Source organism: Sphingomonas glacialis (genome assembly GCF_014653575.1).
Classification (GTDB): domain Bacteria; phylum Pseudomonadota; class Alphaproteobacteria; order Sphingomonadales; family Sphingomonadaceae; genus Sphingomonas; species Sphingomonas glacialis.
Genome location: NZ_BNAQ01000001.1, coordinates 1,186,794 through 1,243,544, shown reverse-complemented (window position 1 = coordinate 1,243,544; position 56,751 = coordinate 1,186,794). Strand labels below are relative to the sequence as shown.

Sequence of the window (56,751 nt, the reverse complement as noted above, 5' to 3'; positions counted from 1 at the left end):
CAAAGGCGACGCTGCGCAGCGTGAAGATCAGCGCTTCGATCATCAGCACCGCCCAGAGCGGGACGTGCGAGCCCATGAACTGCAGCGCGATCCACGCCCCGGTGGCGCTCGCCAGCCACGCCGCGAGGTTGAAGGCGAAGGCGAGAAGGACGCGCTTGGGCTCGCGATAGATCGCGTCGAGCTGGTCGCGCACCGCCGCCATCGCCGCGACCGATCCGGGCAGCATCCGTGCACCGAGCGAGCCGGCGAGTTTCAGCACCGGTTTCTGCGCGAACACGAACAGCAGCATCAGCGCGATCATCGCCGCCACCCCGCCGAGCGCGAGCGGGACAAGACCCTGCTGCACCGGCGCATGCGACAGCACCATCAGCAATACGGCGACGCCGCCCAGGGTAAAGATCAGTTGTGCCGCCATCTCGGTCGTCATGTCGGCGATCATCGAGGCGTAGATGACCGGCTGCGGCACTCCGAACGCAGCCAGCGTCCGCGCGCCAACGACGAGGCCGCCGAGCTGCGAGAAGGGGAGGATGTCGGTCGCCGCCTCGCGCGTGGTGCGCGCCCAGACGAACAGCCACAGCCGCTCGCTCGGCTGGTCGGTCGCGACCGCGAGCCACGCCATGCCGAGCAGGCCGAGCACGCCCGCCGACCAGAGCACGAACGTCGCCATGCCGATCCAGCCGATCGACGCCATCGCGGCGAGCACTTGCCCGATCCCGACGGTGCCGACGGTCCCGGCGGCAACGGCGAGGCCGACGATCGTTGCGAGGAGGAGCCCGATACGGGCGGAGCGGCTCATCGTGTGCCCGATACTTGAGCTGGGCTACCTTCGTCACCCCGGGCTTGTCCCGGGGTCCACCGGGATGCGCGGCCTGCGGGCCGAGCGAGCGCGGCACGGTGGACCCCGGCACGGGGCCGGGGTGACGGGTTTGGGGCGGCGGGATCGCGGGCCCCTATGGGGCCCGCATAGTCTGGCCGGGGAAGGATTCGCGCGGAGACGCGGAGACGCGGAGGGGGTGCGCTCGTGGCGCAGCGCGCTTGCTTCTTCCGAGCGGAATGGAAACGCTTCGCGCGCGGCTTCCGCACTATCTCTGCGCCTCTGCGCCGCTGCGCGAACCCTTCACCCCCAGCCACGTATCGCCATCTCCGAAAGAGTTAAGCCGCTGTGGCAGCTTTCTTCTTTCCCATAAAGCGCAACACCAGCCGGATCGCGCCAGGGACAAACTTCGGCCGGATCAGCCGCTCGTCATAGACCGACAGCCGCCGGTCGTTCTCGGCGAGACAGATCGCTGCGAGCTCGGGGAATTCGATCTCGACGCCAAGCTCCTTCGAACCGTTGAGCGTGAAATTGTTCTCCTGCGCCTTGGTATTGTCCTCGCCCATGCCCTTGGCCATGTCGATCCGTTCCCAGATGAGCGCGATCCACACCGCCCACACCTTGAGCTCGAACCACGGGCGGCGCCACAGCGGCATGGTGCGGCGGTGCCACGCGACCCAGTTGACGAAGAACAGGATATGCCGTCCTTCCTCGCGCATCACCGGCTCGAACGTCTCGACCAGCTCCTCGGGGAAGAAGCCGGTATCCTTGGCGATCTTGAACAGCCCGAAGCCGAAAAAGCTGTCGATGCATTCGGAAAAGCCCGTCCGCATGAAGGCGAATTCGGGGTCGCGCGGGCGCTTATACTCTTCCTCGGGCTGGAGCTCGATGCCGTAGAAGGTGACCATGTCGGCGAGCACGATCTTGTGGCGGCTCTCCTCATACGCATTCATGTCGATCGCATCGCGGAGCAGCGGATCGGCGATCTGCTCGCCATACGTCTTGACGTTCATGCCCGCGCGACCCTCGGTCGCCACCGCGATGTCCCAGATCGGCAGCGACACGATGCGCTGGCGCGTTTCCTCGTCGATCACCGGCCAATCGATCAGCGCGGGGCGATACGGATCGTGCGTGTCGAGCATCGTGCGGCAGAACAAGGTCTTGTGCGCATCGCTGCCGAGCGGAACGCGCGTGCCGGGGGCGGGGCCGGCGGGGGCCATGGATTTGGGGATGAAGTTCATCGGGTCTCTCCCGGTTACAGATCGGCGAAACGCGCCAGGGTTATACCACGCTCGGCGACGATCGCGCGCGCGCTGGAATCGAGCAAGGCGGCGAATTCGGCTTCGTACTGATAGCCCGGCGCCGAAAGCGGATAGGGGCCGGTGGCGGGGTGCAGATAGATCTCGCTGACGCCCTCGGGCAGATGCGCGAGCACGCCGCGCAGCCGCTCGGCATGCATCGCGCCCGACCAGGCGAGGCCGAAGACGCGGTCGGGCACCTTGACCCCACGCTTGCGCGCCGCGACCTGGACGAGCTTGGCGAAGGGCCGGGCGATGTCGATGCCGCTGACGGGCTCGAACTTGGCCAGTGTCGTGCGATCCTCGATCGGCGCGCGCATCGCCGTCATGCCGTGGCGCAAGCCGACGTCGAGCAGCACGCCGGCGATCACCGGGTGCATGTGCATGTGCTTGTGCGTGTTGACGTGATCGAGCGGGAGGCCGGTCGCTTCGAACAAAGCGAATTGCGCTTCGATCTCGGCCTCGAGCTGGCGGCGGACCGATTTCAAGCCGACCAGTTTCAACGCGACGGGGAGCGACTCGATGCGGAACTTGCCGTGCGCATCGACCAGATCGGGGATCTGCGCCGGCGGCAGCGCGGGCGGCGTCTCGGCAAGCGCGACGTGCAGCCCGACCCCGAGCGTCGGTGTCCGCCGCGCGCGCTCGACGGCATCCGCCGCGCCTACGCCCGTCACCATCAGGCTGGTGACGGTCAGCACGCCCTCGCGATGCGCCTGCTCGACGGCGGCGTTGACCTCGATCGACACGCCGAAATCGTCGGCGGTGATGATGGCGGTCTTCACGCCGGCGCGAAACCGTAGAACACCGGATCGGCGAGCACGGCGTCGGCGACCTTCTGCGGGTTGGGCACCGCGATCCGGCGCAGCAGCGCGATCATCGCGGTACGATCGCGCGCGCGCACCGCGTCTTCCCACAGCTCGACCCGGCCCGTCGCGGCGAGCCGCTCATTGACCGTCATTCCGGCAAGCGTCGTCGTCATCAGTTCGGCTCAGGCAGGCTCTTTGCGGCGACGCAGGAAGTCGAAGAATTCGACGCCCTCGCGCAGGCGGCGCTTCATCATCTGCCAGTCGGTCAGCATCTCGCGGACGATGTCCCAGATCTTCGACGGGCGGAAGTAGAAGCGCTTGTAGAACTCCTCGACCTTGTCGAAGATCAGCGCCGAGGGGAGATGCGGGTAGGACAGCTGTGCGATCTGCGTACCGCCGTCGGTCAGCAGGTGATCGCCACCGTCGAACCAATTGTTCTCGACCGCCTGCTTGTACAGGAACGTCCCCGGATAGGGCGCCGCCAGCGACACCTGGATCGTGTGCGGATCGATCTCCTTGGCGTAGTTGATCGTCTCCTCGATCGTCTCTTCGGTCTCGCCCGGGAGCCCCAGGATGAAGGTGCCGTGGATGACGATGCCGAGTGCGTGGCAATCCTTGGTGAACTGCCGCGCGACGTCGACGCGCAGGCCCTTCTTGATGTTGTGCAGGATCTGCTGGTTGCCGCTCTCATAGCCGACGAGCAGCAGCCGCAGGCCGTTTTCCTTGAGGATCTTGAGCGTCTTGTACGGCACATTGGCCTTGGCGTTGCACGACCAGGTCACGCCCAGCTTGCCGAGCTCGATCGCGAGCTCCTCGACGCGCGGAAGGTTGTCGGTCAGCGTGTCGTCGTCGAAGAAGATTTCCTTGTTCTGCGGGAAAGCCTCCATCACGTATTTCACTTCCTCGATCACATGGCCGATCGAGCGCGTGCGGTAGTTGTGCCCGCCGACGGTCTGCGGCCACAGGCAGAAGGTGCAGCGGCTCTTGCAGCCACGGCCGGTGTAGAACGAGACATAGGGGTGGAGCAGATAGCCGCCGAAATACTTCTCCATCTGCAGATCGCGCTTGTAGATCGGCGAGACGAAGGGGAGGCTGTCCATGTCCTCGATGACCTTGCGGTCCTTGTTGTGGATGATCGCGCCGTCGTCGTCGCGCCAGCTAATCCCTTCGACTTCGCGCAGCGGCATGCCGTTGGCGACATCGACGATCGTGAAATCGAACTCGTTGCGCGCGACGAAGTCGATCGCGGTCGAGGTCTCGAGCACCTTGGTCGATTCGACCGCGGCCTTGGCGCCGATGAAGCCGATCTTGATCCGCGGGTTGCGCTCTTTGATCAGCTCGGCGGTGTGGACGTCCTGGCGGAACGACGGCGTCGAAGTGTGGAGGATGACGAGGTCGCGCTCGTCCATCTCATGCTTGATGTCGTCCCATGACTGGTCGTGCGCGGGGGCGTCGATCAGCTTCGATCCCTCGACCATCGCGGCGGGCTGGGCGAGCCAGGTCGGGTACCAGAACGACTTCACTTCGCGCTTCATCTGGTAGCGCGCACCGGCGCCGCCGTCGTAACCGTCGAACGAGGGAGCCTGGAGAAAAAGGGTCCGCAACATGTCTTAGTGCTCCGTGGCCGCTGCGATGCGGCCGTCCTGCTTCATTGTAAGGGTCGCCCCGCGCCAATCAACCGACCGGACGAAGAAGCTGGCGATATAGACCGCAAAAGCGGCGAAATCATGCAGCAACGCGATTCCGAACGACGCGACCGGTCTCCCTACCGCCGCATCGACGCTTCGCACAACCACCCAGCGCGCGAAAATTGCTGCAAGTGCGAGGATGACGCCGGCGGCGGGCCAATACAGCGCGGCCAGCACCGCGACGGGGAGCGGCAGGCCGACGATGCTGCCGACATAGGGCCAGAAGGTCAGATCGCGCACCGTGGCCGCCCAGCGCAGCTCGTGGCGCCATAGGGCGTCGGCGCTGCTCTCGTCGCAGGCATGGGTGACGAGCATCGGCGGCACCGCGACCTCCAGCCCGAGCGCGCGAACGCTCGCGCCGATCGCGTAATCGTCGGCGAGCACGTCGGCGAAGCGGGCGAAACCGCCGATCGCGTCGAGCGTCTCGCGCCGCAGCGCGATCGTCGATCCCATGCACGGCGTGGCGAGCCGCTTGGCGACGCCGAAGGTCGCGCCGAGCAGGAACTGATAACTGACGCCGGCGGCGGCCATCAGCGACCAGAATTCGGCATCGCCGCGCCCGCGATAGAGGCAGGTGACGGCTCCGACGCCTGGGGCATCGAGCGCGGCGAGCAACTGCGCGACATAGTCCGGTGCGACCGCGATGTCGCTGTCGCTGAGGATCAGGATCGGGTGGCGTGCGACGCGGTCCATGTTGATGAGGTTCGACAGCTTGCCGCTCGCGCCGTGGACGGTGGCGTCGATGACGAGCTCGATATCTGTTTGCGGGTGTGCTGCCTTGAGCGCGGCGACCACGCCGATCGCGGCATCGTCCGCACGCTGCACCCCGAGGACGATTTGCAATGGCCCGCCGTGCGTCTGCGCGAGGAAGGTCGCGAGGTTGTCGAACAGCCGCGGCTCGGCGCCGTAGAGTGGCTTGAGCAAGGTGACGGCTTCGTTGCGTGCCGGCGCGGGGACGGCTGCGGCGAAGAAGCGGCGGAACGTGTGCGCGGAGACAAGCAGGAAGCCGACCCCGCACGCGGCGATCGCAATCGCCAGCCAGCCGAGCGCTGCGCCGATAAGGATTGGGAGATGCTGCACGATGTTGGCCCTTACGCTGCCGGAGCGGGGTGGGCTAGGCAGCGGAAATGTGAAAAGCGCGTCATGTCTTTGCGCTTCCTGTCGTCACCCCGGCCTTGTGCCGGTGCCCACCGGGCAACGCCGCTGCGCCCTGAAGGCCTGCGATGCGCGCGCGGCGCGGTGGACCCCGGCACCCGGCCGGGGTGACGGCGGGGGGCACTTCTTCCTCCCCCTGATGGGGGAGGATTGCCGGTGGACGCATCGCGGAGGTTTGACTGGACGCCGCGGCGTTCTACAGCGCGGCGGCAAGGAGATACGGTGGCGGACGCAGACATCATACTCGTAACCGGGGTTTCGGGCTTCGTCGGTTCGGCGGTCGCGCTAAAGCTGGCGGCATCGGGCGCGCTCGTGCGCGGGCTGGTGCGGGCGAGCAGCGCGCGGACCAACCTTGCCGACTTTCCGGGCGAGCTCGTCGAGGGCGATGCGCGCGATCCCGTCGCGATGGCGCAGGCGATGGCCGGCGTGCGGCATCTGTATCACGTCGCCGCCGACTATCGCATCTGGGCGCGCGACCCCGAGGAGATCGTCCGCAACAACCGTGCAAGCACCGCGGCGGTGATGGAGGCGGCGCTTGCCGCCGGCGTCGAGCGGATCGTCTATACGAGCAGCGTCGCGACCTTGCTGCCCCATCATGGCCGACCTTCCGACGAGACTCGCCCCGCGACGCCCGAGCAGGCGGTTGGCGCGTACAAGCGCAGCAAGGTGGTGGCCGAGCGGTTGGTCGAGTGGATGGTGCGCGAGCAGGGGCTGCCCGCGGTGATCGTCAATCCCTCGACGCCGATCGGCCCGCGCGATGCGCGCCCGACGCCGACGGGGCGGATCATCGTCGAGGCGGCGAGCGGGCGGATGCCGGCATTTGTGGAGAGCGGGTTGAACCTCGTCCATGTCGATGACGTCGCGGACGGGCATATCGCGGCGATGGCGAAGGGGCGGATCGGCGAGCGCTATGTGCTCGGCGGGCAGGATGTCGCGTTGCGCGAGATGCTGGCGGCGGTGGCGGGGATCGTCGGGCGCAAGCCGCCGACGGTGCGGATTCCTCGCGCGCCGCTTTTTCCGCTGGCGTGGGTGAATGAGCAGGTTGCGCGGGTGACGGGCAAGGACCCGTTCCTGACGCTCGATTCGCTGCGGATGGCGGCGCACGACATGTATTATTCGAGCGCCAAGGCCGAGGCCGAGCTCGGCTATCGCGCGCGGCCGTACCGCGAGGCGTTGGCCGAGGCGATCGCGTGGTTTGCGCAGGCGGGGATGCTGGCGTGATTGTGCTGGGGGTGGCGGGGGTGTCGCTGGCGATCTGGCTGGTGCTGGTGTTTGCGCGCGATGGGTTCTGGCTGACGCGAGAGCGGGACGGTCCCGTCACCCCGGACTTGATCCGGGGTCCATGCGAGCCGGCTGCCGAACCGAACGACCGCCGTGGGGGCGAAGGTCTCGCATGGATGCCGGGTCAAGCCCGGCATGACGGTAAAGGGTGGCCGTCGGTCACTGCGATCGTGCCTGCGCGTGACGAGGCGGAGGTGATCGCGCGCTCGATCGGGAGTCTGGCCGCGCAGGACTATCCAGGCGATTTCCGTATCGTGCTGGTCGATGATTCGAGCAGCGACGGCACCGCTGACATTGCCCGCGCGCTGGCATCGGAGCGACTGAGCGTCGTTACCGGCGCCCCACTCGCGCCCGGCTGGACCGGCAAGCTCTGGGCCGTCTCGCAAGGGATCGCCGCCGCGGGCGACGTTCCCGACTACCTCCTGCTGACCGACGCCGATATCGCGCACGCCCCCGACACGCTGCGCAGCCTCGTCACGCGCGCAGTCGAGGACGATCGTGTGCTTGTCTCGCTGATGGCACGGCTGCGCTGCGAGAGCCTCGCCGAGCGCGCGCTGATCCCGGCGTTCGTCTGGTTCTTCCAGATGCTCTATCCGTTCGCGACGGTGAACCGCCGTGGGCGCGGGCTCGGCGCGGCGGCGGGCGGCGTTATGCTGGTCGAACGGCGCGCGCTCGAAGCGGCGGGCGGGATCGCGGCGGTGCGCTCGGCGCTGATCGACGATTGCGCGTTCGGTGCGCTGCTCAAGACGCAAGGCGCGATCTGGCTCGGGCTGACCGACCGAGCGAAGAGCATCCGGCGCTACGACACATGGGGTTCGGTCGCGGCGATGATCTCGCGCTCGGCTTATGCGCAGCTTCACTATTCGCCGTTGCTGCTTGCCGGCACGACGCTCGGCCTTGCGCTCACCTATCTCGCGCCACCCGTACTCGCGATTGCCGCGCGCGGCCCCGCGCAATATGCTGCGATCGCCGCGTGGGCGTTGATGGCGCTGGCGTTCCAGCCGATGGTGCGCTTCTACCGCCGCTCGCCACTTTGGGGACTGCTCCTGCCTGCCATCGCGACCTTCTATGCCGGATGCACGCTCCTCTCGGCGTGGCAGCATGTCCGCGGCCGCGGCGGGCTGTGGAAGGGCCGCGTCCAGGCGGATCTCGCGGCATGAGCGGCGCGACCACCGCCGATGCGCTCGCCTCGGGCAAGGGGCATAAGGACGAGAATTTCCCCGTCGCCTCGGTGCTGCTCAAGCCCGAGCATCGCGCGCCCGTAATGGCCTTCTACCGCTTCGCTCGCGGCGCGGACGACGTGGCCGACAATCCGGCGGTCTCGGCCGACGAAAAGCTCGCGTTGCTCGGCGCGATGCGTGCGACGATCCTGGGGACGCGCGATGCCGACGCCGCCTCGGTCGCGCTGCGCACGACGATGGAGTCGCACCGGATCAGCCCGCAGCACGCGCTCGACCTGCTCACCGCATTCGAGCGCGATTGCACGGTGAACCGCTGCGCCGACTGGGCGGCATTGATAGACTATTGCCGCTATTCGGCGATGCCGGTCGGGCGCTACGTCCTCGACGTCCACGGCGAGGACCATGCGACCTGGCCCGCGTCCGATGCGCTGTGCGCGGCGCTGCAAGTGATCAACCACACGCAGGATTGCGCGAAGGATTATCGCGCGATCGGGCGAGTCTATCTCCCGCTCGACCTGATGGCGCAGCACGGCGCGCGGCTCGAAGACCTCGAAAAGCCCGTCGCCACGCCGGGCCTGCTGGCGACGATCCGCGATCTTGCCGCGCGCAGTCAGCACTTGCTCGACGAGTCGGCGGGGTTCGCCGGGCAGATCCACGATCGCCGCCTCGCGGTCGAGGTCGCGATCATCCACCGGCTCGCGGTAAGCCTGACGCAGCGGCTCAAGGCGCGAGATCCGTTGTCGCAGCGCGTCCACCACCGCCCATATGAAGCGCTTGGCCTCGCAGCGTTGGCGGCGGTGTCGCAAACGGTTAAGGGGCGGGGATGAACCCCAAGGCGACCCCCGCGCAGCTCCAGGCGCAAGTCTCCGGCAGCTCCTTTTATGCCGGCATGCGCGTGCTCCCCAAGGTGCAGCGCGAGGCGATGTACGCGGTCTACGCCTTTTGCCGCGAAGTCGACGACATTGCCGATGACGAGATCGGCGACCGGCCCGCGCGGATGGCGGCGCTCGACGCGTGGCGTGCCGATATCGAATCGCTCTACGCGGGCGGCAATCCCGGGCGCGCGGCGCTCGTCGCCGAGGCGGTGCGCCGCTTCGCGCTCGACAAGGCCGATTTTCTGGCGGTAATCGACGGCATGGCGATGGATGTCGACCGCGATATCCGCTGGCCCTCGATGGCCGAGCTCGAACTCTATTGCGACCGCGTCGCCTCGGCGGTCGGGCGGCTGTCGGTCAAGATCTTCGGGATGGAGGACGCGGTCGGCGTCGCGCTTGCGCACCATCTCGGGCTCGCGCTGCAATTCACCAACATCCTGCGCGACGTCGACGAAGATGCAGCGATCGGGCGCGTCTATCTGCCGCGCGAGGCGCTGCTGGCGGCAGGGGTCGAACTGCTCGATCCGATCACCGTGGTCGGCGATCCGCGTGTCGATGCCGCAGCGCGGGTGCTCGCGGCCAAGGCGCACACGCATTTCGCCGCCGCGCAAGCGATCCTCGACGCGCGGCCGCGTGGGCATCTCATCGCACCGCGGCTGATGGCGGCGGTGTACGCGCCGATTCTGGTGCGGATGGAGGCGATCGGCTGGGCGCCGCCGCGCACCCGGATCAAGGTCAACAAGCCCGCGCTGATCTTCACCGTGCTGCGGCTGATGCTGTTCCGTTGAGCGCGCGGGTCCGGATCATCGGCGCGGGAATGGCGGGGCTCGGCGCCGCGGTCGATCTTGCGCGCGCAGGCGTCGCGGCCGAGCTGATCGACGGCGCCGCGCAGGCCGGCGGGCGGTGCCGCTCGTATCACGATCCGCAGCTCGGCCGGACGATCGACAATGGCAATCATCTCGTCCTGTCGGGCAATCGCGCGGTCAACGCCTATCTCGGCGCGATCGGCGCGCTCGACCGGTTGAGCGGGCCATTGCACGCCGACTTCGCGTTCGTCGATCGCGCGACGGGCGCGCGCTGGTCGGTGCGCATCAATGACGGGCGGTTGCCGTGGTGGATTTTCCGAGATGGCCGCCGCGTGCCGGGCACGCGCGCGAGCGACTATCTGCGGTTCGGCGGGTTCCTCGGCGGTGGCGCGGGGCAGACCGTCGCCGATCGCGTCGCGCCGCGCGGCGCGGTGTGGGACAAATTGATCGAGCCGATCCTGCTCGCGGTGCTCAACACGGCGGCGGCAGACGGATCGGCGCGGCTGACCGCGGCGGTAATGCGCGAGTCGCTGGCGATGGGCGGACGCGCGAGCCGACCGCGGATCGCCGAGCCGACACTGGCGGCGGCATTCGTCGACCCTGCGCTGACGTGGCTCGAGGGGCAGGGGACGCACCTGACGCTCGGGCGGCGGCTGCGCGCGCTGAAGTTTGCCGACGACCACGTCGTCGCGCTCGATTTCGGCGCGGGCGAGGAGCCGCTGGCGGCCGGCGAGTCGGTGATTCTCGCGGTGCCGCCGTGGGTCGCCGAAGCGCTCGTGCCGGGTCTGGTCGTCCCGACCGACTTCCGCGCGATCGTCAATGCGCATTTCGCTTATGTCCCGCCGCCCGGCGTCGCGCCGATGCTCGGCGTGCTCGGCGGGACGGCGGAATGGATCTTCGCCTTTCCCGATCGGCTGTCGGTAACGATCAGCGCGGCCGACGCGCTGGTCGAGCTCGACCGCGCCGAGCTCGCGGCGCGAATCTGGGCAGATATCGCGGCGATCCACAAACTGCCTGCGACGCTGCCGCCGTGGCAGATCGTCAAGGAAAAGCGCGCCACTTTCGCAGCGACGCCCGAGCAGGACGCCAAGCGCCCGCCCGCGCGCACGCGCTGGCGCAACCTTTTCCTGGCGGGCGACTGGACGCAGACCGGGCTCCCCGCGACGATCGAGGGCGCCTTGCGCTCGGGTGAGACCGCTGCCCGCTTGGCGCGTGGCGTCGCGGTCGGCTAAGGGCGGGGCATGACTATCGAGACGATCGACCGCGCGAGCCTGGTGAACGAGGCAGACGCCACCGCGACCCGTGCCGCGGCGGCTTTGGGTGCGCTGCAACGCGACGACGGGCATTGGGTGTTCGAGCTCGAGGCCGATGCGACGATCCCGGCCGAATATGTGCTGCTCCGGCACTATCTGGGCGAGCCGCGCGACGTCGAGATCGAGCGCAAGATCGGCACCTATCTGCGCCGCATCCAGTCGACGAGCCATCACGGCTGGGGGCTGTTCCACGGCGGCGCGTTCGACGTGAGCGCGAGCGTGAAGGCGTATTTTGCGCTCAAGATGATCGGCGATGCGGTCGATGCCCCGCACATGGTGCAGGCGCGTGCCGCCATCCACAAGGCGGGGGGCGCTGCCGCGGTCAATGTGTTCACGCGGATCCAGCTCGCTTTGTTCGACTGCGCCGATTGGCGGACGGTGCCGACGCTGCCGGTCGAGCTGATCCTGCTGCCGCGCTGGTTCCCGGTCCATCTCTCGAAGATGTCGTATTGGGCGCGGACGGTGATCGTGCCTCTGCTCGTGCTCGCGGCGAAGAAGCCGGTGGCGCGCAACCTTTCGGGCGTGCGCGTCGACGAACTCTACACGCACAAGCGCGCGCCGCTCGAAAGCCGGGCGGCGGGGACCAAGCGCGCCTGGACGGCGTTCTTCGGCGGGGTCGACGTCGTGCTCAAGGCGGCCGAGCCGCTCTGGCCCAAGCGCACCCGCCGCCGCGCGATCCGGGCGTGCCTCGATTTCGTCACCGAACGGTTGAACGGCGAGGACGGATTGGGCGCGATCTATCCGGCGATGGCGAACAGCGTGATGATGCTCGATTGCCTGGGCTGCCCGGCGGATGATCCGATGCGGGCGATCGCGCGCGAATCGGTCGAGCGGCTGCTCGTGATCAAGGACGATGAGGCCTATTGCCAGCCGTGCGTCTCGCCGGTGTGGGACACCGCGCTCGCCGCGCATGCGATGCTCGAGGCGGGCGGCGACGACGCCGAGGCGCGCGCGATGGCGGGGCTGGCGTGGCTCAAGCCGCTGCAGGTGCTCGACGTGAAGGGCGACTGGGCCGAGGAAAAACCGAATGTCCGCCCGGGCGGCTGGGCGTTCCAGTACAACAACGCGCATTATCCCGATCTGGACGACACCGCCGTCGTCGTGATGGCGATGGACCGCGCTAAGGATCGCGGCGGCCTGCCGTATGACGAGCCGATCGCGCGCGGGGTCGAGTGGACCGTGGGCTTGCAGAGCAAGGACGGCGGCTGGGGCGCGTTCGATGCCGACAATAGCTATCATTACCTCAACAACATTCCGTTCGCCGACCATGGCGCGCTGCTCGACCCGCCGACCAGCGACGTCACCGCGCGTGTCGTGTCGATGCTCGCGCAGCTGGGCGAGACCGATTCGCCGCGGATGAAGGCGGCTTTGGCTTTCCTCGAAAAGGAGCAGATGGCGGACGGCAGCTGGTTCGGGCGCTGGGGGGTGAATTACATCTATGGCACCTGGTCGGTGCTGTGCGCGCTCAACGCCGCGGGGCTCGATGCGAAGCATCCGATGGTGCGGAAAGGGGCCGACTGGCTGCTCCACATCCAGAATCTCGACGGCGGCTGGGGCGAGGATTGCGAGAGCTATGCGCTCGATTACAGGGGCTACACGCCCGCGGCGTCGACCGCATCGCAGACCGGCTGGGCGCTGCTCGCGCTGATGGCGGCGGGGAAGGTCGATCATCCCGCGGTCGAGCGTGGGGTGCGGCATCTGATTGCGACGCAGGCGGCGGACGGGCTGTGGGGGCAGGAGAAATATACCGGCGGTGGTTTTCCGCGTGTGTTTTACCTCCGGTATCACGGGTATCCGGCGTATTTCCCGTTATGGGCGGTGGCGCGGTATCGCAATCTGAAGCGCTCGAATGCGGGCCGGCCGGCGTTCGGGATGTGAGCCTGCTTGTCGCCTGCGGGCTCCACCGCGAGGCGGCGATCATTGCGCGGCCGGGTGTCGTGGTCGTCGCTGGCGGCGGGGATGCGGCGCGGCTGGAGCGCGAGTTGGAGGCGGCGGTGGCCGGGGCCACGGCGGTGGTGTCGTGCGGCGTCGCGGGCGCGCTCGATCCGGCATTGCGCGCGGGGGATGTGGTTGTGGGCACCCTCAACCACAGCCGTCACCCCGGACCTGTTCCGGGGTCCACCGTGCCGCAAAATCTACGGCCCGAGCACGCGCGGCACGGTGGACCCCGGGACGAGCCCGGGGTGACGGAGACGGGGACTGGGCGCGAATTCATCGGATGGCTCGCGCATCATCTTCCCGAGGCGCACGCTGGCACAATCGTCGGTGCCGATACGATCATCGCTTCCGCCGCGGAGAAATCGGCGCTCTATGCGCAAACCGGCGCGATCGCCGTCGACATGGAATCGCACATCGCCGCGCGAGTCGCCGCGCGCCACGGACTGCCCTTCGCGATCCTGCGTACCATCTCCGACACCGCCGACCATGCGCTTCCGCCGGCGGCGCTCGTCGGCATGAACCCCGACGGCAGCGTCGCGCTCGGCGCGATCCTCAAATCGCTGGCGAAAAACCCCGCACAGCTGTCGGCGCTCCTCCGCATCGGCCGCGATGCCGGTGCGGCGTTCCGCGCTTTAGGCCGCGCGCTGGGTGCGCTTGAAGCCGTCGGGATCGGCCGCCTTGATCTTCGCGAGCTCGGCCTCGACATGCGTTGAGTGGACGTCCTCGGCCTTGCGCGCATGGCTGAGGTCGATGTCGGGTGCCATCGGACCCTCGGTGCGGATGCCCTTGCGGCCGACGGTGAACATCTTCAGCGGGTTGCGCACGGCGTCTGCCGCAGCGGTGCCCTCGAAGCCGCAATGCACCATGCAGTTCGAGCACTTTTCATACTTGCCGACGCCGTACTGATCCCAGTCGGTGCCTTCCATCAGCTCGGCGAACGTCGGCACATAGCCCTCGCCGACGAGGTAGCACGGCTTCTGCCAGCCGAAGACGGTGCGCAGCGGCATCGACCACGGCGTGCACTCATAGGTCTGGTTGCCCGCAAGGAAATCGAGGAACAGCGGCGAGTTGGTGAAGCTCCACGCGCGCGCGCCATCGCCGCGCGAGAAGACGTCGCGGAAGAAGTTCTTGGTGCGCTCGCGCGTGAGGAAATGCTCCTGATCGGCGGCGCGCTCGTACGAATAGCCCGGCGAGATGGTGATCTCGACGCCGAGCTCTTCCATGATGTCGAAGAAGCCGGCGAGCCGCTCGGCCGATGCGCCCTCGAACACGGTGCAATTGACCTGGACGCGGAAGCCCTTCGACTTGGCGAGCTTGATCGCGTCGATCGCGATCTCGTACGTCCCGTCCTGGTCGACGGCGTGATCGTGCATGCCCTTATCGCCATCGAGATGGATCGACCAGGTGAAGTAGGGCGACGGCTTGTAGTCGTCGATCTTCTTCTTGAGCAGCAGTGCGTTGGTGCAGAAGATCACGAACTTCTTCTTCGCGATATAGCCCTCGACGATGCGCGGCATGTCGCGGTGGAGCAAAGGCTCGCCACCCGCGATCGATACGGCGGGCGCGCCGCAATCGTCGATCGCTTCCATGCACTGCTCATACGACAGGCGCTGGTTGAGGATCGCGTCGGGATAATCGATCTTGCCGCAGCCGGGGCAAGCGAGATTGCAGCGCAGCAGCGGCTCGAGCATCAGCACGAGCGGGTATTTGCCGCCCATGATCTGGTTCTTGAGCGTGTAGGCGCCGATGCGCATGAGCGGAGCGAGGGGAAGCGTCATGGCTGTTCCTATGCGCCGACGGCGGCGCGTTTGGTAGGGGCAGGGTCGCGCAGTTCGCGCGGCAGGCCGAATTCGAGCGATTCGACGACGCCCGAGAGTTGCGTCACTTCGACCGGGCCGAGCTTGCGCAAGGCGGCGATCACGCTTTCGACGAGTTCGTCGGGGGCAGACGCGCCTGCCGTCAGGCCGACGCGCTCGATGCCCTCGAACCATGCCGGGTCGATCGCGCTGCCATCGGCGACGAGATAGCTCGGCAAGCCTTCGTCTGCGCCGAGATCGCGCAGGCGCGACGAGTTCGAGCTGTTCTCCGAACCGACGACGAGGATCAGGTCGGCGACCTTGCACAGGTCGCGCACTGCGCTCTGGCGGTTCTGCGTCGCGTAGCAGATCTCCGACACGTCGGGGCCGATCAGGTTGGTGAAGCGCTCGCCGAGCGAGGCGATGACGTTCTTGGTGTCGTCGACGCTGAGCGTGGTCTGCGTGATATAGGCCATCGGCGTATCGGTCGGCAGGTCGAGCGCGGCGACATCGGCCTCGGTCGAGACGAGATGCACCGGGGCATCGACCTGTCCGCGCGTGCCGACGACTTCGGCATGGCCTTCATGGCCGATCATCACCAGCGTGCGGCCATCCTTGGCGTAGCGGCGGCCCTGGAGGTGCACCTTGGTGACGAGCGGGCACGTCGCGTCGAACACCGGCAGCTTGCGCGCCTTGGCTTCGTCCTCGACCGAGCGCGCGACGCCGTGCGCCGAGAACACCGTCATCGCGCCCTCGGGCACGTCGGACAATTCCTCGACGAACACCGCACCCTTGGCGCGCAGCGTGTCGACGACGTGGCGATTATGGACGATTTCGTGGCGGACATAGACGGGCGCGCCGTAGCGATCAATCGCCCGCTCGACGATTTCGATAGCCCGTACGACCCCAGCGCAAAAACCGCGTGGGTTGGCGAGAATGACCTGCAAACACCGTTCCTTCCGTCCGCTCGAATGCCGAACCGGGCACGAACGCCCTACAGCATTCGCGCTAATCCGTCATCTATGCCTCCCAGATAGCTATCTTAGCCGCGTTGCAACATGAGGGGAACGCAAAAAAGCCGTCGGCGCGGGGCGGTGCCGCGACGAGCGTCGTGCAACCCGCCCGGCGCGAGCGCGTTCATCGCCGCTACAGCCGTTTGTGCTAGCGGCAGGACAGTGGTACCGGCGCTGCCCAGGCGGCCCCCCGGAATATCCCAATAGGAGCTTTCGATGACGTTTTCTCTCAGAGTGATCGTGCCTGCCGTGGCGCTTGTCCTCGCTGCGCCACTCGCCGCCCAGGCCAATGACCCTGCGCGCGCGCCCGTCCAGACGCTCGACGACGGCCTGCTCGCGATCATGAAGGGCGGCAAGGCGCTCGGCACCGCGGGCCGCGCGGCGCGGATCGGGCCGGTGGTCGACCAGACCTTCGACGTCGCGCTGATCACGCGGCTGTCGGTCGGTCCCGACTGGCTCAAGGTCGCGCCTGCCGATCAGACCGCGCTCGTCGCGGCGATGCGGCGGCTGACCGTCGCGCAATATGCGGCGAACTTCGACAGCTATGGCGGCGAGAGCTTCAAGATCGATCCCACCGTCGAGACGCGCGGATCCGACAAGGTGGTGCGCACGACGCTCGCCGCGCCAAAGGGCGATCCGGTCGCGATCGGCTATCGCCTGCGCCAGAGCGGCGGGTCTTGGCGGATCGTCGACGTCTATTACAAGAACGCGATCAGCCAGCTCGCAACGCGCCGCGCGGACTTCGCGACGATCTTCGCCAAGGGCGGGGCGAAGGCGCTGATCAGCCATCTCAACGACCTTTCGGCCAAGGGCGGACGCTGATCTTGCGGCTGCGGGAGACGAGCAGTGCGATAGCGATGGCGCTCGCGCTGTTCGTCGCACCCGTGGCGATGGCGCAGGACGCCTCGGCACCGGTCACGGTTGCGCCGAGCATGGCAGTGCCCGCACCGGCCCCCGTCGCCGCGAGCGAGGCGCGGCCGCGGCATCACCGGACCAAGGGCGATCCGCTCGAGGGCTTCAACCGGACGATGTTCTCGATCCACCAGTTCCTCGACCGGATCGCGTTCCGGCCGCTGGCGATGCTGTACAAGACGGTGGTCCCCAAGCCGCTGCGCACCGGCATCCGGCATGTCTTCTCGAATGTCGGCGAGCCGTTGGTGTTCGCCAACGACATGCTGCAGCTGAAGCCCAAGCGCGCGATCAAGACCGTCGGGCGGTTCTTGGTCAATTCGACGATCGGGATCGGCGGCGTGCTCGACGTCGCCAAGACGCGCGAGTTCAACCTGCCGCATCACGACAACAGCTTCGGCACGACGCTTGGCCATTACGGCCTGGGGCCGGGGCCGTACATCTTCCTGCCGCTGGTCGGCCCGAGCGATTTCCGCGATTTCGGGGCGGGCATCGCGCAGGGGCAGACCTATGCCTTCACGATCGGCACGCCATTCGACCGCGCCGAATATCGCGTGTCGGAGGCTGTTCTGACCGGGCTCGATCTGCGTGTCGAATCGGATGGCGCGCTGAAGGCGCTGCTCGGTGGCGCGATCGATCCGTATGCGACGCTGCGATCGGCCTATCTGCAGGACCGCGCAGTGAGCATCGCGGAAAGTCATGGCGCCAAGGCTGCCGCGGCGAGCGCGCTCGACGATCCGTTGACCGATCCCGCGGCGGATCCGCTGGTGGATCCGGCAGCAGGGGCTGCGCCGGCGAGCGCGACTCCGGCAGCGAAGCCCGACGATTTCCCTGCGGATCCGGCGGCGGCGCCAACGCCGCCGTCTGCGGAGAAAACGCCGGTCGATGATTTTCCGGCTGATCCCGCAGCGTCGGTCAACCCGACGCCGTCGGTTCCCCCTGCTCCGGCGACGACCGCCGTCCAGCCATAGCGCCGTCGCGCGTCGAGCGCGCCGCCAGCCGCACAACTTCCCCCTCCCGCGTGCGGGAGGGGTTAGGGGAGGGGCGTGCCTCAGGCGGAGCGCAGGGGATCTAGGTCGTTCCCTCCCCCAGCCCCTCCCGCAGGCGGGAGGGGAGCCAGAGCGTGCCCTCCCGCGGGCGAGAGGGGAGCAAGAAGGTGCCCCCTCCCGCTTGCGGGGGGGAGCAAGCGGCTACGCCTTTTTCGCTCGCGGCGGGCCGAGCAACGCTGGCTCGAAGATCAGCGCACACACCAACGTCCACGCGAGCGAGATCATCAGGATCTTGCCCATGCTCGCCGTCCCCGGATGGTGCGACAGCCACAGGCTGCCGAACGCGCTACCCGTCGCGAGCGCGCTGAACAGCACCGCGCGCGCGAGGCTCGATTGCAGCAGATCGGTCGCGCCATCGCGCCACGCCATCACGAAATAGATGTGGAACGCGACCCCCACGCCGAACAGCAACGGGAAGGCGATGATGTTGGCGAAGTTGATCGGCTGCCCGATCAGCACGCAGCTCCCCAGCGTCAGGAAGCCCGACAGCACGACCGGCGCGAGCGTGAAGGCGACTTCCTTCGCATCGCGCAGCACGACGAACAGCAGGCCGCTGACGAGCACGAGCGCGAGGATGCCCGCCTCGACGAACGCCCACGCGACCGTCCCTGCGGCTTCCTGCGTCGCGACCGGCAGGCCGCTTGCGGTCGGCGCGACCGCGCGGACGGCCTTGGTGAAGCGGCGCAGCACGGCATTGTCGTTGCTATTGCCCTTGGGGAACACCTGGACGAGCGCGCGGCCGTCCTTTGATACCCAATCGCCGGCGATCTCGGGCGGCAGCGTCGCGCGCGTCACCGGCTCGGCCTGGAGCGTCGCGCGGATCTGGTCGAGCATCGTGCCGAGCGGCGTGACGAGCAGCGCGCTCGCCTTTGTCCGCTCGGGTGGCGCGGCGCGCGCCAGGCGATCGAACGCCGTCGCAAGCCGGCGCGCCTCGGCCGCGGCGGCACCGGGATGCGCAGTCGCGCTCGCGCGCAGTTCGCCGGCGACCTTCATTAGCGCCGCCACCGATTCGGCATCGCTCGGTGGCGGCGTCACGTCGAACGGATTGACCGCAGGGTCGAGCAGCAAGGCGGCATCCTGCACCACCGCGAGCTTGGCGGGCTGATCCTCGGGCACGAACCCGTCGACCGACACCGCCTCGGCAACCTCGGGCAAGCTCCGCAGCTTCGCCGCGATCGCCTTTGCCGCATCGGCATTGGGCGCGAGCACGTTGATCGTGTTGGGCGTGCGCAGCGGATCGCGCATCAGATCGGTCAATGCGACCATCGCCGGCCCGTCCTTGGCGCGCAAATGCAGCGGGTTGAAGTCGAACTGGACGAAGGGGAGCAAAGCGATGCTCCCCGCCATCGACGCGGCAAATGCCCACAGGACGGTCTTGCGATGCGTGTGCAGCCAGCGGTCGAGCGGGGCGGCCGCGCTGAAGCCGACTTCGCGCCGCGGCGCGCCGGGCTTGAGCAGCATCAGCATCGCGGGCAGCAGCGTGACGCTCGCCACCAGCGCGACGACCATCCCGAGCCCGGCGATGATGCCGAGCTCGGCGATGCCGATGTAATCGGTCGGCAGGAACGCGCCGAAACCGAGGAACACCGCCCCCGCGGCAAGCGCGAGCGGCGCGCCGAGCGCGGTCGCGGCACGCTGGAGGGCTGCCCCGGTATCGGCGCCGTCGAGCCGCTCGGCGTTGAAGCGGACCGAGATCTGGATGCCGAAATCGACGCCGAGACCGACGAACAGCGGAATGAACGCGACCGAGATCAGATTGAGCGCGCCGACCGCGAGCAGCCCGAGCGCGGTCGTGACCACGAGCCCGGCAACGATCGTCACGACGATCCCCGCGACGATCTTCACCGAGCGCGTCGCGAACCACAAGGTCAGCAGCATCGCGGCGGCCATCACCAGCCCGACAAAGCCAATATTCTCCTCGAGCGTCGCGAACTCCTCGTCGGCGAGCGGGACTTCGCCGGTCGTTCGCACGCTCACGCCGTGCGCCGGATCGAGCCCGAGTTTGCTGGCCTGCGCGACGATCGCGGCGACGGCGTCCTCGCCGGGCTGCAGCGCGCCGTAATCGAGCTTGGGCTGCGCGAGGATCAGGCGGCGGCGCGGCGGCGTGGCGCCCGAACCCGGCTCGGCGAACAACTCCTGCCACGAAAAATAGGCGGGTTTGCCCGCCGCCGATGCGTCGAGCGCAGCGGCTATCGTCCGCATCGGCCGCGCGATCCGCGAGAGGGGTACGTCCCCGCGCTCGACTCCGGTCAGCATCGTCGAGAACGCAGCCGCGATCCCGCGCAGCGACGGATCGCTAGCGAGCGGCCCGAGCAGCGGCTGCGCGCCGATCAGCGCCTTGGTCGACGCCTGCACCTCGGCGGTCGAGCCGAACAACAACCCTTCACGGTCGAAATAGGCGCCGCCATCGGGGCGCTGGACGCGGCGGAAATGCGTCGTGTCCGCAGCGAGCGCGGCGGAGAGCTTGGCGGTCGCGGCTTCCGCGAGTTCGGGGGTCTTGCCGTCGACGATCACCAGCAGCACGTCGGACAGCTGCGGGAACGCGGTCTCGACCGCTTTCTCATTCTGTCGCCAGGCGATCTTGGGCGAGATCAGCGCCGCGGTATCGGTGGTCATCGCGAAATGACCCGCGGCAAAGACCGCCGCCCCCGCGACGAGCGCGAGGCACAGGCCGAGCACCGCGAACGGACGCCGCACGCCGAGCGCGACGAGCTGCTGGAGCAAGCGGGCGATCACTTGGCGGGCGCGTTCGGGCCGATGAAATAGCGCAGCTTCAGCCGGATCGTCTTTTCCTGCCCGTCATAGTCGAACACGGCTTCCTCCCATTTCGGCGCCGCGAGCTTGATCTTGGCATCGTTCGAGAAGCCGACGCCTTCCTTCGGCACGCCGAACACCGCGCGGTCGAGCTTGTTGTTGCCATTCTGGTCGTAATACACCTCTGCGGCATAGCGACCCGGCTTCAGGCCACTCACCGTTACGATGGTCTGGCCAAGCCGCGCGGGCGCTTCGCCCGAGATCGGGCAATCCTTGAGATACTGCGCTTGCGTGCAGAGATCGACATGGACGCGACCGGTGCGATCGCGGACGTTGTCGACCGCGATGTGGAGCTGTCCGCTCGACCCCTGGCCGGCGGTCAGCGCGAATACCGGCAGCGAAACGATCAGCAGCTTTGCTGCGCGCGGAAGCGAAGAGAAAGGTTGCATGGCGGCCCTTTAGACCAGATTGGGACCGGAATGAAACCGGCTGGTCGGGAGCGTTTGCGGGTGGTGCGCTGAACCCCGGCTTAAGCCGTTCCGCACTGCAACACGGCGACCGATACGACCGCGATTGGCGATTGCGCGGCGGTCGGGTTGCTCTACTCTTGTGCGCACCGCAGCAGCGCGTCGCAGAGGAATATACGTGAGCGAAGGGACATCGCAGGTGGCAACCGCCACCGACCGCTTTGCCGCCGCCCATGCTGCGCTCAAGGCCGATCCTGCGGTGCAGTTCACGCTCCAGCGCGCGCCGCCGCCGCCCCAGCCGCCCGAATGGCTGGTCCAGCTCGGCAAATGGCTCGGCAAGCTGTTCGAGCCCGTCGGGCGCGCATTGCTGTGGATCGGTTCCCGCATGCCGCATTGGCCTTACGCGCGGATCCTGTTGTGGGGCGTGCTGGGGCTGGTCGCGATCGCGATACTGTGGGCGGTGTATACCCGTATCCGGCATGGCGAATGGCGCTGGCCGCGCTTCGTGCGGCGGCGTCCGACCGTGTCGCAGCCGATCGATGAAGCCTGGGCACCCGACGAAGCGCCGGTCCACGAATGGCTGCGCGAGGCCGATCTGCTTGCGGCGGAAGGGCGCTACGCCGAGGCGGTGCATCATCTGTTGCGCCGCTCGATCGACGATATCGCCCGACGCCGCCCGCAGCTCGTCCGCCCGGCGCTGACAAGCCGCGAATTGAGCGCCTCCAGCGCGATCCCGTTTTCGGCGCGCGACCTGTTCGCCGGGATCGCGCGGCTGGTCGAGCGAAGCCTGTTCGGCGGGCGCCCGGTCGATGCGTCGGACTGGACGCAGGCGCGCGCCGCCTATCGCGACTTCGCGCTGCCGGGATCATGGCGCGGATGAGCGATGTCACGGTCAGCGGGGCAAGTGGAGCGAATGCGTTCAGCGTGCGGACCGTCGCGATCCTGCTCGCGGTCGGCATCTTCGCGTTCATCGCGATGCTCGTGCTCGGCGCCTATGCGCCCGATCTGCGCTCGGGCCGCGACGGGCGCGCGCACGCGCTGTCGAACGCCGCGGTCGGCTATAGCGGGATCGTGCGGCTCGCCGAGGCGACGGGGCGCAATCCGCAGATCGTTCGCAATCCGCGGCAGTTGGCGGGTGAGGATCTCGTCGTGTTGACCCCCGAAACCGGCGCGACCGACATGACCAAGGCGCTGGCCGCGCGCGGGGCCAAGCCGACGCTCGTCATCCTGCCGAAATGGCGCACGTCGGTCGATCCGACGCATTCTGGCTGGGCGCGCTTCGTCGATTTCCGGGATGTGGACGATGTCGAGCGCGTCCTCGCGCCGCAATACATGCTCAAGGTCACGCGCTACGCGAGCGGCGGGCGCCCGCTGCGCGCGCTGTCGTGGATGCCGCGCAGCATCGCGTTTGCCGCGCCGCGCCCGGTGCAGACGATCACCGGCCTCGACGTGCGTCCGATCCTGACCGACGCCGACGGGCATGTCGTGCTGGGCCAGATCGGTGGTGGGCCGCTCTATGTGCTCGCCGATCCCGATCTGTTGTCGAACATCGGCATGCGCGACCCAGCGCAGGCGCGTGCGGCGCTCGAGTTGCTCGACTGGCTGAATGCGACCGGCGCGAAGACGATCACCTTCGACGTCACGCTCAACGGCTTCGGCGCATCGCCGAGCCCGCTCAAGCTGCTGTTCGATCCGCCGTTCCTCGCGATGACGCTGACGCTGGCGGCGGCGGTGCTGCTCGCAGGCGTTCAGGCGACCGCGCGCTTCGGCCCGGCGCGGCGGCGCGCGCGCGCGATCGCGTTCGGCAAGACCGCGCTGATCGACAATGCCGCAGCGCTCGTCCGCAAGGCCGGACGGCAGGGGCGGCTGGGCCCGCGCTATGTCGATCTGGTGCGCGAGCGCGCCGGCGGCGTGTTCGGCGTGCCCGCGCGGCTGCAGGGCGCGGCGGTCGACGGCTATCTCGACGGCCTGAGGGGGCGGGCGCGTTTCAGCGCGTTGGCGGCAGAGGCACAGGCGGCGCGCGATCCGCGCGCGATGCTCGCGGCGGCGCAAGCGCTGCATCATTGGTTATGGGAGAAGACGCGGTGACATTCGAAACGGTCGAAGACGTGGCGGCGCTCGGCGTGGCGATTCGCGACGAAATCGGCAAGGCGGTGGTCGGGCAGGAGCAGACCGTCGAGATCCTCCTCGTCGCGCTGTTCGCGGGCGGGCACGTGCTGCTCGAAGGCCCGCCGGGAACCGCCAAGACGCTGCTCGCGCGGAGCTTCGCAAGGGTGGTCGGGCTCGATTACGGGCGGATCCAATTCACGCCCGATCTGATGCCGGGCGACATCATCGGCGCGAACCTGTTCAACTTCCAGACGAGCAGCTTTACGCTGACGCGCGGGCCGATCTTTACCGATCTGCTGCTGGCCGACGAGATCAACCGCACCCCGCCCAAGACGCAGGCGGCGCTGCTCGAGGCGATGCAGGAGCGCACCGTGACGATCGATGGGCAAAGCCTGTCGCTCGGCGAACGCTTCATGGTTGTCGCGACGCAGAATCCGATCGAGCAGCAGGGGGTGTATCCGCTGCCCGAGGCGCAGCTCGATCGCTTCCTGTTCAAGCAGACCGTCGATTATCCGAGTGCCGCCGAGGAGCGCCGGATCATCGCCGCGCATGGCAGCGCCGCGCACGCGATGGAGCCGGCGGAATGGGGCGTCGCGCAGGTGTCCGACGCGGGCGTGATCGGTGCGGCGGTCGCGGTGGTCGGGCAAGTGCGGCTCGCCGACGAGGTGATCGACTACATCACTGCGCTGATCCGGGGTACGCGCGACGTCGCCGATCTGGAGAGCGGTGCGTCGCCGCGTGCGGGCGCGATGCTGGCGGGCGCGGCGCGGGCGCGGGCAGCGCTCGACGGTCGCGATTTCGTGATCCCCGACGATGTGAAGGCGCTTGCGCCGGCGTTGCTGCGGCACCGGCTGATCCTGTCGCCGGCGGCCGAGATCGACGGGCGCGCGATCGAGGATGTCGTGAGCCACATCATCGATACGATCGAAGCGCCGCGGTGATTCTGCGCGCTCCCCCCATCCGCCGTCACCCCCGCGAAGGCGGGGGTCTCGCTTCTTCTCCGACGGTGGGAAGAAGCGGGATCCCCGCGTTCGCGGGGATGACGGGGGCGGGCGTGGTGCGCGTGCAGCGGCCAATCGCGCAGTGATCTACCCCACGCGCACCGCCGTCCTGGCCGCAGCAGCTGGCGCGCCGGTGGCCTTGCTGATCGCGGTGGCGCTCCCCGGTCGCTGGTATGTCGGGCTCGCCTGGCCGATCGCGGTGCTGCTGCTCACCGCGTTCGATGCTTTCAGCGCGCACCGCACCGCGACCGCCAGCCTTTCGGTCCCGACGACCGCGCCGGTCGGCGCGATGGTCGATGCGACGATCCGCGTTGCGATTGCCGGGGGGCGGCCGCCGCGCAGTGCAGAGGTAGCGCTCGATGGCGGACCGTTGCTCGCGCTCGAGAATGATGGGCGGCTGTGGCTCACGCTGCACGACGGGCGCGGCGAAGCGCTGCTCCCGCTCACCACGCTGCGGCGTGGCACCGCGCGAGTCGACCGACTGTGGCTGCGGTGGCGCGGGGCCTTCGGCCTCGCGTGGCAACAGCGGATCCTCCCCGCCGACGTCACGCTGCCGATCCTCCCCGACATCCGCGCGCTCCACGACCGCGGCGCGCAGATCTTCCAGCGTCACGCGCTGTCCGGCCTGCTCGCGCAGATCGACCGCGGCGACGGCACCGATTTCGATGCGCTGGTCGAGTTCCGCTCGGGGATGGACCGCCGGTCGATCGACTGGAAACAGTCGGCGCGCCAGACCAAGCTCCACGCCAAGGAGTATCGCAGCGAGCGCAACAACCAGATCGTCTTCGCGATCGATGCCGGGCGGCAGATGTCCGAGCCTGTCGCCGGCCTGCCGCGCGTCGATCGCGCGGTGTCGGCGATGCTGCTCACCGCGTGGATCGCGTTGAAACTCGGCGACCGCGTCGCGCTCCACGCGTTCGATTCGCGGCCACGGATCGCGAGCGGGCTGGTCTCGGGAATGCCCGCCTTCGCCAATCTCCAGCGGCTTGCGGCCGCGATCGATTATAGCGGCGAGGAAACCAACTACAGTTTCGCGCTGACCACGCTCGCCGCAAAGCTGACGCGGCGCTCGATGATCGTGCTGTTCACCGAATTCACCGATCTGACCTCGGCCGACTTTCTGGTCCGGGCGGCGGCCCGGCTGCTCAAGGGGCATTTGCTGCTCGTCGTCGTGCTGCGCGACGAGGAGGTCGAGCGTCTCGTCGATGCGGCCCCGACGAACGCCGACGACGTAACGCGCGCCGTCACCGCCGCGGCGTTGCTGCGCGATCGCAAGCTGGTGCTCACGCGGCTCCAGCATCTCGGCGTGCATGTGATCGAAAGCGCGCATGACCGCGTCGGCGAGGAGCTGGTCGCGGGCTATGTCGCGCTGAAACGCAGGAACCTGCTCTGATGGCCACCGCTTTCCTCACCGCGCAACCCGCCACGGTCAACGCCAGCCGCTTCCGCGCGGCGCACGACGCCGACTGGCAGCGGCTCGAAGCGCTGGTGACGCGGATCGAGAAACGCTCGATCAAGGCGCTGAGCGACGACGATTTGCTCGCTTTGCCCGTGCTGTACCGCACGGCCCTGTCCTCACTGTCGATCGCGCGCGAGACGTCGCTCGACCGCGCGTTGGTCACCTATCTCGAACAGCTGTGCACGCGCGCCTATTTCCAGCTGTACGGCGTGCCGACCTCGGCCGTGCGGCAATTGCGCGTCTTCTTCACGCACACATGGCCCGCGGCGGTCCGCGCGCTGTGGCGCGAGACGCTCGTCTCGCTGCTGCTGACGGTGGCGGGCGCGGTCGTCGGCTATCTGCTGGTGCGCTCCGATCCCGGCTGGTTCTTCGGGCTGGTCGGGCAGGGGATGGCGGGCGGGCGCGATCCGTCGGCCTCGGTCGAGACGTTGCGGGGCACGCTCTACGGCAAGCACAACGACATGCTGACGATCTTCGCCGCCTATCTCTTCACGCACAATGCGCAGATCGCGATCTTCTCGTTCGCGCTGGGCTTTGCCTTCGCGGTGCCGACGGCGCTGTTGATCGCATATAACGGGCTGATGCTCGGTGCGTTTTTAGCGGTGTTCGTGCCCAAGGGGCTCGGGTTCGGCTTTGCCGGCTGGATCGCGATCCACGGCACGACCGAACTGTTCGCGATCATCCTGTCGGGTGCGGCGGGGTTCCGCATCGGCACCGCGATCGCCTTTCCCGGGCGCGCGACGCGGGGCGACGCGGCGGTGCAGGCGGGCAAGACGGGCGCGACCGTGATGGGGGGTGCGGTGGTGATGCTGCTCGTCGCCGGGCTGCTCGAAGGGATCGGACGGCAGACGGTGACCAACGATCTCGCGCGCTATGCGATCGGCTCGGTGATGCTCGTCGGCTGGTTGCTCTATTTCTATCTGCCGAGGAGTCGCCGCGATGGCGTGGCTGCGGCGTAACGCGCGCAAGGCGCCGCTGTCGCTGCGGCGCAGCTTCGTTACGCCCGAGGGCGTCGATCTGCGGATCGAGCTCGGCAGCGCGGGCGAGCGCGCAGGCGCGTTCGTGATCGACCTGCTGGCGATCCTCGTCGTGCTGATCGTCGCGACGATCGCGATCGCGTATCTCGCTTGGGCGAGTCATCAAGGCGCGTTTGCGGTGCTGTGGCTGCTCGGCTTCTTCGTGCTGCGCAACGGCTGGTTCGCGCTGTTCGAGCTGAGCGGGAGCGGGGCGACGCCGGGCAAGCGGCTGGTCGGCCTGCGCGTCGTCGCGCGCGACGGGGCGCGGCTGACCGGCGGCGCGGTGATCGCGCGCAACGCGATGCGCGAGATCGAGCTGTTTCTGCCGCTGAGCTTCCTCGGCAGCCAGGCGGTGCATGGCTGGGCCGACAGCGCGCTGACGCTGTTCGCATTGGGCTGGAGCGGCATCTTCCTGTTCTTCCCGCTGTTCAACCGCGACCGGCTGCGCGTCGGCGATCTGCTCGCGGGGACGTGGGTCGTGCACACGGTGCGCGGGAAGCTCGGGTCGGATCTGGTGGTGCCGGTCGAGCGCGAGCGGCGCGTGTTCAGCGAGGCGGCGCTCGGGCTGTACGGCGTGTACGAGCTGCAGATGCTCGAGGAAGTGCTGCGCGGCGGGAGCGAAGAGGCGATCGTCACCGTCGCCGCGACGATCCGGCGCAAGGCGGGGCTGCCCGACGACCACGACGATCGCGGCTTCCTGACCGATTATTACGCGGCGCTGTGCGGGCGGCTGGAGCGCGGGCTGCTCGTCGGGCGACGGCGGGCGGACAAGTTCGCGTGATCCCCCATCCTTCGTCACCCCGGACTTGTTCCGGGGTCCACCGGGATACGCGTGCTGCCGCGGAAGCGCGCGCGGAACGGTGGGCCCCGGCACAAGGCCGGGGTGAGGGTGGGGAGGCGTGTCTGTTGAACCCCTATCCAGGCGCATAGCATGCCCCGTAACCGCTATTATTCAGGCCCGCCGAGCGACCATTTCGACGGCGTGCGCTTCTTCAACCCTGGCCAGCCGCCAAGCGATGCCGGGCTCGGCGCGGTGCTGCGCTGGAAGCTCGCGAACGGCGCAGCGCGCTGGCCGGCGTCGGTGCCGGTGGTCCCGGCCAAGCCCGTCGCGCGGCACGACGGCTTGCGCGTCACGATGGTCGGCCACGCGTCGCTGCTGATCCAGGCGGCGGGGGTCAATATCCTGACCGACCCGGTGTGGTCGGAACGCGCGAGCCCCTTCTCCTTCCTCGGCCCCAAGCGAGTCACCGCGCCGGGGATCGCGTTCGAGGATCTGCCGCCGATCCACATCGTGCTGCTCAGCCACTGCCATTACGACCATCTCGATCTCGCCACGCTGCGCCGGCTCCACGCCGCGCACGCGCCGCTGATGGCGATGCCGCTCGGAAACGACGCGATCATCCGCGCGGCGATCCCCGAGGCACGTTGCGTCGTCGGCGACTGGTGGGACAGCCTGGCACTGGCTGAGGGCTTCACGACGACGCTGACCCCCGCGCGGCACTGGGCGAATCGCTGGCCGACCGACGTGCGCATGGCGCTGTGGGCCGGACACTATCTTCAGACGCCGGTGGGGACGGTGTGGTTCGTCGGCGACACGGGCTATGGCGACGGCGCGATCTTTCGCAGCGTCCGCGAGCGGCTCGGCGCGCCCGACGTCGCGCTGATCCCGATCGGTGCGTACGAACCACGCTGGTTCATGGCCGAGCAGCATGTCGATCCGGCGGAAGCCGTGCGAATTTTCGAGGATGTGGATGCGGGGCAGGCGCTCGGCATCCATTGGGGCACGTTCCAACTCACCGACGAAGCGCGCGATGCGCCGCGGTTGGCGCTGGGCGCGGAGCTGTCGGCGGCGGGGATCGCGGCATCGCGCTTCGTCGCGGCGGAACCGGGCGGGGAGTACGACATGGATCGAGGGGCGAGCGGCGCGGCCGCCTGAGGCGTTGGCGCGCCCGGAGGGAGTCGAACCCCCGACCGAGGAGGTAGAAGCTCCTTGCTCTATCCAACTGAGCTACGGGCGCGCACTGGCTGTGCCATTAGCGCGGATTGCGTGCGCGCGAAACCGGCTTCATAGCTTGGGTCGATCAGGGAGCGAAACGACATGGATGGTTTGAAAACGATCACCGCGGAGCAGACGCGCGGTCGCGAATTCCGCTATTTCGATTTCGTCATGGTCGCCTTCGTCGTCGTCCTGTTGCTGTCGAACGTCGTCGGCGCGGGGAAACGCTCGGTGATCGACTTGCCGTGGATCGGGCCCTGGCCGTTCGGCGCAGGAATCCTGTTCTTCCCGGTCAGCTATGTGATCGGCGACATCCTGACCGAGGTGTACGGCTATGCCCGCGCGCGGCGCTGCGTGTGGGCGGGGTTCGGCGCGCTGATCTTCCTCGCGCTGATGGAGCAGATCGTCGTCGCTTTGCCGCCGGCGGCGGCGTGGAACGGGCAAGCGGCGTACGAATATGTCTTCGGTCGCTCGATCTTCGTCGATCCCGCCGCGGCGACCGGCTTGCGCATCATCCTCGCCTCGGTGACCGCCTTCTGGGTCGGCGAATTCGCCAACAGTTTCGTGCTCGCCAAGCTCAAGATCCTGACCGAGGGCCGGATGCTGTGGACGCGGACGATCGGTTCGACCGTCGTGGCGCAGGGGTTCGACAGCCTGATCTTCTACCCGCTCGCCTTCTACGGCGCGCCCGATTGGCCGGTCGAGGCGATGCTCGCGGTGATGGTCAGCCAGTTCTTGTTGAAGGTGTCGTGGGAGGTGCTGCTGACGCCGTTCACCTATCTCGTGGTGAACTTCCTCAAGCGCGGCGAGGGGGTCGACGTATACGACCGCGGGACCGACTTCTCGCCGTTCCGCGCGCGGGTCTGAGGGGCTGCGTCGCTCGGCGAGCGCGTCGACCCCAAATCCCGACCTCCAAACCCCGTTCGCCCTGAGCCTGTCGAAGGGCTGTTCTTGTTTCCACGCTCGAAAGAAAGAAAAGTGCTTCGACACGCTCAGCACGAACGGGGTTAGGGTAGCGCAGTACCCGCAGGGATCGCGACCGGCACGGCCTCCGTTATCGCACCCGTCTCAGGCCCCGACCGCCTCGAACAGGCCCTCGAACATCCGCCGGCCGTCGTCGCCGCCATGCGCCGCGGTTTCGATCCGGCGCTCGGGGTGCGGCATCAGGCCGAGCACGTTGCCCGCCGGGCTCAGCACGCCGGCGATGCCGCGCGCCGAGCCGTTGACCGGCCCCGCATAGCGGAACGCGACACGGCCTTCGCCCTCGAGCCGGTCGAGCGTTTCCGCGTCGGCCGAGTAATTGCCGTCGTGATGCGCGACCGGATAGACGATCTGCTCGCCCGCGGCGTAGCGGCTGGTGAAGACGCTCTGGCTGGTGCCGACCGTCAGCGCGACGTCGCGGCAGACGAAGTCGAGCCCGGCATTGCGCATCAGCGCGCCCGGCAGCAGGCCCGCCTCGGTCAGGATCTGGAAGCCGTTGCAAATGCCGAGCACGGGCACGCCGCGCCCCGCCGCGTCGCTCACCGCGCGCATGATCGGCGATCGCGCGCCGATCGCGCCCGAGCGGAGATAGTCGCCGTACGAAAAGCCGCCGGGAATCGCGATGAGGCCGACGCCGTCGGGCAGTTCGGTCTCGGCGTGCCACACCATCGTCGGCGCGGTGCCGCCGACCTGCTCAAGCGCGGTCGCGATATCGCGGTCGCAGTTCGAGCCGGGGAAGACGAGGACTGCGGTCTTCATACGCGCTCGACCCGATAGTTTTCGATGACGGTGTTGGCGAGCAGTTCGCGGCACATCGCATCGACGCGCTCGTCGGTGGTGTCGTCGGCGACGTCGAGTTCGATCAGCTTGCCCGCGCGGACATCGTTGACGCCGGCGAAACCGAGAGTGCCGAGCGCCTTGTGGATCGCGCGGCCCTGCGGATCGAGCACGCCGGGCTTCAGCGTGACGAAAATGCGGAGCTTCATGGGGCTTGTCCTGGCTACGACGGTTGAGCGCGCAAGCCTATGGCGACCCGCGGCCCGTGTCGCAAGCTTTACGCGCGCGGCTCACTCGGCCTTGGGTACGGCAGGCGCGCCGCCGAACCAGTGTGGCAGGCCGATCGTCGTCGCGATGCCGTAGCGGGCGAGCGCGGGCTTGGGCCAGGGGCCGGTCAGATAGAGCGGCGCGAAGCCGCCATCATCCTTTCCTGCGAGCAAGGCGCGGACATGCGCGTCGCCGAGCCAGCGTTCGTCGCCGGTGAAGGCGCGGCGCAACGCGACGGCATGGACTCGGCCGGACACTAGGATCTGGTGATAGTCGAACGAATTGCGCAGCTCGCCGGTCGTGTCGGCCATCCAGGCGGTGGCAAAATAGGTCGGGATCCATTCCGCCGCGTTGGGGGCGGGGAAGATCACCATCCGCGCGGGCTCGCTCGGCCCGACGCGAATGGGTTCGAGCCGGATCGTCAGCGCGAGCAGTACGGGGGCTAGCGCGATCAGCAGGATCGGGCGGCGGCGCGCGTCGAGCAGGAAGCGCAGCGCGAACAGGCCGAACAGCGGCAACACCCATTTGAAATAGTGCAGATTGTTGAAGCGCCACAGGCCGGTCGGCAGCAGATCGACATACGCCAGCATCAGCACGCCGTAGATCACCCCCGCAGCAACGACGGTGAGCGTCACGGGCCGTCGCGCAGGCGGCGTCGCGAGGCACGCCGCGATCAGCCCCGCGCCGCCGAGCAGCAGCCACGGCGCATATTCGAGCAACCCCATCCCCTCGCCGAACCAGCCGCGCGGGTCGACGAGCACGACATACGCCTTCCAGCCGAGCCAGGCGAAGGTGAAGCCGTATTGCGCCGAATAGAGCATGTAGGGGCTGGGCGCGGCGCCATAGATTGCGATGTAGAGCGTGGCGAGGAGCGCAAAGGCGATCGCGAAGCTGCCGATTGCGATACCAGCGGCGCGCCCGTCGCGCGCACGGTAGAGCGCTGCCGCCGCCGAGAGCGCGATGATCGCGCCGATGATCGCATCGCCGGGCCGAGCGAACGGGATCAGCCCGAGCGTGATGCCGATGATGCTCGCGGGCCAGCGGGATGTGGTGGTGGCGCTGCCCGCTTCTCCTGCACCCCGGCGAAGGCCGCGGCCCAGGAGCGCTCGGGCCGTAGGCTCGGGCAGCGCTTCGTTAGCCGCTGCATCGCGACTGGGCCCCGGCTTTCGCCGGGGTACGGACATGCGCGGATTCGCCCACAGTTGCGCCATCGCGCCGAGCGCGAGCCACAGCAAGGCCGCCGAGGGTGTCGTCGTCCAGGGCTCGATCCAAAGCTTGGCGATGCCGAATTGGGCGAGCGTCGTCGCGGCGAACAGCAGTGCCGCCCCCGCGCCGGGCACGCCGAATGCGCGCGCAACGCTCCTGAACCCGGCGAAGGCGAGCAGATAGCAGGCGAGATCGACGAGGAAGAAGGGCTGGCTCGGCCACGCCTGCAGGAACGGCATGCCCAGCAGCGGATAGAGCAGCGGATAATAATGGACGGCGGGGTCGAAGTTCCCCGCCGCCAGCGCGCTCGCCGAGCGCACGTACAACGCCTGGTCCTGCCAGTCGTGCCAGTAGAGCAAAGAAGGGTCGCGCAGGCCGGGAAGCCCGACCACGCGCCACACCGTCAGCAGATACGCCAGCGCGAGCGCCGCGAACGGCCAGGCCGCCCGCGCCAGCGCTCGCGCTTGCATTGGGGCTTACTTGCCCTTGTTCAAACGATGCTGCTCGAGATCGAGCACCGCACCGTCGGTCTCCTCGGTCAGCAGGCCGAGCCGGCGCGCGACTTCCTGATAGGCCTCGACCTCACCGCCGAGATCGCGACGGAAACGATCCTTGTCGAGCTTCTCGTTGGTCGTCATGTCCCACAAACGGCAGCCATCGGGGCTGATCTCGTCGGCGAGCAGGATGCGGGGATAGTCGTTATCCCACACGCGCCCGAATTCGAGCTTGAAGTCGACGAGACGGATGCCGATCCCGGCGAACAGACCGCACAGGAAATCGTTGATGCGGATCGCGAGGTCGGCGATGTCGTGCATCTCCTCCTGGCCCGCCCAGCCGAACGCGGCGATATGCTCGTCGGTGATCATCGGATCGCCGAGCGCATCGTCCTTGTAATAATATTCGATGATCGTGCGCGGCAGCTGCGTGCCTTCTTCGATCCCGAGGCGAGTCGAGATCGAGCCCGCCGCGACGTTGCGCACGACGACTTCGATCGGGATGATCTCGACCTGGCGGATCAACTGCTCGCGCATGTTGAGCCGGCGGATGAAGTGCGTCGGCACGCCGATCAGCCCGAGCAACGTGAAGATGTGCTCGGAAATCCGGTTGTTGAGCACGCCCTTGCCGCTGATCGTGCCCTTTTTCTGGGCGTTGAAAGCGGTGGCGTCATCCTTGAAATATTGGATCAGCGTACCCGGCTCGGGACCCTCGTAAAGGATCTTGGCCTTGCCTTCGTAGATCTGGCGGCGGCGTGCCATGTGCGCGGAAACCCTTAAATGAAGCGGCCCCGGCAACGCGATCGCGGGCCGGGGCGGGAAGAGCAGCGGCTATACCGGATGCATGCCGGGGGTGCAATCAGCTTGGCGCGGGCGTCAAGTGACCGCGTTGCGCGTGGCGAACGCCGGATCGGCGTAGCTGCCGTCGCCGAGGATTTCGCCGAGTATCGCGCCCGCGCGGACCACGTCTTCGAAGCCGAGATACAGCGGCGTCAGCCCAAAGCGCAGGATGTCGGGATCGCGGAAATCGCCGATCACGCCGCGCGCGATCAACGCTTGGCACAGCGCATAGGCTTGCGGGTGGCGGAAGCTGATATGGCTGCCGCGCGCGCTCGGGTCGGCGGGTGACACGCATTCGAGGCCGAGGTTTGCCCCGATCGCGGCGAGCGCGTCGAACAGGGCGGCGCTCTTGGTGGCGACCTGCTGCTGGTCGACGTCGCGCCACAGGTCGATCCCGGCCTCGAGCCCGGCCATCGCCAGCATCGAGGGGGTTCCGGCGAGCCAGCGCTTGATGCCGGGGGCGGGGCTGTAGGCGTCGCCGAACGCGAACGGCGCGGCATGGCCCATCCAGCCCGAGAGCGGGCTGGCGAGCTGCTCCTGCAACCGGCGCGAGACGAACAGGAAGGCCGGCGCGCCGGGGCCGCCGTTGAGATATTTGTAGCCGCAGCCGATCGCGAGATCGGCGCCGGCGCCATTGAGATCGAGCGGGATTGCGCCGACGCTGTGGCTTAGGTCCCAGAGCGCGAGGGCGCCAGCGTCGTGCGCGCGGGTGGTCCAGGCCGCCATGTCGAATCGCTCGGCGGTCTTGTAGTGGACGTGGGTGAGCATCAGCAGCGCAGTATCGCCGTCGATCGCTCTGGCGAGATCGACACGTGCGACCGCGTTGAGGCGCGCGCCGGGGACGCAGCCCGCCGCGCCCTCGGCGATGTGGAGGTCGGTCGGGAAATTGCCCGTCTCGCTGACGATCGTCGTGCGGGGCGCCGCGTGGCGGAGTGCGGCGACGAGCAGCTTGAACAGGTTGACCGAGGTCGAATCGGCGACGATCACTTCGTCGGGCTCGGCGCCGATCAGCGCGGCGATCTTGCCGCCGATGCGCTGCGGCGCGTCGATCCAGCCTTCGTTCCAACTGCGGATCAGCCGCTCGCCCCATTGTCGCTCCGCCATGTCGGCGAGTGCGGGCGCGGTGGCGCGGGGGAGCGGGCCGAGCGAGTTGCCGTCGAGGTAGATCACACCTGCGGGGAGCGCGAAGCGGTCGCGATAGGCGCGGAGGGGGTCGGCGGCGTCGAGCGCGCGGGCTTCGTCGCGGGTCATGCGGATGCCTTGGTGGAGAAGTTTTGTTTGACTGGGTTGCGCGAGGCGGAGCGCAACCGACTCCCCTCCCTGGAAGGGAGGGGTAGGGGGTGGGTCGGCCTAGGGCGGGTGCTGCCCGCGGCAACGGGCCGACCCACCCCCAGCCCAGCGTCGGGTCGGTCATGCCCCCGGCATGACCTGAACAGCGCGGGGCGCTGTTCACCCGACGCTCTTCCAGGGAAGGGAGGCGCGGTGCGGCGGCCGTTGCTCGAAATTGTAAAGGACAGCACGCTCACTTCTTCGGCCCCGCTGCGATAAGCGCCTTCGCTCGCGCCCAGGCCGCGCTCTCTGGCGCGATCAGTTCGACATGCCCCGTCCGCTCGACCAGATGCAGCGTCGCCGTGTCGCCCTTGGCCTGCGCCGCCGCGACATAGTCCGTTCCGAGTCGCACCGGGATGATCTTGTCCTCGCGCCCGTTGACCAGATCCTGCGGCACGCCGAGCGGTAGCAGCCGAGGGACCGAGGTGTCGGCATAGACATCCGCCCGCGCACCGGGCTTGCCGACGAGCTGAGCGACCACCTCGACGCCGCAGCCATTGTCGGGGCTCGCCGCAGTCGCCTCGAGATCGGGCAATCCACCGAGGCTGACGACACGCGCGATCTTCAGCGGGTGCGCCGTATACAGCGGACTTGTTGGCGCGATCCGCGACCGACCGGCGAGCCACAAAGCGAGATGGCCGCCCGCCGAATGCCCGACGACGACGATTCGCTTGGTATTGAGGTGATACTCCGCCGCATGCGTGCGCAGCGCATCAGCCGCCGCGCCCGCATCGAGGAAGGTCCCCGGATAGCCGCCGCCGCTCTTATCGACGCCGCGATATTCGACGTTCCACACCGCGATGCCGTCGCGCCGCAGATCGTCGGCGATCCAGTTCATCAGCCGGCGATCGGCGATGCTTGTCGTCCAGCAGCCGCCATGCACCATCACCACGACGGGATGCTTGCCAGCGCCGGCGGGCAGCCAGACGTCGACCTTCTGCAAGGCGTCGGGGCCATAATCGATCGTCGCATCGGGGGCGGGCTGGGGCCGCTTGGTCAGATCGGGCCAGGTCAGCAGCGCGGCGGGCGCAGGTGCGGCGGGAGCGGGGGGCGGGGTCTGGGACATGGAGGCTGTCGATACAGCGATCAGGGCGAGCGGGAGAAGACGCAGCATGCCCCCGCCTGTAAACGCCGTGCTGGCATCTCGCCACCAGCGAATAGCGCTGCTACCGCCGGAGGATGCCAACCGATGTGACCGATCCCTTCAACGCCATCGTCGACGCGCCGTTCGATAGCGCGCTGAGCGATCGCTACCTCGTCTATGCGCTTTCGACGATCACCGCGCGCTCGCTGCCCGATGTGCGCGACGGGATGAAGCCGGTGCACCGCCGCCTGCTATGGGCGATGCGCCAGCTGCGGATGGACCCGAGCACGCCGTACAAGAAATCGGCGCGCGTCGTCGGCGAGGTGATCGGCAAATATCACCCGCACGGCGATTCGTCGGTGTACGACGCGATGGTCCGCCTCGCGCAGGATTTCTCGGTGCGCTACCCGTTGGTCGAGGGTCAGGGCAATTTCGGCAATATCGACGGCGATGGCGCCGCCGCCTTCCGCTACACCGAGGCGCGGCTGACGCAGGTCGCGATGGACCTGATGGCGGGCCTCGACGAGGACGCGGTCAACTACAAGCCGACCTACAATAACGAAGAGCAGGAGCCCGAGCTCTTCCCCGGCGCCTTCCCCAACCTGCTCGCCAATGGCGCGGCGGGGATCGCGGTCGGCATGGCGACCAACATCCCGCCGCACAATGTCGCCGAGCTGTACGACGCGGCGATCATGCTGATCGACCAGCCCGAGGCTGACGATGCCGCGATGCTGCAGCATATCCAGGGGCCCGATTTCCCGACCGGCGGGCTCGTCGTCGATTCGCCCGCGGCGATCGCCGAGGCCTACGCGACCGGCCGCGGCGGCTTTCGGCTGCGCGCGCGCTGGAGCATCGAGAAGGAAAAAGGGGGCGGCTGGAACGCGATCATCACCGAGATCCCGTACGGCGTGCAGAAGGGCAAATTGATCGAGCAGATCGCCGCACTGATCAACGACAAGAAGCTGCCGATCCTCGCCGACGTCCGCGACGAATCGGATTCGGAAATCCGCGTCGTGATCGAACCGCGCAGCCGCTCGGTCGAGCCCGACATGCTGATGGAGAGCCTGTTCAAGATGACGGACCTCGAGGTCCGCTTCAGCATGAACCTCAATCTGCTCGACGCCGACCGCACGCCGCGCGTGATGAGCTTGCGCCAGGCGCTGCTCGCGTGGATCACGCACCAGTTCATCGTGCTCCAGCGCCGCACCGCGCATCGGCTCGACAAGATTCGCGACCGGATCGAGCTGCTCGACGGCTATATCATCGCCTATCTCAACCTCGACCGCGTGATCGAGATCATCCGCACCGAGGACGAACCCAAGCCAGTGATGATGGCCGAGTTCGAACTCAACGACCGCCAGGTCGAGGCGATCCTCAACATGCGGTTGCGCTCGCTCCGAAGGCTCGAGGAAATGGAGCTGCGCAAGGAGCGCGACGGGCTCGAGAACGAGCGCTCGGGGCTCGAGGCGCTGCTCGGCAGCGAAGCGCGGCAGCGCACGCGGCTCAAGAAGGATTTCGGCAAGCTGCGCGAGCGCTACGGCCCCGAGACCAAGCTCGGCCGCCGTCGGACCACCGTCGCCGAGGCGGCGCCGGCGCGCGACATCCCGTTGGAAGCGATGATCGAGCGCGAGCCGATCACCGTGATCCTGTCGCAGCGTGGCTGGATTCGCGCGATGAAGGGGCATCTCGATGCCGCCGGGGTTGCCGCCGTGAAGTTCAAGGATGGCGACGCCGCGGCGTTCGATTTCACCGCGCAGACCACCGACAAGATCATGATCGCCGCCGAGAACGGCCGCTTCTACACGCTCGCGGCCGATCGCCTGCCGGGCGGGCGCGGTTTCGGCGAGCCGGTGCGGTTGATGATCGACCTCGATGGCGATGTCGACATCGTCGAGATCTTCCGCGCGAGCCTTGCCGAAAGGCTGCTCGTCGCGGCGACCGACGGGCGCGGCTTCCTCGTGCGCACCGCCGACATCATCGCCGAGACGCGCAAGGGCAAGACCGTCGTCACGCCGCGACTCGGCGCCAAGCTCAAGCTCGTCCGCCCGGTCGATCCGGCGCACGATTATGTCGCGGCGATCGGTGACAATCGCCGCTTGCTCGTCTTCCCGCTGAGCGAGCTTGCCGAGCTGTCGCGCGGGCAGGGGGTGCAGCTGATGCGCTTCCGCGATGGCGGCTTGTCGGATGCGATCACCTTCGTCTTTGCCGACGGACTGAGCTGGCCGATGGGGGGCGATACCGGCCGGACGCGCACCGAAACCGACCTCGCGCCGTGGCGCGCAGCGCGGGGCGCGGCGGGGCGGATGCCGCCCAACGGGTTCCCGCGCGACAATCGATTCTAGCGCGAACAACCGCTCCCATCTGTTTGCAAAGCATCGGATTTCTGGCGGAAATCGGGGAAAATCGTTTCGACTAAGAGGGATGTTAACGAATCGACCCTATCGCCAGGACTATGGCGCCGAAGTCCAATCCCGTGCTGACGCATGCGACCCCTCCGATGCCCTCGGCGGCGCTGGAGGCCTATCCGACATCGGTGGCGATGGCGGCTCGGATGATCGACCTCTTGCCGATCCCCGCGGCGATGGTCGCGCTCGGCGACTCGGGGGTGACGGTTCAGATCGCCAACCGCGCGTATGAAATTGCCGGCCTCGGCATGAACGACCGGCGGCGTTCGCTGATCGCGCAGATCGAGCCGCAGATCGTCGCGTTCATCGAGGGCGATACGCTGCGCACCGAATTCTCGGTCGAGTTCGGCGACAAGGTCGATTGCCATTATTACCAGGCAACGCTCGCACGGCTCGAACGCAACCCACTGCAGCGCTGCATGCTCGCGTTGGTCGACCAGACCGCCGAATTGCGCACCGAACACAATCTGCGGCGTGAGATGCTCACCGACAGTCTGACCGGGCTGCCCAACCGTGCCGGGTTCAGCGATCGGCTCGAAATGTTGCTCGAAGAACCGACCGAGCGTGCGAATTACGCCGTGTTGGTGATCGATCTCGATCGCTTCAGCCGCGTCAACGCCTGTCTCGGATCGATGGCGGGGGACGAACTGCTCATCACCGTCGCGCGTCGGCTCAAGGGCGCCTTGCGCGCACAGGATGTGCTCGCACGCACCGGCGGCGACGAATTCGGCATCCTGCTCACGCTCGAGGACGGGGTCGGCGATGCCGAGCGCGTCGCGCGGCGAATCCAGGGCGCGCTGTCGACGCCGTTCCGCCTCTCCGACTTCGAGATTCGCGTCGCCTGCTCGATCGGCATTTCGTTTGGCGCGGCGGCGATCGAAGATGGCGAGGAATTGATCCGCCACGCGCAATTCGCGGTCAAGCGTTCGAAGGCGACGGGCAAGACCGAAGCCTATCAGACGCAGGCGTTCGACATCGCGCGCGAACAGTTCGGCATGGAAACCGCGCTGCGCCGCGCGATCGAGCGCGGCCAGATGCGGCTGACCTATCAGCCGATTCGCGACCTTTCGACTGGGCAGCTCGTCGCGTTCGAATCGCTCGCGCGCTGGCGCGATGAGAACGGCGTGGAATATTCGCCCAACGATTTCATCCCGGTCGCCGAGGAATCGGGGCTGATCGTGCCGCTCGGGCGCTGGGCGATCCAGGAAGCCGCCGCGACGCTCGCGCAGTGGGATGCGCGCTGTGGCGGCCATTGCGGCGTGCGACTCGCGGTCAATCTCTCGGCGATCCAGCTGCAGCGCGATACCATCGCCCCCGTCGTCGAGGCTGCGCTCTCGGCTTACGGGCTCGAGGGCTCGCGCTTCACGCTCGAGCTGACCGAAAGTGCGTTGGTCACCGATCCCGACCGAATCGCCGGGATCATGCATGCCTTGAAGCGACTCGGCACGACGATCGCGATGGACGATTTCGGGACGGGCTATTCGAACCTCGCCTATCTCCAGAAGCTGCCGATCGACATTCTCAAGATCGATCGCAGCTTCGTCAGTGGGATGCTCGCCGATCGCGACAAGATCGCGATCGTCCGTGCGGTCCTGTCGCTGGCGCAAGCGCTCGGCATGAAGACGACGGCCGAGGGAATCGAGACCAACGAACTCGCGCAGACGCTGGCGGCGCTGGGCTGCACTTACGGCCAGGGCTACCTCTACGCGCGGCCGCTCGAGGCCGAGGCGGCTTATGCGATGCTGGTCGAGGACCGCCACTGAGCGACGGCTTCGTCGGCGATCGCGTTCGCGCGCGCGGCGTCGGGGAAGGTTTCTGCCACCCACCGATCCTCGATCTGCTTGAGCAAGCGCGCGACGTCGGGCCCCTTGTTGACGCCGCGCTGGACGAGCGCCCCTCCGGTCAGCGGGAAGCGCGGAATCTCCCAGGCGACGATCTCGCGTGCGCCGCGCACCGCGTCCGCCGCATCCTCGACGGTCAGCAGCCAGCGGTCGAGCGCGCCGTCGCGCCCCAGCCGATAGGCGAGCGGATGGGGCGAGTCGGTCGGATCGGTCAGCGCCGAGACGATCCGCTTGCGCTGCGCGTTCGACAGTTTGAGCCGTGCACCGACGTTTTCGCCGATCACGGGGTCGCGCGGCAGCACTGCCGCGAGGCGGCGGAGCGGATCGGGCGCGAGTTCGGCGTGCATCTCGGCCGCAGCGACACGGGCGAGGCGGCTTACCCCAGAATCGTCGATCTCGGGCAGCACCGGCAGCAGGATGCCGCGCGCGATCATCAGCGCAAGCGTCGCGACGGCGTTGGGCGCGACGAGCAGCTTGAGGAATTCCGCCGAGATCCGTTCGCGCGACAGCGCCATCAGATCGTTGGCGCGCTGCGTGCAGGCGTCGAGCCCCGCCGCATCGGGGGCGTCACCAAAGCGCGCATGGAAGCGGAAGAAGCGCAGGATGCGCAAATGATCCTCGGCGATGCGCTGCAACGGATCGCCGATGAAGCGCACGCGCCGCGCCGCGAGATCGTCGAGCCCGCCGAAATAGTCGAAGATCTCGCCGCTCGCCGGATCGGCATAGAGCGCGTTGATCGTGAAATCGCGCCGCGCCGCATCCTCGCGCCAATCGTCGGTGAAGGCGACCGTCGCGTGGCGGCCGTCGGTCGCGGTGTCGCGGCGCAGCGTCGTCACTTCGATCGGCGCGCCATCGGCGAGGACTGCGGTGATCGTGCCATGCGCGAGCCCCGTCGGAACCGCCTTGATCCGCGCCCGAGCGAGCAGGTCGATCACGTCTTCAGGGGTATGGCGCGTCGCCAGATCGACATCGGCGACGTCGATTCCGAGCAGCGTGTCGCGCACCGCGCCACCGACATAGCGCGTCTCGCCGCGCGCGGCACCGAGCACGTCGCACAGCTCCGGCAGACCCGGCCGCGTCCGCCACGCGGCGGCGGGAAGGATCAGCCGTTCCATCGCAGCCGGCGCGACAGATTGACGATCATCGCCGCAGTCGCGCCCCAGATGCGGTGGCCATCCCAATGGATCTCGTAATAATGCCGGTTGCGCCCCTGCCACTCGACGCTGGCTTCGGTGTGGTTGCCCGAATCGAGCAGGAAGCCGAGCGGGACTTCGAACACTTCGGCCACTTCGGCGATCGCCGGGGTGAACACCAGATCGGGCGGCACGACGCCGATCACCGGCGTCACCTCGAAGCCGGTGACGGTACGATAGCGGTCGGCCTCGCCGACGATCGTCACACGGTCACGCGGCAGCGCAATCTCTTCCTCGGCTTCGCGCAAGGCGGCAGCGATCGCATCGGCATCGCCCGAATCGACGCGGCCGCCAGGGAAGGCGACTTGTCCGGCATGGCGCGACAGCGTGTCGGTGCGAAGCGTCAGGATCACGCCAGGTTCGGCGCGATCGGTCACTGGGATCAGCACCGCGGCCTGGGCGAGCGGGCTCGCGATGGACTCGACATCGACATGGTCGCCGGTCAGCAGCACGGTGTCGGCGTGGCCGATCGCCATCGCCTGGCGAAGCCGTTCGACCAGCGTCATGCCGCGGGCTCCAGCGCGAAGAACGCGCCGCCGCTCCACACGCCGGGCGGGGTCTCGCCGCCATCGATCGCGCGCTGCGCGAGTTCGTAATAGACCGTCCGCGCCACGACCGCGTCGAGTTCGCCGCGGACGCGCAGATAGGGGCGGGGGCCGTCGTCGCGCGGTTCGAAGCGCAGCGGATGATCGGCATCGGCGGTGACGAGGTCGCCGGTGTTGAGCCGGAAGGTCAGCATCGCGGCACGCCCTTCGCCCGATGCTTTCAGCTCGACCGCGACGAACGGCGCGTCCTCGACGTCAATGTCGAGCTTCTCGACCGGGGTGACGAGCACATAGCCGCCATCGGGCTCGCGCCGCAGGATCGTCGAGAACAGCCGCACCATCGCCTGGCGTCCGATCGGCGATCCCTGGTGGAACCACGTCCCGTCGCGCGCGATGCGCATTTCGCTGTCGCCGCAATGCGTCGGGTTCCAGCGCTCGACCGGGGGCAGCTTCTGCTCTTCGGCAAGGCGGGCAATGTCGGCGAGCGACAAAGCGGAAAGGTCGGGGATCGGCTCCATGGGCATGAAGGCGCGGTAGGACAGGCGCGCCGCCTCGTAAAGCCGCGTCGCGTCAGACCAAGGCTGCCACGCGCGGTCCGAGCAGGCCGGCGCCGGTCGGAACGTTCGCGCCGCGGGCGAGCAGGCGATGCCGCTCGACCGGGCCGGGCACGCGCCACGCGGCTGTGCGCGCTGCGTCGAAGCCGAAGAAGCGGCTGTAATATTCGGGGTCGCCGATTAGCGTCAGCGCATCGTCGAGCCCCGCGGCTTCGGCCGCCGCCAGCGCCCGCGCAGTCAGCATGCGGCCGATGCCGCCTTGCTGGCGGTCGGGCGCGACCGCGACGGGGCCGACTTGCACCATCGCGACGTCGCCGCCGTCGTCTCCGGCGAAGCGAATCGGCCAGCACTGGATCGTGCCGATCAACGCGCCGTTCTCGACTGCGGCGAGGCTCAGCGCGGGGATCGCGGCCATGCCTTCGCGGATTCGGTATGCCGTTCGGCCATGGCGGTCGGTCCCGAAGGCACGGTCGAGCAACGCCTCGACGGCGTCGGGCGCGACAGCGGCAATCGGCAAGACCTCGATCACGGGCGTTGATCCTTCATGGCCGCATGGCAGCACGCGGGCCGCGCGCTTTACCCCCGATCAGCCCCAACGCAAGCGTCATCGTAGGGCAAAGGTTCCTCACACGGCGACTTCTGCTATGGGGCGCGGCGATACGACCAGGATTGGGATCGATTTGACCGACCGTTTGACGCTCAACGTGCACGACCTCGAAGTGATGGTGCTGACCGGCATCTATTCGGAGGAGACGCATTTGCCGCAGCCGCTGCGGATCTCGCTGACGGTCGATCTGGCGGTGCCCGATCGCTTCGATCCCGAGACGCCGCTGGCCGCCTCGAAGAACTATCTCGACCTCAAGCACGCGGCGACGACCGCGCTGCCGACGGGCGTACATTTCAAGCTGGTCGAGGCGGTGGCAGACCATATTTGCGAGACGCTGTTCCTGCAGGACAGCCGGGTCACGCGCGTCGAGGTGTCGATCGTCAAGCTCGCCATCGCCGAGGCGGGCGAGTCGATCGGCATTACCCTGGTGCGGAACCGGCGGTGAGGGCGGCGCTCGCGGCGGCGCTCGGCACGCGGTCGGCGCTGGTTTTCGGGGATGATCGCGACGCGGTCGCTGCAGTGCGTACGGTGCCGCGCGAATCCGGGATGATCTTGCTGGTGATCGACGCGCGCGTTGCAGCGCTCGATCGCGCCATGCTGCTGGCGGCGGTTACACCGCTCGCGGTCGAACTTGCGCCGCACACGCGCCTTGCCGCGCTCGATGTGGCGGCGGATGCGAACTGCGACGCCGTGGTCGCTGCGGCCGACTATCTCGTCAGCGCACATTCGACGACGGGGCAGGTGCTCGAGGTTCGCTAAGGTGTCGCTTCGGCCTTGCGCCCGGGGGGGTTTCTAGCGTCGCCCCCCGCGCTCGCACGCGCCGAGCTCGCGGACGACCAGCGCATAATCTTCGCGCGCGATCGTCGCATCGTCGCCGCTTTGCGGGACCGAGGTGTCGGGCAGCGTGGCGGGCAGGGTGCAGGCGAGGCGGTACCACAAGAGCGTATCGCGCGCCGGTGGTGGGGCAGATTGGTCGACCACTTCGCTGAGCGCGATCACCCAATGCGGCGGCTGATCGGGTTTGCGCTCGATATCGAACGAGATCGGACGGCTGTCGCTGGTCGTAAGGAAGATCTGCGTCTGGCCCGAGCCGGGCAGATCGCCGCGCGTATGGACGGCATTGCCGATGCCGGTCACCGTTGGCGGCGCGTCGGGGGCGAGCACTTCGCGGACGATTCGGCGGGTGAGCCCGTCGCCCGTCGGGGTCCAGCTGCGCTGCCCGTCGGGCCGGACGAGCTGGACCTGGCCAGCGTTGCTTGCGACACTGCGCGCGAACAACAGCACCCGCGCCTTGCGATAGCGCGGGACTCGCCCATGGGCATCGAGCGGGACGTCGAGCGTGTAGCCGAGCCGCGGCGGAACGGCGGTGGTGCCGCGAATCAGCGCGGTGACGTCGGCCTCGACGTACAGTCGCACGATATTCGGTGGGAGGTCCGGCGCATCGGCAGGCTTAAGCCGAAGCTGGCTGCGGATCGTCGCATCGACGATCACCGGCGCCGCGACGACGAGGTCGGCATAGTCGGCATAGTATAACGCCGGAATCGCGACATCTGTCGGATTTGCACGGGTTTGCTGCCCTGCGGCGAGGGTTGCGGGCAGGCCGAGCAGGGCGGCTGCGAGAGCGAATTTAAGCGGTATCGGCATGCTGCTGGATTAGCTGGTCACGACATTTTTAAACAGAAATAATTCTGCCACGGTGAGGTTGTACGTTTGTTGCGTGAGACAAAGCGTTTGCGTCGTGGTTTTTGGCACGATAGAGGTTGTAGTCTGTCCAGGATACACTAGCCCATGACAGGCCGGATAACGAGCGGACGTTACGGATCGGCTTGGACCGTCGTGCCGGAATAGAGGAGTTTCGTTTCTGAATGGCATACGCTGATCGCAATACGAGTGGCAGCAAAGTGGTGTCGATCGTGATCGTTTCGGTCATTGTCGCGCTGTTCGCGTGGGGTTTCGTGAACGGGCTGACCTTCAAGTACATCAAAAAGGTGACCGAGAAGCTTAACACCTTCGACGTCGTCGAACCGCCGCCCCCTCCACCAGACAAGCCGCCCCCCCCGCCGCCCGAACAGCCGCAGCTGCAGACCCCACCGGTCGTGTCGCCGCCGCCGATCGTGCGCGTCCAGTCGCCGCCGCCGCCGATCGCTACGGTCGTCACGCCGCCGCCGGCTGCGCCGATCACGGTTCGCGCCGCAGCGCCTGCTCCTGTCCCGGTCGCGGCACCCCCCGCACCCGTGGTCAGCAAGGCCGCGGGCCCCAAGGGCGATCCGTCGCAGTGGGTGACCACCGACGATTATCCTTCCGACGCGCTGAGCGCAGAGGCGCAGGGTACCAGCAAGATCAAGTGGGAAATCAATACCGCTGGTCGTGTTGAGAACTGCGTCGTCGTCGCATCCAGCGGCAACTCGTCGCTCGATCGCGCGGCCTGCTCGAACATCACGCGTCGCGGGCGGTATTCGCCGGCGATGGACCAGAGCGGCAACCCCATCCGTTCCGCGTCGTCGCGCAACGTCGTGTGGCGCTTGCCAGAATAAAACCAATCCTAGCTGTGCGGGCCCGGGAAGGGGCCCCACGGTCATCTTGTCGAGAAGGAAGTCCCCCTAATGTCCACCATCATCCTCGCTGCCGGTGCCAACGCCGCAGACAATTTCGGCTTCATGAACGCGATGAAGCAGGGCGGCCCCGTCACCTGGACGACCGCTGGCATCCTCACGATCTTCCTGTTCTTCACGCTCTACATCTTGTTCACCAAGATCTTCGAGCAGCAGAAGATCATCAACCAGGGCCGTCGCGTCCGTGCGACCTTCTGGGCGTCGAACTCGCTGCGCGAAGGCGCTGCCAAGCTCGAGAAGAACTCGGCCTACAAGCAGATCGTCGACGACGGCATCGAAGCCCAGGAGCAGCATTCGCGTCTGACCGATCCGGTCGAAGCGCATGACTGGCTGCACGGCTCGCTCGCTCGCTCGGAAGCGATCATCAACTCGCAGCTCGGTGGCGGTCTCGCCTTCCTCGCAACGGTCGGCGCAACCGCACCGTTCGTCGGTCTGTTCGGTACGGTTCTTGGTATTTACCGCGCACTGATCGGCATCGGCCAGGCTGGCCAGGCATCGATCGACAAGGTCGCAGGCCCGGTCGGTGAGTCGCTGATCATGACCGCCTTCGGTCTGGTCGTCGCGGTTCCGGCCGTGCTCGCCTTCAACTGGCTGCAGCGTCGCAACAAGGCGATCGCCGAGCACCTCTCGGCCTTCTCGAACGACGTGCTCGGCTACCTTGCATCGAACGGTGCGGTTCGTCCGCATGCACCGGGCAAGAAGGCTCCGGTTGCTGCAGCGAAGCCCGCTGTGACGACCACGACGGCTGGCCAGGCCGGCGGCGTGCAGACCCGCGTCTAAGACTACCGAACGGGGCCGCCGCTCGGCGGCCCCGCTTCCTTCGCCGCCCGGTATGTCGGGCGGCCTGACCGATACGAATAGGATGGCCTTTCATGGCGATTAGTACAGGTGGCGGCGGCGATGACGCCCCGATGTCCGACATCAATACGACGCCGCTCGTCGACGTCATGCTGGTGTTGCTCATCATCTTCCTCATCACGATCCCGGCGATCGTGCAGACCGTCAAGCTGAAGCTCCCGGACGTGCGCTACGATCCGACCGTGACCAAGCCCGAGAACGTGTCGCTCTCGATCACGCGCAAGCCAGACGGCAGCTGCGCGGTGTTCTGGGGCCAGACGCCGGTGACGCATGAGGAACTGCTCAAGCGTGCGACCGACAAGCTCAAGGAAATCGTCGACAAGGCCGGCGGCGCCGCGAACTTGACGACCGACGACCTTCCCGAGGCGCATATCCGCGGCGACGTCGAGACTCCGTATCGCTGCATTGGCGGTGCAATCTACACGATGCAGTCGGCAGGCTTCGCCAAGGTTGGCTTCATTTCGGAACCCCCTCCCACGGGCGGTCCGTCTTCGTGATCGCTGCTGCAGCAGCGCATTTGATTTGCGGCCTCGCCGCAGGGAGTATTTGACATGGCAATTAGCGCAGGGCGTGCTGACGACCAGCCGATGATGGACATGAACACGACGCCGTTGATCGACGTCATGCTCGTGCTCCTCATCATGTTCATCATCACCATCCCGATCCAGACGCACGCGGTGAAGGTCGATCTTCCGATCAACGACCCGAACCAGACCAAGCCCTTGATCGACCCGCAAAAGAACAAGATCGTGATCCAGCCCGACGGCGTCGTGCTGTGGAACGGCGCGGCGACCGACCCGGCAACGCTGCAGCAGTATCTGACGCAGACGACGCAGCTGAACCCCGAGCCCGAGCTGCACTTCCAGCCCGACCCGGCGGCAAAGTACGAGAAGGTCGACCAGATCCTCGCGATCATCAAGCGGTCGAACGTCTCGAAGCTCGGCTTCATCGGCAACGAGCAGTATCGCAACGACTTCTAAGGCGTTTGCGACCATCGACGCACAATCAGGGCGGTCCTTCGGGGCCGCCTTTTTTTTGGCGGTGGCGCCGCGACAGGCGGGGGCGTGCCGCCGGGGCTCCGCATTCCCGCTGCAACGACCGGGCGGATATCCGCGGGCGATCGGGCGGTCCGCGCTCGGCGGTGACCGCCCCCCCCAAGTCGCCATCGCCACAAGCCGTGAGGGTGAGCCTCAGGAGTGCTGGCCAGCGGCGCGAATAGCCGGCCAATCGCACCTGTCGCGCTCCGGGCGCTTGGCTCGATGGCCCCCCCCCAGACGCCTGTTTTACAAAGCCGAGCGTTACCAAATCTTGCCTGATCCAGAGGTGTCACCAGCGGCGCGACACGCTGCTGCGCGTCCGATGCTGGCGCCGCTGCGGGGCCTGCGGAGTCGCCGATAGGAAAGACCAGCCCGAAAATATCGCGACCCGATCGATGTAGGATAGCGCCAATTTCGCGTTCGACCGCCCGTCCGTGGCGTACGCTTTGCACCCCCCCCAAAAAAGCGCCCGTTCGTGGATGGTGGCCAATGGCCGCTTGCACCATGCTATTCCGAACGAAGTGCGGGGCCGCCCGGCTATGCTTGCGCCGAAGCAGCTTGCGGGCGCCGACGTCGCAAAAATGAAACTTGATTTATGTTTGAGGTCGATCCGATCAGGCGAAACCTCATGAGGATTGGCTGATCCGTCCCATTTAATACTGTTTTTCCAGGAGCATTAACGAAATCTGAAGCAGAAGAGACTTATCGATACCGCAAGGGGACCATCGGTGAAGCTATTGCGCGCAATTAACCGGGCATCATGCAGTCTCTCGCGCGTCGGGACTATTGCGAAACGGTGCGATGGGACTGCCGCGGTCGAATTCGCGATTGTCGGGCCGGCTTTCATCGGCCTTGTGCTCGCGATCCTCTATACTGCATTAATCTTCCTGGCGCAGCAGATGCTCGAGACGGCGGCCCTGGCGTCGGCGCGCTTGTTGCTGACAGGATCCGCGCAAACGATCCGGCTGGCCAACGGCACCGTCGGAATGTCCGCGAGCGACTTGAAGAATGCGATCTGCAACGGGACCACCGGCACCAATTCCAGCGGCGCTGCCGTCACCATTGCGCCGTTGCTGCCACCAATGCTGTCGTGCAGTCGGCTCACGGTGAACGTCAGCACCGCAAACACGTACAATGTCGCGAGCACGACGGCTCCGACGTTCACCTACAACAGCCAAGGCGTCATAACGTCGACGAATACCGGCTATAACACCCAGTCCAACGGCAACGGGCAAAGCCAGATCGTTGTCCTGCAACTCATCTATCTGTGGCCGACGGGCGTCGGCCCCTTGGGTTTGAACCTCACGAACCAGCCCAACGGCAATCGCATGCTCGTGGCGACGTCGGTATCAACGACCGAGGCCTATTCGTGCAATTCCGGGCAGACCTCGTGCTGAGGCGCCTGGTCGATAGCACGCGCGGGGTCGCCCTCGTCGAGTTTGCAATGTGCCTGCCCGTGCTCATCGTTTTGTATCTCGGCGGGTACGCCACGATGGATATGATCTCGTCGACGCGCAAGGTTACCACGGCGACGCGTTCGCTGGTCGACCTGGTCAGCCGAACCATGTCGCCAGCGATCATCTACAACAAGCCGCAAGACGCGAGCGCGACGTCGTACCTCAGCGCGAGCGCGGTTGCCCTGGCGCCGTACGCGCTCAACAATGCAACCGAGCAAATCTCGCTCCTGCGAATCTGCGACGCGACGCACGCCTATGTCGTTTGGACCCAGGCTCAAACGCAGACCGTCGATGGCAGTGCCGTGTCGGCGGTGACGTCGACGCACACCGCCGGGACGCTCCCCGCGAACCAGACACAGTCTGCCGCGAACGTGATTTCGATCCCGAGTTCGATGGTCACGGCCCCGATGGTTCCCGTTTCGCCGGACGGCTCGAACGTGTGCACGAACTTCGCGCCGGGCACCAGCACCAAGACCCAAGTCGGTACCGCGGGTGGCTGGCTGTTCGTCGGGACCGTCAACTACCGCTATACGCCAGGCGTCAGCGTCTTGTCCTTGCCGACGATGATGCTGACCGACACCATCTACATGTCCCCTCGTCTTTACTAGGTGTTCGGATGATGAAGAGCGCTCGCATGTTTCAGCCCTGGGTCGCCGTGGTGAGGCTTTTTCGTCGGCTGAACGCCGACCGAAGGGGTGGCGTTCTCATGATCATGGGGTTTGCGATCATTCCGCTGACCTTCGCGACGGGTTTCGGCATCGACTATGCGCGCGCCATGCGGCTCCAGACGCATTTGAACTCCGCAGCCGATGCCGCGGCGCTGGCGGCGGTTTCGCCCGCGATGATCCTGCGGACGGGAACTGATCCGTCCGATGCAGCCTATGCCATGTTCGACGCCCAAGCCTTGGCGATCGGCGGCTATCAGGGGATACAACGGACCGTCACCATAACGGCCAGCGCATCGGGCAGCGGCCAGACACTGGCGGCGCTCCGCACGGCAACCGTCTCCTACACCGCACAATCGATCAACATCTTTGGCGGCATTCTCGGCGCGACGACGCTGACGGTGCGTGGCACCGCGACGGCCAATGCAGCGCAGCCGCCCAATGTCGATTTCTACCTGGCGATGGACAATTCCCCATCGATGCTTCTGCCTGCGACGTCGGACGGGATCAGCAAGATCCAGAAGGTTACCGGCTGCGCCTTTTCCTGCCATGAGTCGTTGCCGCACAATGATTCGATCAATGTCACGAACAGCGCCGGGCTGCAGGTATTATTGTCGTCTAGCTATTATACCGCCGGTGCATCCAACCAGAACGTATACTATCTCTATAATCCAACGACCAAGCTTCTCTTCGATAGTTCGCAAAAACCGCTAAATCCTGCGTCATCGTCATCGGTTTCTGGTCCCAGCACGACGGGTGGGACGTGGTTAAACCCAACGACAACGACGACCACTGTGACGACCGCAACCGTGGTTACCTACTCCATCACCGATAGTAACAGCGGGCCGGTTACGATCACCAAGACGACAGCTTCCACCCCGACGACGGTCGTCAAAATCACGCCGCCATTCGGTACTTCAACCACGACCAGCACGACCGGGAGCACATCGAGTTCGTCGTCTACCTATGACACCGGCTATTGGGCGGACGGCTATTGGCTGACGCACAATTACGGGCTCCTCTATGGGAGTCCCGCCAGCATCACGTTGCGCAAGGATGACGTGGTCTCCGCGGCCAGCCAATTGATCCCCTTCGCTGCAAATCAGGCCCAGCAGTTCAAAGTCACCTATCAGGCGCAGATGTTCTCGTTCGACTGGACGCGGTCGGGGAACACCTCTCCCGTCAAAACGCTGAATACGCTCACCAATGTCGCATCGTATGGCAGCAATTTCTCGGCAGCCTCGTTGTTTCCGAACGATGATTTATGGTGGCAGAACAGCCAACCGACCAGCACGACGAACACCAACGATCAAGCCACCGAAATATCCAATATGCTGACGACGATGAACGGCCTCATCCCGACGGCTGGTTCAGGCGCGCCCGGGGTCACTCCACAGAAGATCCTGTTCCTCGTGACCGATGGCATGGTGGACCAGCCCAGCCGCTATTTCGGGCCGCTGCGGAGCAGTGATCAGACGATCTGCACGGCGATCAAGGCAAAGGGGATCAAGATCGCAATCCTCTACACCCAGTATCTGCCCGAGGCGCTGGCCAATGATGCTTGGTCGCAAACCAACGTCGCGCCATTCCTGCCACCCCCTCCCGCGCCGTATTCGGGCAGCAGTGCGGGAACCTCGGACAAGGTGTTGACCGCGTTGCAGCAGTGCGCCTCGCCCGGGACCAACGGGGCCGCGCTTGTGCAGACGGTGACCGCCAACGACAGCATCATCACCGCACTCCAGCAGCTGTTCTCCACTGCGCTCCAGACTTCGCGCCTCGTCCAGTGATCGCGCAACGCGATCGACCGTTGCCAACGCGCGCGCCAGCGTCGTGCGGCACGCGTCGGCGGCGGCGCGCTTACAACCGCGGCAGCGTGACCCCGCGCTGCCCCATATATTTGCCCGCCCGGTCGGCATAGCTCGTCTCGCACGGCTCGTTGCCTTCGAGGAAGAGGAACTGGCACGCGCCTTCGTTGGCGTAGATCTTCGCGGGCAGGGGGGTGGTGTTCGAGAATTCGAGCGTTACGTGCCCCTCCCAGCCGGGCTCGAGCGGCGTTACGTTGACGATGATCCCGCAGCGCGCATAGGTCGACTTGCCGAGACAGATCACCAGCACGTCGCGCGGAACGCGGAAATACTCGACCGTGCGCGCCAGCGCGAAGCTGTTGGGCGGGATGATGCAGCAATCGGTCTTGCGGTCGACGAAGCTGTTGGCGGCGAAGTCCTTGGGGTCGACGATCACGCTGTCGATGTTGGTGAAGACCTTGAACTCGTCGGACACGCGCGCGTCATAGCCGTAGGACGACAGGCCGTAGCTGATGCAGCCGTCGCGCTTCTGGCCGTCGACGAACGGCTCGATCATCCCGGTGGTTAGCGCCTGCTCGCGAATCCAGCGGTCGGACATGATCGACATGTGAAGGCTCCCTGTTGGTTGCCGCCAGCCTGTCGCCGGAAATGCGGGGACGGGCAAGGCGCTATTGCGTGGACCTTGGTGTGCTGTCATAGTAATACACGCACGGGGAGATGGATCGATGCGACGATGGCATAGGCTTTTCAATCGCGGGCTTGTGCTGGCGGGGGTCGGGCTGGGCACCGTGGTGCTCGCGCCCGAGGTGCTGGCCTTTCCGCATCGCCAGATCATCGGCGATACCGTCGTCTATTCCGAACGGGCGCTGCCGGCGACGATGCCGCAGCTTCTGGCGCAATCCGACGCACTGCTGCGCAAGAGCGCGATCTTCGGGCCGGGCTATGGTCGCCGCATCTTCCTGACCGAGGGCGGCTGGCGCTGGCGGGCGCTTGCCTTTCAGGCGTCGGGTGCGTTCGCGCTCTCGCGCGGGTTTGGCGAGACGATCGTCGTCAACCGCAGCGATGCCGCGCGCGACGTGGTTTTCAACGGCGGGGCGATCGCGGGACAGCGCAGCCTGTCGGGCGTGATCGCGCACGAGCGCACGCACGGGCTGATCCGCACGCGCTACGGCGTCGCCGCCGATGTCGTCTATGCGGCGTGGCTGCGCGAGGGGTATTGCGATCTGGTGGCGGGCGGGGGGAGCCTGTCGGACCGAGATGCGGCGTTGCTCAAGGCGGAGCATCGCAGCGTTCCGGCGCTGCGCTATTATGACGGGCGCAAGCGCGTCGAGGCAGCGTTGCGCGCGAATGGCGGGTCGGTCGATGCGCTGTTCGCTGGGGCATCGAAGGTGGACTGACGCGACGCTCCCCGGCGAAGGCCGGGGCCCAGATGCGGGCGTTGCAGGGGTGGCGTCGCGTTCGACTACCGAACGCTCGCGACTGGGCCCGGCCTTCGCCGGGGAGCGGCAACCTCGCGATTACGCTTTCGGCCCCAACCCCAGATCCGCCGGCCCGAAGGCATGCGGCAGCAATTCGCTCAGCAGATAGCGCTCGACCGCGTCGCCCTCGGCCGCGCCGCACCACACGACGATATCGCGCCCGCCGATCTGCGCGGCTTCGTTGATCACCTGGCGGCAGCGGCCGCACGGGCCGACCGGCGCGGTTCCCGTCGGGCGCCCGTCGGCGTCCATCGCGCCGCCGATCACGCCGATCTCGACCACGTCGCGGAAATCGCCCGCGCTGTTGACCGTGGCGAGCGCGACCGTCTCGGCGCAGAGCGACAGGCCATAGCTCGCATTCTCGAAATTCGCGCCGGTGACGATCCGCCCGTCGGCGAGCAGCACCGCCGCGCCGACCGCGAAGCGCGAATAGGGGGCGTGTGCGTTCAACGCGGCGGCGCGCGCTGCGGTGATCAAGGTTTCTTGCATCGTCATGGTGCCACTACATCCCAATGGACCGGCCCATCGACCCCGTCGATGCGCCGCATGTCGCTTGCCTGCCACATCCGCCAGCGCCTTGCCGGATAATCGGGCGGGAAGAAATCCTGCATCGCCCAGACCGGGCGGGGAATCGTCAGCGTCACGCCGTATGCCGCATCGAAGCGCTTGCTGACCTTGATCAGCAGCGGCTTGCCGGTATGCGATTCGACCATCGTGATGAAGCGCCGAAGCTCGTCGAGCACGATCGGCGCGGTCGGCCGCGCCGTGCAGTCGTCGCTGAAATCGAGCTCGAGCGCGGTGGGGAGCGCGCCATCGTCGCGCGCGACGATCGTGTTGAAGGCGTTGGCCTGGTCGGCGGCGAGGCGGCACAGCGAATAGGCATGGCTCGCGCCGCGGCGCATTCCCGTCTCGGCGACCGCCGCCCAGTTCGCCTCGAAGCGCGGGTCGCGCTGATCGGCGGCGGTTGCGCGGACATAGGCGAAATCGGCGCCGCCGCGCTTGACGGCAAACCAGTCGATCTCGCCATTGGCGGCGGACACGTCGAGCCCCTGGAACGCGAAGCGGTCGGTGGGCCGCCAGCTCAGCGCGAGCACCCAGAGAATGATGGCAGCAAGGGCAAGTACGCCGGCGATCGTGGCGTACAGCCCGACCCGGATGCCCCACAGGCGATATTTTACCACGATAGTCCCGTTCGGGCGGTCAGCCCTTGATATGAAGTACGCAGATCAGCGTGAACAGCCGGCGGGCGGTGTCGAAGTCGATCTCGATCTTGCCCTCCAGCCGCTCTTTCAGCAGCTCCGCAGCTTCGTTGTGGATGCCGCGCCGCGCCATGTCCACCGTCTCGATCTGCGCCGGTGTCGCGTTTCGGATCGCCTGGTAATAGCTGTCGCAGATCGCGAAATAGTCTTTGATCGGGCGGCGGAAGCGCCCCATGCCGAGCACATAGGTCTCGAGATGGCGGTCGTCCGCGCGGTGGATCGCGATGCCGAGCCGGCCTTCCTCGACGCTGAGCGCGATCCGGTAGGGGCCGGCATAGCCATCGGGATACGCCCTTTGCGGCGCGAAATGATTGCCCTCGATCAGATCGAAGATCGCGATGCGGCGTTCCTGCTCGATATCGGCCGACCGCCACAGGATCGTGCGTTCGTCGAGGGTCACGGCAATGATGCGCGGATCGGCCATGATTACGCCGTAGCGGGGGCGGGGCCAGGGGACAACATCCGCCCACGGGATTCACACCCGGGTGAGCGCAATCCGCTTGAGTGGGCAGGCGGCGAGTGGGATGAGAGCGCCATGGCCACAGCATTCCTCCCCACACCGCCCGTTCCCGAAACCGTATCGCTACCACAGAACGTCGAAGCCGAAGCCGCGATGCTCGGCGCGATGATGATCGACAACCGCCTCGCCGACGATCTGATCGACCGGCTCGACGCGGACCATTTCTTCGAGCCGCTCCACGGCCGCATCTTCAGCGCGATCAAGACGCTGCGCGGCAACGACATGCTCGCGAGCCCCGTCACGCTGCGCCCGATGTTCGAACAGGACGCGGGGATGCGCGAGCTGGGCGGCCCCGCCTATCTCGCGCAGCTCACCGGCTCGGGCGCGGGGCTGATCGGCGCGCGGCAGTTCGCCAAGCAGATCTACGATCTCGCGATGCTGCGTACGCTGGTGACGGTCGGCCGCGGCCTCGTCGATCGCGCGATGGATACGTCGGAAGAGGTCAACCCGCGCGCGCAGATCGAAGCGGCCGAGGAGGAACTCTACAAGGTCGCGTCGGACGGCGCGACCGAGAGCCAGACCAAGAGCTTCCTGCAGGCCGCCAAGACGACGCTCAAGATGGCCGAAGTGGCGCTCAATTCGGGCGGGCATATCTCGGGCATCACGACGGGAATCGAGAGCATCAACACCAAGATCGGCGGCATGCACCGCTCCGACTTGATGATCCTCGCCGGGCGTCCGGGCATGGGCAAGACCTCGCTCGCCACCAACATCGCATTCAACGCCGCGCGGCGCTGGATGCGCGACATGGCCGACGGGATCGACCCCGAGCGCTCGCTCGGCGCGAAGGTCGCGTTCTTCAGCCTGGAAATGTCGGCCGATCAGTTGGCGGGGCGCGTGCTCTCCGAGCAGGCGCGAATCAATTCGGACGTGTTGCGTTCGGGCAAGATCAGCCGGCATGAATTCCAGGCGCTCGCGACGACCGCGGCCGAGCTCGAGAATCTGCCGCTGTTCATCGACGATACCGCCAACCTGTCGATCGCCTCGCTCCACACGCGGGCGCGGCGGTTGCAGCGGCGGCACAACAACCAGCTGGGGCTGATCATCGTCGATTACCTCCAGCTGCTCTCGGGCTCGGCGAAGAGTTCGGGCGACGGGCGTGTGCAGGAAATCTCGGAGATCAGCCGTGGCCTCAAGGGCGTCGCGAAGGATCTCAACGTGCCGGTGATGGCGCTCTCGCAGCTCAGCCGCGCGGTCGAGCAGCGCGAGGACAAGCGCCCGCTGCTGTCGGATCTGCGCGAATCGGGCTCGATCGAGCAGGACGCCGACATGGTGATGTTCGTCTATCGCGAGGATTATTATCTCAACATGGCGCAGCCCGAGATCCCGAGCGCGAACAGCCCGGCGGGCGTGCAGGACAAGCATGCGCAATGGTCCGAGCATCTCTCGCGCGTCGATGGCCTGGCGGAACTCATCATCGCCAAGCAGCGCCACGGCTCGACCGGCAAGGTGATGCTCAAGTTCGAGCCGCACATCACGCGCTTTAGCGACGTCGTGGTCGGCGGCGGTGGCGGCGGCTATTGAGGCTGCGCGGTTGAAGACGCTCGTCGATTCGAACGCGGTACTGGCCGCTGGGCTGCCGCTGATCCGGACGCAGTTCGGCGTGCCCGAGACGTTTCCGCCGCAGGTGCTCGCGGCAGCCGAGGAAGCCGCCAAGCGCGTGCCGAGCGCGCATGTCGATCGGACGGCCATGCCGTTCGTCACGCTCGACCCGGCGAGTTCGACCGATCTCGATCAGGCGTTCGCGATCGAGCGGAGCGGGGCGGACCTGTTGCTCCACTATGCGATCGCCGACGTCGCGTGGTTCGTCGACGATGGCGGGGTGATCGACGCCGAGGCGTGGAAGCGCGGCACGACGCTGTATCTCCCCGCCGGCAAGGCCGGGCTCTATCCGCCGGTGCTCGCCGAGGGCGCGGCGAGCCTGTTGCCGAGCGGGCCGCGGCCGGCGGTGGTGTTTACGGTGCGCGTTGCGCCCGATGGAACTCCGACGCTCGACGGGGCCGAGCGGGCGATCATTCGCAGTCGGGCGAAGCTTGCCTATGACAGCGTGACCGAGGCCAATCTCCCGCCCGATTTCGCCGAACTCGCCAACCGCATCGTCGCCGCCGAGGATGCGCGCGGCGCGAGTCGCGTCGATCCGCCACAGCAGGACGTGATTGCTGACGGGAAGGGCGGGTATCGGCTGGCGTTCGAACCACGGTTGGTTTCCGAGG

Annotated in this window: 56 protein-coding genes and 1 tRNA gene (2 of these 57 running past the window's edge); 31 read left to right on the top strand and 26 right to left on the bottom strand. The window is 67.3% G+C overall.

The window, feature by feature from the left end; translation table 11 throughout:
* The 6 genes from IE187_RS05975 to hpnI all read right to left on the bottom strand — a co-directional run.
* Positions 1–796, bottom strand: the 5' portion of a protein-coding gene (locus tag IE187_RS05975) for a lysylphosphatidylglycerol synthase domain-containing protein (protein ID WP_189675441.1). 179 nt of this gene lie to the left of the window's left edge; only the first 796 of its 975 coding nucleotides appear in the window; its start codon is at positions 794–796; its stop codon lies beyond the left edge, outside the window.
* Positions 797–1,152: 356 nt separating this feature from the next.
* Positions 1,153–2,055 carry a ferritin-like domain-containing protein gene (locus tag IE187_RS05970; RefSeq protein ID WP_189675440.1) on the bottom strand — a complete coding sequence of 301 codons (903 nt, stop codon included), beginning with the start codon at positions 2,053–2,055 and terminating at the stop codon, positions 1,153–1,155.
* Positions 2,056–2,069: 14 nt separating this feature from the next.
* Entirely contained in the window at positions 2,070–2,894 is an 825-nt protein-coding gene (hpnK, locus tag IE187_RS05965; protein WP_189675439.1) for a hopanoid biosynthesis-associated protein HpnK, read from the bottom strand.
* Positions 2,891–3,091: a hypothetical protein gene (locus tag IE187_RS05960; RefSeq protein ID WP_189675438.1), complete on the bottom strand. Its 201-nt coding sequence runs from the start codon at positions 3,089–3,091 to the stop codon at positions 2,891–2,893. The genes hpnK and IE187_RS05960 overlap by 4 nt, the downstream gene beginning before the upstream one ends.
* Positions 3,092–3,100: 9 nt before the next feature.
* Positions 3,101–4,525 carry a hopanoid biosynthesis associated radical SAM protein HpnJ gene (gene hpnJ / locus IE187_RS05955; RefSeq protein WP_133189899.1) on the bottom strand — a complete coding sequence of 475 codons (1,425 nt, stop codon included), beginning with the start codon at positions 4,523–4,525 and terminating at the stop codon, positions 3,101–3,103.
* Positions 4,526–4,528: 3 nt separating this feature from the next.
* Positions 4,529–5,686, bottom strand: a complete 1,158-nt coding sequence (hpnI, locus tag IE187_RS05950) for a bacteriohopanetetrol glucosamine biosynthesis glycosyltransferase HpnI (RefSeq protein WP_189675437.1) — start codon at positions 5,684–5,686, stop codon at positions 4,529–4,531.
* A gap of 297 nt (positions 5,687–5,983) precedes the next feature.
* Here hpnI and hpnA point away from each other — a divergent pair, with 297 nt between their 5' ends.
* The 7 genes from hpnA to IE187_RS05915 are packed head-to-tail and all read left to right on the top strand — an operon-like array spanning position 5,984 to position 13,868.
* Positions 5,984–6,982 (top strand): hopanoid-associated sugar epimerase, encoded by a 999-nt coding sequence (gene hpnA, locus IE187_RS05945; RefSeq protein WP_189675436.1) that lies wholly within the window; start codon positions 5,984–5,986, stop codon positions 6,980–6,982.
* Positions 6,979–8,202, top strand: a complete 1,224-nt coding sequence (locus IE187_RS05940; protein WP_189675435.1) for a glycosyltransferase — start codon at positions 6,979–6,981, stop codon at positions 8,200–8,202. Before hpnA ends, IE187_RS05940 begins: the two co-directional genes overlap by 4 nt.
* Positions 8,199–9,050, top strand: a complete 852-nt coding sequence (gene hpnC, locus IE187_RS05935; RefSeq protein ID WP_189675434.1) for a squalene synthase HpnC — start codon at positions 8,199–8,201, stop codon at positions 9,048–9,050. The genes IE187_RS05940 and hpnC overlap by 4 nt, the downstream gene beginning before the upstream one ends.
* The gene (gene hpnD / locus IE187_RS05930; protein ID WP_189675433.1) at positions 9,047–9,886 is read left to right on the top strand and encodes a presqualene diphosphate synthase HpnD; all 840 of its coding nucleotides are present in this window, start codon (positions 9,047–9,049) and stop codon (positions 9,884–9,886) included. Before hpnC ends, hpnD begins: the two co-directional genes overlap by 4 nt.
* Entirely contained in the window at positions 9,883–11,136 is a 1,254-nt protein-coding gene (gene hpnE, locus IE187_RS05925; protein WP_268249489.1) for a hydroxysqualene dehydroxylase HpnE, read from the top strand. Before hpnD ends, hpnE begins: the two co-directional genes overlap by 4 nt.
* A gap of 9 nt (positions 11,137–11,145) precedes the next feature.
* Entirely contained in the window at positions 11,146–13,095 is a 1,950-nt protein-coding gene (gene shc / locus IE187_RS05920) for a squalene--hopene cyclase (protein WP_189675432.1), read from the top strand.
* Positions 13,092–13,868 carry a phosphorylase family protein gene (locus IE187_RS05915; RefSeq protein ID WP_189675599.1) on the top strand — a complete coding sequence of 259 codons (777 nt, stop codon included), beginning with the start codon at positions 13,092–13,094 and terminating at the stop codon, positions 13,866–13,868. The genes shc and IE187_RS05915 overlap by 4 nt, the downstream gene beginning before the upstream one ends.
* Here IE187_RS05915 and hpnH read toward each other — a convergent pair.
* Positions 13,788–14,933: an adenosyl-hopene transferase HpnH gene (gene hpnH, locus IE187_RS05910; protein WP_133189883.1), complete on the bottom strand. Its 1,146-nt coding sequence runs from the start codon at positions 14,931–14,933 to the stop codon at positions 13,788–13,790. The genes IE187_RS05915 and hpnH overlap by 81 nt on opposite strands.
* 8 nt (positions 14,934–14,941) lie before the next feature.
* The gene (gene ispH, locus IE187_RS05905; protein WP_133189881.1) at positions 14,942–15,898 is read right to left on the bottom strand and encodes a 4-hydroxy-3-methylbut-2-enyl diphosphate reductase; all 957 of its coding nucleotides are present in this window, start codon (positions 15,896–15,898) and stop codon (positions 14,942–14,944) included.
* A gap of 282 nt (positions 15,899–16,180) precedes the next feature.
* On the opposite strand from ispH, the gene IE187_RS05900 reads away from it, so the two are divergent.
* Together IE187_RS05900 and IE187_RS05895 are read left to right on the top strand one after the other, a co-directional pair.
* Entirely contained in the window at positions 16,181–16,786 is a 606-nt protein-coding gene (locus IE187_RS05900) for an ABC transporter substrate-binding protein (RefSeq protein WP_189675431.1), read from the top strand.
* 35 nt (positions 16,787–16,821) lie between these two features.
* On the top strand, positions 16,822–17,844 hold the full coding sequence (locus tag IE187_RS05895; RefSeq protein WP_189675430.1) for an MlaA family lipoprotein: 1,023 nt from the start codon (positions 16,822–16,824) through the stop codon (positions 17,842–17,844).
* Between the two features lie 219 nt (positions 17,845–18,063).
* Here the strand turns inward: IE187_RS05895 and hpnN are convergent, their stop codons facing one another.
* Positions 18,064–20,658 carry a hopanoid transporter HpnN gene (hpnN, locus tag IE187_RS05890; RefSeq protein ID WP_189675429.1) on the bottom strand — a complete coding sequence of 865 codons (2,595 nt, stop codon included), beginning with the start codon at positions 20,656–20,658 and terminating at the stop codon, positions 18,064–18,066.
* Entirely contained in the window at positions 20,655–21,125 is a 471-nt protein-coding gene (locus tag IE187_RS05885; RefSeq protein ID WP_133189873.1) for a DUF2141 domain-containing protein, read from the bottom strand. Before IE187_RS05885 ends, hpnN begins: the two co-directional genes overlap by 4 nt.
* 196 nt (positions 21,126–21,321) lie before the next feature.
* Here IE187_RS05885 and IE187_RS05880 point away from each other — a divergent pair, with 196 nt between their 5' ends.
* From IE187_RS05880 to IE187_RS05850, 7 genes are all read left to right on the top strand, one after another.
* The gene (locus tag IE187_RS05880) at positions 21,322–22,023 is read left to right on the top strand and encodes a DUF4129 domain-containing protein (RefSeq protein WP_189675428.1); all 702 of its coding nucleotides are present in this window, start codon (positions 21,322–21,324) and stop codon (positions 22,021–22,023) included.
* Positions 22,020–23,231, top strand: a complete 1,212-nt coding sequence (locus tag IE187_RS05875; RefSeq protein ID WP_189675427.1) for a DUF4350 domain-containing protein — start codon at positions 22,020–22,022, stop codon at positions 23,229–23,231. Before IE187_RS05880 ends, IE187_RS05875 begins: the two co-directional genes overlap by 4 nt.
* Positions 23,213–24,193 (top strand): AAA family ATPase, encoded by a 981-nt coding sequence (locus IE187_RS05870; RefSeq protein ID WP_189675426.1) that lies wholly within the window; start codon positions 23,213–23,215, stop codon positions 24,191–24,193. The genes IE187_RS05875 and IE187_RS05870 overlap by 19 nt, the downstream gene beginning before the upstream one ends.
* Positions 24,194–24,335: 142 nt before the next feature.
* A complete protein-coding gene (locus IE187_RS05865; protein ID WP_189675425.1) occupies positions 24,336–25,646 on the top strand; it encodes a DUF58 domain-containing protein in 1,311 nt (436 codons plus the stop codon).
* Positions 25,646–26,671 (top strand): stage II sporulation protein M, encoded by a 1,026-nt coding sequence (locus IE187_RS05860; RefSeq protein WP_189675424.1) that lies wholly within the window; start codon positions 25,646–25,648, stop codon positions 26,669–26,671. Before IE187_RS05865 ends, IE187_RS05860 begins: the two co-directional genes overlap by 1 nt.
* Entirely contained in the window at positions 26,652–27,509 is an 858-nt protein-coding gene (locus tag IE187_RS05855; RefSeq protein WP_189675423.1) for an RDD family protein, read from the top strand. The genes IE187_RS05860 and IE187_RS05855 overlap by 20 nt, the downstream gene beginning before the upstream one ends.
* 150 nt (positions 27,510–27,659) lie before the next feature.
* Entirely contained in the window at positions 27,660–28,664 is a 1,005-nt protein-coding gene (locus IE187_RS05850) for an MBL fold metallo-hydrolase (protein ID WP_189675422.1), read from the top strand.
* Between the two features lie 5 nt (positions 28,665–28,669).
* Here the strand turns inward: IE187_RS05850 and IE187_RS05845 are convergent.
* Positions 28,670–28,746, bottom strand: a tRNA-Arg gene (locus IE187_RS05845).
* A gap of 80 nt (positions 28,747–28,826) precedes the next feature.
* On the opposite strand from IE187_RS05845, the gene IE187_RS05840 reads away from it, so the two are divergent.
* Positions 28,827–29,591, top strand: a complete 765-nt coding sequence (locus tag IE187_RS05840) for a queuosine precursor transporter (RefSeq protein ID WP_133189857.1) — start codon at positions 28,827–28,829, stop codon at positions 29,589–29,591.
* A 201-nt stretch (positions 29,592–29,792) separates the two neighbouring features.
* On the opposite strand, the gene purQ is transcribed toward IE187_RS05840, so the two are convergent.
* The 6 genes from purQ to IE187_RS05810 all read right to left on the bottom strand — a co-directional run bounded on the left by purQ (position 29,793) and on the right by IE187_RS05810 (position 35,684).
* The gene (gene purQ, locus IE187_RS05835) at positions 29,793–30,464 is read right to left on the bottom strand and encodes a phosphoribosylformylglycinamidine synthase subunit PurQ (protein ID WP_189675421.1); all 672 of its coding nucleotides are present in this window, start codon (positions 30,462–30,464) and stop codon (positions 29,793–29,795) included.
* Positions 30,461–30,691 (bottom strand): phosphoribosylformylglycinamidine synthase subunit PurS, encoded by a 231-nt coding sequence (gene purS / locus IE187_RS05830; RefSeq protein ID WP_010185224.1) that lies wholly within the window; start codon positions 30,689–30,691, stop codon positions 30,461–30,463. Before purS ends, purQ begins: the two co-directional genes overlap by 4 nt.
* 81 nt (positions 30,692–30,772) lie before the next feature.
* The gene (locus IE187_RS05825) at positions 30,773–32,425 is read right to left on the bottom strand and encodes a hypothetical protein (RefSeq protein ID WP_189675420.1); all 1,653 of its coding nucleotides are present in this window, start codon (positions 32,423–32,425) and stop codon (positions 30,773–30,775) included.
* Positions 32,426–32,431: 6 nt separating this feature from the next.
* Entirely contained in the window at positions 32,432–33,211 is a 780-nt protein-coding gene (gene purC / locus IE187_RS05820; protein ID WP_133189851.1) for a phosphoribosylaminoimidazolesuccinocarboxamide synthase, read from the bottom strand.
* Positions 33,212–33,325: 114 nt separating this feature from the next.
* Positions 33,326–34,540, bottom strand: coding sequence for a kynureninase (gene kynU / locus IE187_RS05815; protein ID WP_189675419.1), 1,215 nt, complete (start codon positions 34,538–34,540; stop codon positions 33,326–33,328).
* A gap of 271 nt (positions 34,541–34,811) precedes the next feature.
* Positions 34,812–35,684: an alpha/beta hydrolase family protein gene (locus tag IE187_RS05810; protein ID WP_189675418.1), complete on the bottom strand. Its 873-nt coding sequence runs from the start codon at positions 35,682–35,684 to the stop codon at positions 34,812–34,814.
* Between the two features lie 113 nt (positions 35,685–35,797).
* Between IE187_RS05810 and parC the strand changes: the two genes are divergently transcribed.
* The gene (parC, locus tag IE187_RS05805) at positions 35,798–38,044 is read left to right on the top strand and encodes a DNA topoisomerase IV subunit A (protein ID WP_189675417.1); all 2,247 of its coding nucleotides are present in this window, start codon (positions 35,798–35,800) and stop codon (positions 38,042–38,044) included.
* Positions 38,045–38,154: 110 nt separating this feature from the next.
* Entirely contained in the window at positions 38,155–39,870 is a 1,716-nt protein-coding gene (locus IE187_RS05800; protein ID WP_229839238.1) for a putative bifunctional diguanylate cyclase/phosphodiesterase, read from the top strand.
* On the opposite strand, the gene IE187_RS05795 is transcribed toward IE187_RS05800, so the two are convergent.
* Genes IE187_RS05795 through IE187_RS05780 form a run of 4 tightly spaced genes read right to left on the bottom strand, consistent with a single transcriptional unit; the run spans position 39,840 to position 42,769 of the window.
* Entirely contained in the window at positions 39,840–41,063 is a 1,224-nt protein-coding gene (locus IE187_RS05795) for a CCA tRNA nucleotidyltransferase (RefSeq protein ID WP_189675416.1), read from the bottom strand. The genes IE187_RS05800 and IE187_RS05795 overlap by 31 nt on opposite strands.
* Positions 41,051–41,647, bottom strand: coding sequence for a CoA pyrophosphatase (locus tag IE187_RS05790; RefSeq protein WP_189675415.1), 597 nt, complete (start codon positions 41,645–41,647; stop codon positions 41,051–41,053). The genes IE187_RS05795 and IE187_RS05790 overlap by 13 nt, the downstream gene beginning before the upstream one ends.
* Positions 41,644–42,210, bottom strand: a complete 567-nt coding sequence (locus IE187_RS05785) for a DUF1285 domain-containing protein (protein WP_133189841.1) — start codon at positions 42,208–42,210, stop codon at positions 41,644–41,646. The genes IE187_RS05790 and IE187_RS05785 overlap by 4 nt, the downstream gene beginning before the upstream one ends.
* A 46-nt stretch (positions 42,211–42,256) precedes the next feature.
* Positions 42,257–42,769, bottom strand: a complete 513-nt coding sequence (locus tag IE187_RS05780; RefSeq protein ID WP_189675414.1) for a GNAT family N-acetyltransferase — start codon at positions 42,767–42,769, stop codon at positions 42,257–42,259.
* 151 nt (positions 42,770–42,920) lie between these two features.
* Here IE187_RS05780 and IE187_RS05775 point away from each other — a divergent pair, with 151 nt between their 5' ends.
* Complete coding sequence (locus IE187_RS05775) at positions 42,921–43,292, top strand: dihydroneopterin aldolase (protein ID WP_133189837.1); 372 nt, start codon at positions 42,921–42,923, stop codon at positions 43,290–43,292.
* The gene (locus tag IE187_RS05770; protein WP_189675412.1) at positions 43,289–43,606 is read left to right on the top strand and encodes a Rossmann fold domain-containing protein; all 318 of its coding nucleotides are present in this window, start codon (positions 43,289–43,291) and stop codon (positions 43,604–43,606) included. Before IE187_RS05775 ends, IE187_RS05770 begins: the two co-directional genes overlap by 4 nt.
* Before the next feature lie 33 nt (positions 43,607–43,639).
* Here the strand turns inward: IE187_RS05770 and IE187_RS05765 are convergent, their stop codons facing one another.
* Entirely contained in the window at positions 43,640–44,491 is an 852-nt protein-coding gene (locus IE187_RS05765) for a hypothetical protein (protein WP_133189833.1), read from the bottom strand.
* A 221-nt stretch (positions 44,492–44,712) separates the two neighbouring features.
* Between IE187_RS05765 and IE187_RS05760 the strand changes: the two genes are divergently transcribed.
* The 7 genes from IE187_RS05760 (at position 44,713) to IE187_RS05730 (ending at position 51,263) form a co-directional block, all read left to right on the top strand.
* The gene (locus IE187_RS05760; protein WP_189675411.1) at positions 44,713–45,381 is read left to right on the top strand and encodes an energy transducer TonB; all 669 of its coding nucleotides are present in this window, start codon (positions 44,713–44,715) and stop codon (positions 45,379–45,381) included.
* 69 nt (positions 45,382–45,450) lie between these two features.
* Positions 45,451–46,239, top strand: coding sequence for a MotA/TolQ/ExbB proton channel family protein (locus IE187_RS05755; RefSeq protein WP_133189831.1), 789 nt, complete (start codon positions 45,451–45,453; stop codon positions 46,237–46,239).
* Between the two features lie 92 nt (positions 46,240–46,331).
* On the top strand, positions 46,332–46,814 hold the full coding sequence (locus tag IE187_RS05750) for an ExbD/TolR family protein (RefSeq protein WP_165954502.1): 483 nt from the start codon (positions 46,332–46,334) through the stop codon (positions 46,812–46,814).
* A gap of 54 nt (positions 46,815–46,868) precedes the next feature.
* Entirely contained in the window at positions 46,869–47,297 is a 429-nt protein-coding gene (locus tag IE187_RS05745; RefSeq protein WP_133189829.1) for an ExbD/TolR family protein, read from the top strand.
* Between the two features lie 785 nt (positions 47,298–48,082).
* Positions 48,083–48,751 (top strand): TadE/TadG family type IV pilus assembly protein, encoded by a 669-nt coding sequence (locus tag IE187_RS05740; RefSeq protein WP_189675410.1) that lies wholly within the window; start codon positions 48,083–48,085, stop codon positions 48,749–48,751.
* Positions 48,724–49,419 (top strand): TadE/TadG family type IV pilus assembly protein, encoded by a 696-nt coding sequence (locus IE187_RS05735; protein WP_368855572.1) that lies wholly within the window; start codon positions 48,724–48,726, stop codon positions 49,417–49,419. The genes IE187_RS05740 and IE187_RS05735 overlap by 28 nt, the downstream gene beginning before the upstream one ends.
* A 26-nt stretch (positions 49,420–49,445) precedes the next feature.
* Positions 49,446–51,263 (top strand): TadE/TadG family type IV pilus assembly protein, encoded by a 1,818-nt coding sequence (locus IE187_RS05730; RefSeq protein ID WP_189675408.1) that lies wholly within the window; start codon positions 49,446–49,448, stop codon positions 51,261–51,263.
* A gap of 70 nt (positions 51,264–51,333) precedes the next feature.
* Here IE187_RS05730 and dcd read toward each other — a convergent pair whose 3' ends face one another.
* The gene (gene dcd, locus IE187_RS05725; RefSeq protein ID WP_189675407.1) at positions 51,334–51,888 is read right to left on the bottom strand and encodes a dCTP deaminase; all 555 of its coding nucleotides are present in this window, start codon (positions 51,886–51,888) and stop codon (positions 51,334–51,336) included.
* A 118-nt stretch (positions 51,889–52,006) separates the two neighbouring features.
* On the opposite strand from dcd, the gene IE187_RS05720 reads away from it, so the two are divergent.
* Entirely contained in the window at positions 52,007–52,678 is a 672-nt protein-coding gene (locus IE187_RS05720) for a hypothetical protein (RefSeq protein WP_189675406.1), read from the top strand.
* Between the two features lie 120 nt (positions 52,679–52,798).
* Here the strand turns inward: IE187_RS05720 and IE187_RS05715 are convergent, their stop codons facing one another.
* From IE187_RS05715 to IE187_RS05705, 3 genes are read right to left on the bottom strand one after another with little or no spacing between them, the layout of a single operon-like run.
* Positions 52,799–53,254 carry a cytidine deaminase gene (locus IE187_RS05715; RefSeq protein WP_416194461.1) on the bottom strand — a complete coding sequence of 152 codons (456 nt, stop codon included), beginning with the start codon at positions 53,252–53,254 and terminating at the stop codon, positions 52,799–52,801.
* Complete coding sequence (locus IE187_RS05710; RefSeq protein ID WP_189675405.1) at positions 53,251–53,940, bottom strand: glycoside hydrolase family 25 protein; 690 nt, start codon at positions 53,938–53,940, stop codon at positions 53,251–53,253. The genes IE187_RS05715 and IE187_RS05710 overlap by 4 nt, the downstream gene beginning before the upstream one ends.
* 19 nt (positions 53,941–53,959) lie before the next feature.
* On the bottom strand, positions 53,960–54,442 hold the full coding sequence (locus IE187_RS05705) for a UPF0262 family protein (protein ID WP_189675404.1): 483 nt from the start codon (positions 54,440–54,442) through the stop codon (positions 53,960–53,962).
* A gap of 111 nt (positions 54,443–54,553) precedes the next feature.
* Between IE187_RS05705 and IE187_RS05700 the strand changes: the two genes are divergently transcribed.
* Positions 54,554–56,062, top strand: coding sequence for a replicative DNA helicase (locus IE187_RS05700; RefSeq protein ID WP_189675403.1), 1,509 nt, complete (start codon positions 54,554–54,556; stop codon positions 56,060–56,062).
* A gap of 10 nt (positions 56,063–56,072) precedes the next feature.
* A protein-coding gene (locus tag IE187_RS05695; RefSeq protein WP_189675402.1) for an RNB domain-containing ribonuclease crosses the window boundary here: on the top strand, positions 56,073–56,751 show its beginning. Its footprint extends 704 nt past the window's final position; only the first 679 of its 1,383 coding nucleotides appear in the window; the start codon lies at positions 56,073–56,075; its stop codon lies beyond the right edge, outside the window.

Coding starts and splice junctions, on each gene's coding strand:
- dcd (WP_189675407.1), bottom strand. CDS start 51,888: ATGTCGATCATGTCCGACCGCTGGATTCGCGAGCAGGCGCTAACCACC.
- IE187_RS05720 (WP_189675406.1), top strand. CDS start 52,007: ATGCGACGATGGCATAGGCTTTTCAATCGCGGGCTTGTGCTGGCGGGG.
- IE187_RS05790 (WP_189675415.1), bottom strand. CDS start 41,647: ATGACGCTGGTCGAACGGCTTCGCCAGGCGATGGCGATCGGCCACGCC.
- hpnH (WP_133189883.1), bottom strand. CDS start 14,933: ATGACGCTTCCCCTCGCTCCGCTCATGCGCATCGGCGCCTACACGCTC.
- IE187_RS05760 (WP_189675411.1), top strand. CDS start 44,713: ATGGCATACGCTGATCGCAATACGAGTGGCAGCAAAGTGGTGTCGATC.
- IE187_RS05750 (WP_165954502.1), top strand. CDS start 46,332: ATGGCGATTAGTACAGGTGGCGGCGGCGATGACGCCCCGATGTCCGAC.
- IE187_RS05785 (WP_133189841.1), bottom strand. CDS start 42,210: ATGCCCATGGAGCCGATCCCCGACCTTTCCGCTTTGTCGCTCGCCGAC.
- IE187_RS05730 (WP_189675408.1), top strand. CDS start 49,446: ATGTTTCAGCCCTGGGTCGCCGTGGTGAGGCTTTTTCGTCGGCTGAAC.
- IE187_RS05885 (WP_133189873.1), bottom strand. CDS start 21,125: ATGCAACCTTTCTCTTCGCTTCCGCGCGCAGCAAAGCTGCTGATCGTT.
- IE187_RS05825 (WP_189675420.1), bottom strand. CDS start 32,425: ATGCAAGCGCGAGCGCTGGCGCGGGCGGCCTGGCCGTTCGCGGCGCTC.
- IE187_RS05855 (WP_189675423.1), top strand. CDS start 26,652: ATGGCGTGGCTGCGGCGTAACGCGCGCAAGGCGCCGCTGTCGCTGCGG.
- IE187_RS05875 (WP_189675427.1), top strand. CDS start 22,020: ATGAGCGATGTCACGGTCAGCGGGGCAAGTGGAGCGAATGCGTTCAGC.
- IE187_RS05715 (WP_416194461.1), bottom strand. CDS start 53,254: ATGACGATGCAAGAAACCTTGATCACCGCAGCGCGCGCCGCCGCGTTG.
- IE187_RS05960 (WP_189675438.1), bottom strand. CDS start 3,091: ATGACGACGACGCTTGCCGGAATGACGGTCAATGAGCGGCTCGCCGCG.
- hpnD (WP_189675433.1), top strand. CDS start 9,047: ATGAACCCCAAGGCGACCCCCGCGCAGCTCCAGGCGCAAGTCTCCGGC.
- shc (WP_189675432.1), top strand. CDS start 11,146: ATGACTATCGAGACGATCGACCGCGCGAGCCTGGTGAACGAGGCAGAC.
- IE187_RS05795 (WP_189675416.1), bottom strand. CDS start 41,063: ATGGAACGGCTGATCCTTCCCGCCGCCGCGTGGCGGACGCGGCCGGGT.
- purC (WP_133189851.1), bottom strand. CDS start 33,211: ATGGCACGCCGCCGCCAGATCTACGAAGGCAAGGCCAAGATCCTTTAC.
- IE187_RS05840 (WP_133189857.1), top strand. CDS start 28,827: ATGGATGGTTTGAAAACGATCACCGCGGAGCAGACGCGCGGTCGCGAA.
- IE187_RS05700 (WP_189675403.1), top strand. CDS start 54,554: ATGGCCACAGCATTCCTCCCCACACCGCCCGTTCCCGAAACCGTATCG.
- kynU (WP_189675419.1), bottom strand. CDS start 34,540: ATGACCCGCGACGAAGCCCGCGCGCTCGACGCCGCCGACCCCCTCCGC.
- IE187_RS05800 (WP_229839238.1), top strand. CDS start 38,155: ATGGCGCCGAAGTCCAATCCCGTGCTGACGCATGCGACCCCTCCGATG.
- hpnC (WP_189675434.1), top strand. CDS start 8,199: ATGAGCGGCGCGACCACCGCCGATGCGCTCGCCTCGGGCAAGGGGCAT.
- IE187_RS05895 (WP_189675430.1), top strand. CDS start 16,822: ATGGCGCTCGCGCTGTTCGTCGCACCCGTGGCGATGGCGCAGGACGCC.
- parC (WP_189675417.1), top strand. CDS start 35,798: ATGCCAACCGATGTGACCGATCCCTTCAACGCCATCGTCGACGCGCCG.
- IE187_RS05765 (WP_133189833.1), bottom strand. CDS start 44,491: ATGCCGATACCGCTTAAATTCGCTCTCGCAGCCGCCCTGCTCGGCCTG.
- IE187_RS05810 (WP_189675418.1), bottom strand. CDS start 35,684: ATGTCCCAGACCCCGCCCCCCGCTCCCGCCGCACCTGCGCCCGCCGCG.
- IE187_RS05755 (WP_133189831.1), top strand. CDS start 45,451: ATGTCCACCATCATCCTCGCTGCCGGTGCCAACGCCGCAGACAATTTC.
- hpnJ (WP_133189899.1), bottom strand. CDS start 4,525: ATGTTGCGGACCCTTTTTCTCCAGGCTCCCTCGTTCGACGGTTACGAC.
- IE187_RS05970 (WP_189675440.1), bottom strand. CDS start 2,055: ATGAACTTCATCCCCAAATCCATGGCCCCCGCCGGCCCCGCCCCCGGC.
- purS (WP_010185224.1), bottom strand. CDS start 30,691: ATGAAGCTCCGCATTTTCGTCACGCTGAAGCCCGGCGTGCTCGATCCG.
- IE187_RS05900 (WP_189675431.1), top strand. CDS start 16,181: ATGACGTTTTCTCTCAGAGTGATCGTGCCTGCCGTGGCGCTTGTCCTC.
- IE187_RS05870 (WP_189675426.1), top strand. CDS start 23,213: ATGGGAGAAGACGCGGTGACATTCGAAACGGTCGAAGACGTGGCGGCG.
- IE187_RS05850 (WP_189675422.1), top strand. CDS start 27,660: ATGCCCCGTAACCGCTATTATTCAGGCCCGCCGAGCGACCATTTCGAC.
- IE187_RS05745 (WP_133189829.1), top strand. CDS start 46,869: ATGGCAATTAGCGCAGGGCGTGCTGACGACCAGCCGATGATGGACATG.
- IE187_RS05860 (WP_189675424.1), top strand. CDS start 25,646: ATGGCCACCGCTTTCCTCACCGCGCAACCCGCCACGGTCAACGCCAGC.
- IE187_RS05705 (WP_189675404.1), bottom strand. CDS start 54,442: ATGGCCGATCCGCGCATCATTGCCGTGACCCTCGACGAACGCACGATC.
- purQ (WP_189675421.1), bottom strand. CDS start 30,464: ATGAAGACCGCAGTCCTCGTCTTCCCCGGCTCGAACTGCGACCGCGAT.